The organism is Massilia sp. UYP34 (assembly GCF_056279385.1).
In genome coordinates this window covers 169264-225349 of sequence record NZ_JBWBRF010000005.1, presented here as the reverse complement: position 1 = coordinate 225349, position 56086 = coordinate 169264, and the positions used below count along the sequence as shown (strand labels likewise).

Here is a 56086-nt window from a genome sequence, read left to right as displayed (position 1 = left end):
CGCTCCTTCAAGAGGCGCGAATAGATGTCATAGGCGCGTTCGCCGCGCCCACTCTGTTCGATCACCATCGGCACCATGCCGAGTGCTTGTGTATCCAATGCCGGATTACGAATCATACCCGTCTCGTTCCTTATAAAGAGGCCATGGAAAAAAATGCCGGCCACGCAGGCCGGCAAGTTAATTTCTTCAGGCCTGTGGGGCGCTGCCCATCAGTTCATCGAAAGCGATGGTCTTGGTCGACACTTTCGCCTTGCCGAGTACATAGTTGACGACGTTTTCTTCCAAAACAAGGGCTTCGACTTCACCCAGACGACGACGGTCGCTGAAGTAGTACTTCAGGACTTCTTTCGGGTCTTCGTAGCTCTGCGAGAAGTCTTCGATCTGGGCCTTCACCTGTTCCTGGGTAGCTTCCAGCTTGTTGTCGGCGACCAGTTGCGACAGGATCAGACCCAAGCGCACGCGGCGCTCTGCCTTGTCCTTGAACATCTCGGCCGGGAACGGCAGCTTGGACACGTCCATGCCGCGCTGCGCCATGTCCTGGCGGGTCATTTCGGCCAGGCGCTCCGAATCCTGCTCGATCATGACTTGCGGCACGTCCAGCTCGGTCGACTTGACCAGGGCGTCCATCACGGCTTCCTTGTTGCGTGCTTTGACACGGGCGCGCACTTCGCGTTCCAGGTTGACCTTGATGTCTTCGCGCATCTTGTCGATCGAGCCGTCTTCGATGCCCAGCGACTGGGCGAATTCGGCGTCGACTTCCGGCAGGTGCGCCCACTCCAGGGCCTTCAGGGTGATGGTGAACTCGGCGGTCTTGCCGGCCACGTCCGGGCCATGGTAGTCCTCGGGGAAGGCAAGCGGGAAGGTCTTGCTCTCGCCGACTTTCAGGCCCACGGTCGCGGCTTCGAATTCCGGCAGCATGCGGCCTTCGCCCAGCACGAAGGCATAGTCTTCGGCCTTGCCGCCGGCGAATTCAACGCCGTCCAGGGTGCCGACGAAGTCGACGGTCGCGCGGTCGCCATTGGCAGCCACGGCTTCGCCGCCGGTGCCGTGCTCGCCCGCTTCACCCTTGGTGTGGTAGTGCACGCGCTGCTTGCGCAGGATGTCGATGGTCTTGTCGATCTCGACGTCGCTGACCTCGGTGGCGACGGTCTCGACTTCGACGGCAGCCAGGTCGCCGACCACGACTTCCGGGTACACCTCGAAGGTGGCGTCGAACGACAGGGTGCCTTCCGGCGAATCTTGCTTCGGCTCGATTTTCGGGAAACCGGCAACGCGCAGCTCGTTCTCGACGGCGGCTTCGTTGAACGCACGGCCGACCTTGTCGTTCAGCACGTCGGACTCGATCTGGTAGCCGTACTGGGCTGCGACCATCTTCAGAGGCACTTTGCCTGGACGGAAGCCCGGCGCACGGGCCGTCTTGGCCTGCTGTTTCAGGCGCTTTTCGACTTCGGTACGGACGTCAGCGACCGGAAAAGAGATCGTCAAGCGACGCTCGAGTTTACCCAGGGTTTCGACTGCAGTTGCCATTATAAAAATCGTCCAAAAAAATAATTATTCGTGGTGCGAGGAGGGGGACTCGAACCCCCACACCATTGCTGGCGTCAGGACCTAAACCTGGTGCGTCTACCAATTTCGCCATCCTCGCTCAGGATTGCATAATTGCCACAAAAACAAAGGACGACCGACGGTAAAACCGGCCGCCCTGCACTCCAATGTTTAGGGGCTACAACTTCAAACGATTATTTTACTGGAATTTCTGACACTATTGGGCATCATTTTTTAGCCGTGCGGGGCGTGGTGCAAGCCAGGGACTTCCTGAGTTACCCCTGATACGTCGTTCCCGCGCAGGCGGGAACCCAAGTTTTTTTGCGCAAAGTGGCAAAGCGCGTAATGGCGGCAATGCGAGCGAACCTGGGTTCCCGCCTGCGCGGGAACGACGGTGCGACGGTCAGCGGTTCAAGGACACGTCATTCTGCTCGGGCTTCTTGACCCGGAACCACGTCGCATACAACGCCGGCAGGAACAGCAAGGTCAACGCCGTCGCCACGATCAGGCCGCCCATGATCGCCACCGCCATCGGCCCCCAGAACGTCGACCTCGACAGCGGGATCATGGCCAGCGCCGCGGCGGCGGCCGTCAACAGGATCGGCCGGCAGCGCCGCACCGCGGACTCCACGATCGCGTCCCACGGGTGGCTGCCATTGGCGATGTCGTGCTCGATCTGGTCCACCAGGATCACCGAGTTGCGGATGATCATCCCGAACAGCGCGATCACCCCCAGGTTGGCGACGAATCCGAACGGCCGATCCAGGATCAGGAGCGCCATCGCCGCGCCGGCCACGCCCAGCGGACCGGTGAGGAACACCAGCAGCGAACGCGAGAAGCTGTGCAGCTGCAGCATCAGCAAGGTAAACGTGATGAACAGCACCAGCGGCACATTGGCCATGATCGACGCCTCGGCCTCGGCGCTGTCGGCCGCGGCGCCCTCGACCGTCACGCGGTAGCCGGCCGGGAGCTTCGCGCGGATGTCGGCCAGCCTGGCGTCGACCTGGTCGGTCACGGTCGGCCCCTGGATGCCCTCGACCACGTCGGACTGCACCATGATCGCCCACTCGCGGCCCTCGCGCCAGACCACGCCCGGCTCCCACACGAACTGCACGCGGGCGACCTGGCCGATGGTGACCGCGCGTCCGCCGGCGGTCGGCACCAGTGCTTCCTGCAAGCGCGTCACGGTCGAACGCTCGTCGAACGGCTGGCGCACCACCATGTCGATCAGGCGGTTCGATTCGCGGAACTGGCCGATCGGGGTGCCGGTGAGCGTCGTCTGCACCACGCGCCGCACCTGTTGCGAGGTCACGCCGAGCGCGCGCAACTTGTCCTGGTCGAGATCGAGGCGCAGCACCTTGACCGACTCGTTCCAGTTGTCGTTCACGCCGACCGTGTTCGGATTGGCGGCCATGACTCCCTTGATCTCGTCGGCGATGGTGCGCACCACGCCGATGTCCGGCCCCAGCACCTGGAATTGCACCGGATACGGCACCGGCGGTCCGTTCGGCAGCAGTTTCACCCTGCCGCGCACCTCGGGAAAGTCGGTCTTGAACACGTCGACGATCTTCGTGCGCAGGCGCTCGCGCGCCTCTGTATCGCTAGGTAACACCACCAGCTGCGACACGTTCGACTGCGGGAAGATCTGGTCCAGCGGCAGGTAGAAGCGCGGGCTGCCGGTGCCGACGTAGCTGGTCACGCTCTGCACGCCCTCTTGCTTGGCCAGGAAGGCCTCGAAGCGCTTCACGACGGCTTCGTTGGCGGCGAAACTGGTGCCTTCGGGCGACCACAGCTCGATCATCAGTTCGGGACGGCTCGAATCGGGGAAGAACTGCTTTTCGATGAAATTAAAGCCGAACACGCCCAGCGCGAACACGCCCAGGCTCAGCGCGATCGTGGTCTTGCGCCACTCGACGCAGCGGCTCACCAGACGGCGAAAGCGCTGGTAGCCGGGCGAATCGTAGACGTCGTGATGACCGCCCTCCCCGGCGCCATGCGGCTTCACCCGCAACAGAAGGAACCCGATGTAAGGGGTAAACGTGACCGCCACCACCCACGAGATCAGGAGCGCCAGGCCGTTCACCGAGAACATCGTGAACGTGTATTCGCCGGCCGCCGACTCGGCCAGGCCGATCGGCAGGAAGCCCGCCGCCGTGATCAGGGTGCCGGTCAGCATCGGCATCGCGGTCGACGTATAGGCGAAGGTGGCCGCCTCGAAGCGCGACAGGCCCTCTTCCATCTTGCGCACCATCATCTCCACCGCGATGATGGCGTCGTCGACCAGCAGGCCAAGCGCGATGATCAGGGCGCCGAGCGAAATCTTGTGCAGCGAGATATCCAGCATGCGCATGAACAGGAAGGTAATGGCCAGCACCAGCGGGATCGACAGCGCCACCACCAGGCCCGGATACACGTCCACCCGCCACTTCGGCTTGGTATGCAGGCCCAGGGCCAGGAAGGACACGACCAGCACGATCACCACCGCCTCGATCAGCACCTTGATGAATTCGCCCACCGACGCCGTGACCGCCTGCGGCTGGTCGGCCACCCGTTCGAGCTCGATGCCGACCGGGAGCTGGCTCCGGATGCGCTCCACCGTCTCGCTCAAGCCTTCACCCATGGTGATGATGTTGCCGCCCTTTTGCATCGACACGCCCAGGCCGATCACTTCCTTGCCGTTGAAGCGCATCTTGTCCGCCGGCGGATCCTGGTAGCCGCGCTTGACGGTGGCGAAGTCGCCCAGCCGGAAGGTGGTGCCGCCGGCGCGCAACTGCAGGTCTTCGATCTGCTCCAGCGTACGCAGCGCGCCGGTCACGCGCACCTGCAGGTTCTCCATCGGCGTCACCAGCACGCCGCTCGCCTCGATCTCGTTCTGGGTCGCGATCTGGTTGACGATCTGCTCGAACGGCACGCCCAGCTGGGCGAACTTCTTGCTCGAGAACTCGATGTACACCTTTTCGTTCTGCACCCCGAACTGCTCGACCTTGGCCACCAGCGGCACGCGCAGCAGTTGCTGGCGCACGAAGTCGGCATAGTCGCGCATCTCGGCATAGGTGAAGCCGTCGCCCGAGAGCGCGAAGATGGAGCCGTAGGTGTCGCCGAATTCGTCGTTGAAGAACGGCCCGATCACGCCCTGCGGCAGGGTGCCCGCGATGTCGCCGATCTTCTTGCGCACCTGGTACCAGGCCGGCGAGGTCTCGGACGGCGGCGTCGATTCGCGCAGCTCGAGGATGATGGTGGTCTCGCCCGGCTTGGAAAAGCTGCGGATGGTGTGGATGTACGGCGTCTCCTGGAGCTTCCTTTCCAGCGGGTCGGTCACCTGCTCGGCCATCTGCAGCGCGGTGGCGCCCGGCCACACGGCGCTCACCACCATCGCGCGGAAGGTGAAGGGGGGATCCTCGTCCTGGCCCAGCTCGAAGTAACTGAGGATCCCGAACAGCATGCAGGCGGCGATCAGGAAACGCGTGAGGGGGATGTGCTCCAGCGCCCAGCGCGACAGGTTGAAGTCCTTCATTTGCCGACCTCGCCCGACACGAGCGCTTCGGTGTCGGCGCGACGCGAGACGTCGGCGGTGAGGATGCGCACCTTCTGGCCTTCCTTTAGCAGGTTGACGCCGGCGGTGACGACCTGCTGGCCCGCGCTGATCTGCCCGGTGACCAGCACGTCATTGCGCACCTGGCCGACCACCTGCACCGGCGCCAGCCTGACCGCGCCGTTCTCGACGATCCAGACGGCGCTGCCGCCCTTGTGCTGCACCAGGGCGGTCAAGGGCAGGCGCAGGCCGGCCGCGCCACGGCCGCCGGCGGGCGCGCCGCTGACCAGTTCGACGGTCGCGGTCATGCCCAGGCGCGCCTCGGCATTCTCGGGCAGCGCCACTTTCACCGTATAGGTGCGGGTGGCCGGATCGGCCACCGGCGAGACTTCGCGGATCTTGCCGGGAATCGCCACCGCCTCGTTGGCCCACAGGCGCACGGTGACGTTGCGGGCGGCCCGCAGCTGGCCGACCTTGTCTTCGGGGATGCCGATCACCACTTCCTTCTCGACCGTGCGCGCCACCCGCACCACCGGGCTGCCGGGTTGCACCACCTGCCCCACCTCGGCCTCGATGGCGGTCACCACGCCGTCGGCGTCGGCCGTCAGGTTCGTATAGGTGGACTGGTTGGCCTGCCCGCGCAGGCCGGCGAGGGCGGCGTCGACATTGGCCTGGGCCGCCTTCAGGGCGCTTTGCTTGGCGTCGAGCACGGCCTGGCTGACGAAATTCTGGGTGCGCAGGTCGACGTGGCGCTTGTAGTCGGCCCTGGCCAGGTCGCGCTCGGTCTCGGCGGCGCGCAGGGTGGCCCTCGCCTGGCTTTCGGCCAGGCGCAGGTCTTGCGGGTCGAGCTGCATCAGCACGTCGCCGCGCTTGACCGTGGCGCCGACGTCCACCTTGCGCTCGACGATCTTGCCGCCGACCCGGAAACCGAGCTGCGACTCGTAGCGCGGGCGCACGTCGCCCGAGAATTCCTGGCGCTCGCCCGCCGTATCCAGGGCCAGGGTGGTCACGCGTACGGGACGCACGTCTTCGGGAGGCGGGGCGGGCTTGGAACAGGCAACGAGCGCGGCGGCAACGAGCGGCGCCAGCAGGGCCGCGCGCAGGGCGGAACAAGAAAATCGGGCAAACACGGTGGCAATCCTTTGGCTGATCATGAGCTGATCTGGCTGATCTTTGGCTGATCTTTGCGGCGTCTCGGGCCGGAGCTGGCTGCGCATCGGCATCAGACAAGCGCCAGTTTGTAATCCAGCAATTATAATCATGCAAATAGATAAACCAGGTGACTTTAGAGTCATCCGTCCAAAATGGCCGTAGATCACTACGAAAACTTTCCTGTCGCTTCGATCCTGCTGCCGCGCCGCCTGGTGCCGGCGGTCGAGGCGATCTATGCGTTCGCGCGCAGCGCCGACGACCTGGCCGACGAAGGCCATGCGACTCCCGAAGAGCGGCTGGCGGCCCTCGCGGCCTACGAACGCGAGCTGGACCTGATCGATGCCGGCCAGACGTCGTCGAACCCGATGTTCGCGCGCCTGGCCGGCGTCGTCGCCCAGTATCGCCTGCCGCTCGCCCCGCTGCGCGACCTGCTGTCGGCGTTCAGGCAGGACGTCGTCACCCAGCGCTATGCCGACTATGCCAGCCTGCTCGATTACTGCCGCCGCTCGGCCGATCCGGTCGGGCGCCTGATGCTGGCGCTGTACGGCGCCGACGGCGCCAGTAATCTGCGCGACGCCGACGCCATCTGCAGCGCGCTGCAGCTGACGAACTTCCTGCAGGACGTGGCGATCGACCTCGAGAAGGGGCGTATTTATCTGCCGCTGGAAGACCTGGCACGGTTCAAGGTGGGCGAGGCGGCGCTGCGCGCCGGCACGGTCGACGCGCCGTTCCAGGCCCTGATGCGCTTCGAGGTCGAGCGCGCCCGCGCGCTGATGCTGTCGGGCGCGCCGCTGGCCAAGCGCCTGCCGGGCCGGATCGGCTGGGAGTTGCGCATGATCGTCCAGGGCGGCCTGCGCATCCTCGACCGCATCGAGCAGGCCGGCTACGACGTGTTCCGGCGCCGCCCGGTGCTGGCGGCGCCCGACTGGCTCATGGTCGGCTGGCGCGCATTGCGCATGTAGCGACGCTTTCTGCGTCCCCGATTTCACACTCATCGGATAAGATAGCGGATTGACCGCGCGCCGGGACCCGATTCGGCCGCGTCCCGACCAGCATTTCACGACGATTTCATGTCTCCAGACGAATACTGCCAGCAAAAGACCGTCCAGAGCGGCTCCAGTTTCTACTACAGCTTCCTGTTCCTCCCGCCCGAGCGCCGGCGCGCGATCACGGCGCTGTACGCCTTTTGCCGCGAAGTCGACGACACCGTCGACGAGGCCACCGACGGTTCGGTGGCGCGCATCAAGCTGGCCTGGTGGCGCACCGAGGTCTCGAAGATGTATTCGGGCGTCCCGACGCACCCGGTGATGCTGGCGCTGCAGCCGCACATCGCCACCTACCAGCTGGAAGAAAAACACCTGCAGGCGATCGTCGACGGCATGGAGATGGACCTGGACCAGAGCCGCTACCTCGACTACCCCGGCCTGCAGCGCTATTGCTGGCACGTGGCGGGCGTGGTCGGCATCCTGTCGGCCAGCATCTTCGGCCATACCAACCCGCAGACCCTGGCCTACGCCGAAAAGCTCGGCCTGGCCTTCCAGCTGACGAACATCATCCGCGACGTCGGCGACGATGCGCGCAAGGGCCGCATCTACCTGCCGGTCAACGAGCTGCAGCAGTTCGGCGTCACCGCCAACGACCTGCTCAAGCTGCAGCACAGCGACAAGTTCGAGGCGCTGATGCGCTTCCAGGCCGCGCGCGCGCAAGCCGTCTACGACGAAGCGCTGGCCCTGCTGCCGAAAGAAGACCGGCGCGCCCAGCGTCCCGGCCTGATGATGGCCGCCATCTACCGCACGCTGCTGGACGAGATCCAGCGCGACGGCTTCCACGTGCTCAACCAGCGCATCTCGCTCACGCCGTTGCGCAAACTCTGGCTGGCGTGGAAGACCTATGTCCGCACCTGAAGGCAAGCCGGGGGCGCTGCGGGTCGCGGTCGCCGGTGGCGGCTGGGCCGGCTGCGCCGCGGCGCTCGAGCTGGCGCGCCAGGGCTGCGCGGTGACCCTGTTCGAAGCCGCCCGCAGCCTGGGCGGCCGCGCGCGCGGCGTCGAGGTGCGCGGCATGGCCCTGGACAACGGTCAGCACATCCTGCTGGGCGCCTACCGCGAATCGCTGCGCCTGATGCGACGGGTGGGCGTGCCTGAAAACACCGCTTTCCTGCGCCTGCCGGTCCAGATGCGCTATCCGGCGGGCGGCGACGGCATGGACTTCGCCGCGCCACGCCTGCCGGCGCCGCTGCATCTGGCCGTGGCCCTGCTGCGCGCCAGGGGCTTGGCGCGCGCCGACAAGCTGGCGCTGGCGCGCTTGAACAGCGCCGCGCGCTGGATGGGCTGGCGGCTGAACGACGACTGCACGGTGCTCGAACTCCTGGAGCGCTTCGACCAGACCGAGCGCCTGACCCGGCTGATGTGGCGCCCGCTGTGCATCGCGGCCCTGAACACGCCGCCCGAGCGCGCCTCGGCCAACGTGTTCCTGGCGGTGCTGCGCGACAGCCTGGGCGCCGGCCGGCGCGCCGCTTCCGACATGCTGCTGCCGCGCCTGCCGATGGGGGCGCTGTTCCCGGAACCCGCGGGCGCCTGGCTCGCGCGTCACGGTCATGCCGTGCGCCTGGGCGTCAAGGTCGCGGGCATCCGGCGCGATGGCGACGGCTGGCTGGTGGAGCCCGGCGCCGACCTGCCGGCCGAGCGCTTCGACGCGGTGGTGCTGGCCACCCCGGCGCCGGTGAGCGCGGCGCTGCTGGCGGCGCTGCCCGAAGCCGCCGCGCTGGCCGGCCAGCTGGAAGCCTTGACCCACGAGCCGATCGCCACCTGCTACCTGCAATACGCGCCCGGCACCCGGCTGGCGCTGCCTTTCTACGCCCTGCTGGACGACCCTGCAACGGGGCGCTGGGGCCAGTTCGTGTTCGACCGCGCCCAGCTGGACGCGGCCCACGACGGCCTGCTGGCGGTGGTGGTGAGCGCCGCCTTTGAAGCCGCGCGCCTGCCGCGCGAGCGGCTGGCAGGCGCCATCGCGTCCCAGCTGGCCCACGATTTCGGCCGGCCGGAACTGGCCGCGCCAAGCTGGACCCAGCTGATCACCGAGAAGCGCGCCACCTTCAGCTGCACACCCGGACTAGTGCGCCCAAGCAACACGTCCCTGCCCGGCCTGGTGCTGGCGGGCGACTACACGGCCAGCGACTACCCGGCCACGCTGGAGACAGCGGTGCGCAGCGGCCAGGCGGCGGCGACGGCCATCCGCGCCTACGGCGCCCTGCCCCGCGAAAAGCGCAGCCTGTCGCACACCCATGGCGCCGCATCCAGCGATTCCGTAAGGTAGCAGCATCCCAACCCGTCCGATGGAAATGACCATGAAACCCCGTCTCGGCCTGCACACCGTTGCCATTCTTGCCATCGTGGCGCTGAGCACGCTGGTGCTGGTCAAGCCCGAGCTGATCGGCGGCTCGGCGCAATCGACCGCGGTGGCGATCGGCGCCATCCCGGCCCTCGGCCACCACTGACGGAGAACCGCAAGCACATGGGCAAGCTGGAATACCTCGACGCGCTCAAGCGGGCCCTGATGGGCCTGCCGCCGGAGATCCAGGCCAAAACCCTGGCCTGGTACGAGCAGCGCTTCGTCGACGGCAGCGCCGCCGGCCGACCGGAACACGAGGTGGCCGCCGAGCTGGGCGAACCGCGCCAGGTCGCGCTGACCCTGCGCGCCAGCGCCCACTTGGCCGACCTCAAGGACACGGACAGGAAGCCGCCGACGAATGTCGCGCGCATGGCCGTTTCCAGCATCGGCCTGCTGATATTCAATCTGTTCATGCTGATCCCGGCCGCGGTCTTCGCTTCGCTGCTGATGTCGCTGTACCTGTCCGCCTTCGGCGTCTATGTCTCGGGCATCGCCGTGACCGCGAGCGGGTTGGCCGGCTCGAATGAACTGATCCTGAGCGCCCCGCTGACCCGCATGGTGACCGGCGACGACGGCGAGCCGGTCGAATCCCAGACCCGGGTCACGATCGGCGCCAACGGCATCCATGTGTTCGACGAGCCGGCGCCTGGCCTCGACGAGGACAACCCCGAGGCCCGCGCCGGGCGCGCCGAGCGCGACTCGCGCTTCATGCGCGGGGCCGAGGCGGTGGCCGAACGCAAGATCCAGATCACGACCGAGCTGGATCCCGGCTCGCGCACCACGCAAGTGGCGTTCGGCTGCGCGCTGATCCTGGGCGGCATCGCGCTGTTCCTGCTGTCGATCGTGCTCACCAAATACACGCTGCTGGGCATCCGCCGCTACGTGAACATGAACCTGTCGCTGCTGAGGGGATAAGGACACCATGCGCGCCCTGCTGAAAATCGGACTCGCCCTGCTGCTGCTGGCCGCCGTGCTGGTGGCGCTGAGCTACAGCATGCTGCGCGCTACCGGCACCACCACGGCCGCCGAGCGGCGCCAGGTGGCGCAAGTCACGCGCAGCGTGCCGTCCGGCGTCGAGATGGTCGAGCTCGACGGCCCGATCGACCTCAACCTGCGCTATGGCGCCACGCCGTCGCTCCAGGTCAGCGGCGAGCAGCGCATGCTCGGCAACGTCGAAGTCCAGGGCGACGGCAATGTGCTGCGCATCGGCATCCGCGGCATGGTGCTGCGCCACCGCGAACCGCTGGTGGTCGACCTGGTCTTGCCGGTCTTGACCTCGGTGCGGATCGACGGCAGCGGCGACAGCAGCATCAACGGCTTCTCGGGCGACGCGGTCGCCATCGAGCTCAACGGTTCTGGCAGCGTGCGCTTCAACGGGCGTTTCCGCACCGCCAGGGTGGGCCTGAGCGGCAGCGGCGACCTCGACGTGAACGGCGGCGCCGCCATGGACCGGGTCGAGACGCGCCTGATGGGATCGGGCCGCATCACCGTGGTCGGCACCGCGCGCGAACTCGACGCCAGTACCACCGGCTCGGGCCACCTCGACGCCGAGCACCTGCGCGCCGAGGAAGTGACGGTGAGCCAGAGCGGCTCGGGCGACAGCGCGGTGCAGGCGCGCGGCAAAGTAAAAGTGTCGCTCAGCGGCAGCGGCGACGTCTTGGTGTATGGCAATCCGGGCGAGCGCAGCGTCAGCCGGGCGGGGAGCGGGAGCGTCAGTTACCACGAGTGAGCGGCCGGACGGTTTCGAGGAAAAGCGAATTGAAATTCGGTATTCCATGAATACGCCGGGTTCGGTCAGCGCGTGGAGCTGCTGGCGAACTGACCCGAACCATCATCCATACCGGTCGCAACCGGTATTCCCGGCCCACGCCCGGCGACCCATCTCCCTCAGCAACCGCCCAGCTTCACCCGCTCCACTTCCAGCCCGAACAACGGACGCAGGCGGGTGCCGACCACGTTGCCGGCGAACGCGACCACCAGCCACAGCCAGCCATGCAGGCTGCCCGACACGATGCCGCTGAAATAGGCGCCGATATTGCAGCCGTAGGCCAGGCGCGCGCCGTAGCCGAGCAGCAGGCCGCCGACCACCGCCGCGATCAGCGAGCGCAGCGGCAGGCCCCACACCGGCGCGTAGCGGCCGGCCAGTGCCGCCGCCAGCATCGCGCCGAGCACGATGCCGATGTCCATCACCGAGGTCACGTCGTTCGAGATCGGCGCGGCCAGTGCGGCGGCGTTGGCGGCGCTCGACCAGTAGGTCCAGCTGGCGACGTCGATGCCGGCCAAGGCTGCCGCCTTGGCGCCCCACAGCGCGAACGCCGAGGTCACGCCCCACGGCCGGCCCGACAGCGCCAGCGTGGCAAAGTTGAGCACGACCAGCGCCAGCGCGCCGGCCACCAGCGGCCACGGACCGCGCAGCCAGCGCGCGCCACCGCCCGGCTGCGCTTGCTCCGTGACCAGCCGGCCATGGCGGCGCTTCTCGACCACGACGGTGATGGCCGCGATCAGGGCGAACACGAGCAGGTTCAGCGCCAGCGCCGGGACCAGGCCCAGTTCCTTCACCGCCGACAGCGGCGGCAGCTGCGGCATCGCGGTCCAGAACGGCATGTGGGCGGTGCCGATCAGCGAGCCGACGATGAAGAACAACAGCGTGACGATCATGCGCGTGCTGCCGCCGCCGACCGTGTACAGCGTGCCGGAGGCGCAACCGCCGCCCAGCTGCATGCCGATGCCGAAGATGAAGGCGCCGACGATGACGGACGTGCCGGCCGGCTGCACCAGCCCGGTGACCGGGTTGCCGAACAGCGTGCCGCCGGCCAGCGCCGGGAAGAACAGCACGACGCCGACCGCCAGCATCAGCATTTGCGCGCGCAGGCCGGCGCCGCGGCCGTCGGCGATGAACACGCGCCAGGCCGAGGTGAAACCAAACGCCGCGTGGTACAGGGCCACGCCGAGCAGCGCGCCGACCACGTAGAGCGCGGCCTGGCGCGGGCCGACGACCTGCGTCAGGTACCAGGCGCCCAGCACGATGAGCACGAGTGCGACACCGAAAGGTCGCAGGTTGATGGCGGCGCCGCGTGGGCCGGACAATGATGCGGAATTGGTCATGAGTATCGAAAAGGATGTCGAAAAGGTCAGGCGGAACCCGCTATTGTCCGATATCTTCGCGTTCCGTGCAGGCCGCCACCCGGTTTACAATGGCGCCCATGGCCGTCATCAATCCTCTCGAAGTCGAATTCAGCGCCATCCGGGCCCAGGGCCCGGGCGGCCAGAACGTCAACAAGGTCTCGTGCGCCGTGCATGCGCGGTTCGACATTGGCGCCTCGTCGCTGCCGCAGCACGTGAAGGAACGCCTGCTGGCATTGAACGATGGGCGCATCACGCAGGAAGGCGTGCTGGTACTCAAGGCGCAGCAGTCGCGCAGCCTGGAACAGAACAAGGAAGACGCCCTGCGCCGCCTGCAGGAAATGGTCGACAAGGCCGCGGTCGTGCCGGTGCTGCGCCGGCCGACCCGGCCGACGCGCGGGTCGCAGCTGCGGCGCCTGGACGCCAAGGCGCGCAGCAGCCAGATCAAGTCCCTGCGGGGCAAGGTCAGCGACTAGTTTTTTTATGAGCGAGGCGGCAGCGCCGCGAACCAATCCGCATAAGGGGTATTCGCCGCCATCCGCCGGTTGAAGTCCGGCGCGCCATCGGTCCACCACACCGGTCCCCGCTCTCCCAGCGCGCGCTTGGCCGCGTCGACCGCCCCGCGCGCGCTGCGCTCGGCATCGCTGTCGCGCGCCTTGAGCGCCGCGCCGACGTCGCGGCGCGCCCGCATGAGCCGGTCCACCAGATGCTGGCGCTCTTCCGGCGCGAGGTTGGGATTGCTGGCGCGCCACAGGCGGCCCGAGACGACGAAATACCGCCCGTCCGGCGTGGTGGGATGCTTGTCGGAAGAAGGCATGGCCGCACTATACCCAAAGGCGGCCTGCGCAGCCGTTCGCTTCGTGCCGACCGGTCAAGGCCGCATGCCGTAGCGGTCGATGAACCGCTTGACGCCGTCCGGGTTGGCCGCCAGCCAGGCGTCCAGCGCCGGCCGGTACGACTGGCGGAACATCAGCAGCAGGATCGCCGGCTCCAGTTGCCCATCCTTCGCCAGCGCCTGCATCTGCAGCAAGGCGGGGTCCGTCACGCCTTCGGCGCCGCGCGCCATGGCCTCTTCCATCGCCTTGAGCGCGGTGCGCCACGCGCCCAGTTCGATCTCGTACGGCGACTTGTCGCCGGCATCCTCGGATTGGCGCTGGTTGGATTCGCTGAAGCCGAGCAGGAGCCGCATTGCGTAGTTCGGGGTGTCGGCCTGCCCGGCGGCCGACTCGTCCATATGGACCGTGAACTTGCCGTTCGCCTCCTGCGTCACGCGCACGCCGCGCCGGAACGCCAGCGCCTTGAGCGGCAGGCCGGCGGCGGCGCGCAACCTGGCCAGCTTGCCCCAGCTCGGACGCTGCGAAGGATCGGCGGCGATCGACGCATACAAGGCCGATTCGGCCGGCCCGCGCTGGCCCTGCGCCAGCAGCGCGTCGGACAGGAAGCGCCACGCCTGCGCGTTCTTCGGCTCGATCTCGGTGGCGCGCCGGAACAGCGCCTCGGCGCGCGGCCAGTCGCCCTGCACGAAGTGGCAGTCCGCGGCGCCCACCCAGGCGCTCGACGCCCTGGGGTCGGCCTGCATCGCCTCTTCATACTTGCGCAGGGCTTCCTTCGGTTTGCGCTGCGCGAACAGGGCCGAGCCTTCGGCCAGGAGCCTCGATGCGCGTGGATTCGGCGTATGCAGGGGCGACGCGCCGTCGTCGTCCAGCATGCGCAAGACCTCGTGCGCGATCGGATCGTCGGCGGCCAACGCGGTCGCGCGCTCGGCCAGCGCGCGCGCCGTCTGGCGCACCTGCGCCGCCTTGTCCTGCGGGGCCACGCTGGAGAGCTTGAGCATCAGGCCGGCCTGCAGCGACAGCGGCAGCGAGGCGTTCGGATCGGCTTGCTGCGCGGCCTGGTACTTGTCCAGCGCTTCCTGGTATTTGCCCTGCCCCTCGAGCACGTGGGCCTCGCGCACCAGGGTGTGGCAAGGTTCGCCGCACTGCATCGCGGCCATCGCGGCCGGATGAAAGAATGCCAGCAGCGCGGCAACTGTCAAACTGCGCAAGAGTGTCATGGGGTGGCCGGGCGACAAAAACCCATCTTACCGCGCCGCCCGGCCCCCATTGCTCACCGAATGTCACGCGCCGGCGCGATTTCAGGCGCCGTGTTTTCCCATCATGCGTTCCCAGCCGTGACGCACCGCCGACTTCATCTTTTCCCAGGTCGAGACGCCGCCGTGGCGCGCTTCCCAGTCGGTACGCAGCTCGGGTTCGATCTCGTCCCATTGGCGGCCCGTGTACCTGCCGCTGCCCGCGATCTGCGATCCATACAGATAGGCCGGCGCATAGTCGTCGTACACGCCGCCGCTCGCGCCATAGGTCAGCCTGAAGTGCTCGCGATAGTAGCTGTCGTCGTCGCGCATGCCGGCGCCGGCATCGAGCCGCTCGACGTCCACCTCGGTGTGGCGTACCGTGTCGTCGATCTGCTGCTGGCGTTCGCTGACCTGCTTGCCGATCGAGACTTCCTCGGTGATGCGGGCGGATTTCTCGACCACGGCTTCCTCGGCGCTTTCGCGCATCTCGATCGTCTGCTCCCGGAACGCCGCCGCGTCGCTCGGGCTGATCGGCAGGTCCACCTTGCGCCGCTGGACGTCGACGTGTTCCTCGCGCAGATCGATGGTTTCGTGCACCGGGGTCTCGACGACGCGCGAGAAGATGCGCATGCCGCCGCGCTGGACTTCGCGCTTGCCGACCCGCAGCTGCTCTTCGACCACCGGAATGGTGGCGCTGGCAGTGCTGGCGGACATGTCGCGCTGCATCGACGCGCCGCTGGCCGCGCCCTGCGACTGGCCGGCCGCCGACTGGCTCGATGGCGCCGCGCCCGGCGTCGCCCCCTGCCGCGATCCGGCGCCCGTGCGCAGCACGCCGGCCGTACCGGCGCCGTCCGAGTGCTCGTCGATATCGACCGGCCCGAAGGCCTCTACCACGTCGGCGGCGCGCTCGACGTCGGGCAGCGAGTCGGCGCTGAGCGTCACCACGTGCTGGCCGCGCGCAAGCGCGCCTTCGTAGCGGCTCGCGTGGTGCCTGTGCTCGTCGCCGAACAGGTCCTGGAAGAAGTGCTTGACGCTGCTGCCGATGCCTTCAGGGGTGGCGGCATGGGCCTCGGACAGCCGCACGCTCGTGCGGCTGAAGCCGGAAGACAGCAGCTGGTCGTACGCGCTTTGTGCGTCGGTGCGGTTGTCGAAAACCGCGACTAGCGTATGGTGCATGATGTGCCTCCTTGGGTGATGACTTCAGGCACCCGCATCGCCGGCCTCGTCGAAACGCTCGACCTCGACCCGCTCCGCCTTGAGCGGGACGGTGTCGAGGTGACGCTCCTCGTGCCGGACCCGGGTGATGTGCAGTTCTTCCATGATGCGAACCTTGCGCTCGACCACCAGCACTTCCTCGAGCACGGGAATGACCAGGGTATCGCCCTCGTAGCGCTGGCCGGGCGCATCGGCGGCGCCGACGATGCGGTCGACCGGCACGCGCTGCACGCGCAGCTCGTCGCGCAGCAGGCGCTCGTCGATGGTGACGGGATGTTCGGTGACGGACTTGTGGATGCGCACGCCGCGGCCGGTGTCGACCATGCGGGTGCCGACCGCAAGCCGTTCCTCGACGACAGGAATGCGCAAGGGCTCCTGTTCGCTCGGCTCGATAGGCGTGCTGGACATGTTCCGCTCCCGGGCAAGGCTGCGAGAAGAACGATCCAGCCTACGCCAATCCCCGATTGGCATGCGCACCGTTGACGTTCGATTCCAGCGTGCCACGGCCTGGAAACAAGCGCATGGCTGCCTGGCCCGGTTGAGGACGTCGTGATCGACATCCTCCCGGAAAAAGTCCGCAGGCCTTCAGGCGCGGGGATGCTCCAGCCACGCCAGCGCATCGCGTCCGGCGGCGCGACCGCTAGCGAAGCAAGCGGTGAGCAGGTAGCCACCGGTCGGCGCTTCCCAATCGACCATCTCGCCCGCCACGAACGTGCCCGGCAGCGCGGCCAGCATGCTGGTGCCCACGGCCAACGCCTCGAAGCGCACGCCGCCGGCGCTGCTGATCGCCTCGTCGATCGGGCGCGCACGCACCAGCTTGAGCGGCAGGCGCTTGATGCCCGCGGCCAGGCGCGCGGGGTCGGCGTACGCTTCGCGCGACAGGCATTCGTGCAGCAGTGCCGCCTTGACGCCCTTGATGCCGAGCCGGCTTTGCAGGTGGCTGGACATCGAGCGCGAGCCGCGCGGGCGCGTCACTTCGTCGAATACCCGTGCGGCGTCGTGGTCGGGCGCCAGGTCGAGCCAGAGAGTGGCGCCACCACTGCGCGCGATCTCGTCGCGCAGCTGCGCCGACAGCGCATACACCAGGCTGCCCTCGACGCCGCCCGCGGTGATGACGAACTGGCCCTTGCGCCAGGCGACTGCGCCATCCTGGCCCTGGCAACCGGCGGCCACCGTGAGCAGGGGCGCGCCGGCATGACGGCTGCTGAAAAATTCGCTCCAGCCGACGTCGAAACCGCAGTTGGCCGGCGCCAGCGGGGCCAGCGCCACCCCGCGTTCGGCCAGCAGCGGCTGCCAGGCGCCGTCCGAGCCGAGCCGCGCCCAGCTGGCGCCGCCCAGCGCCAGGATCGTGGCGTCGGCCGCGACCAGTCGCTCGCCGTCCGGCGTGGCCAGGCGCAGCCGGCCGTCCTGCCAGCCCAGCCAGCGATGGCGCATGTGAAAGCGCACCCCGGACTCACGCAGGCGGTGCAGCCAGGCGCGCAGCAGCGGCGCCGCCTTCATCTCGCGCGGGAACACCCGGCCCGAGGTGCCGACGAAGGTCTCGATGCCGAGGTCGTGGATCCAGGCGCGCACGGCGTCGGCGTCGAACCCGTCCAGCCAGCGCGCCACCTCGTCCTGCCGCGCGCCATAGCGCCGCACGAAATCGGGAGCGGGTTCGGAATGGGTGATGTTCATGCCGCCCTTGCCTGCCAGCAGGAACTTGCGGCCCACGCTGGCCATCGCATCGTAGACGTCGACCTGCACGCCGCCTTGCGCCAGCACCTCGGCCGCCATCAACCCGGCGGGGCCGCCGCCGATCACGGCGACACGCTTGGAAGAAAGGGAAGAGTCGATCATGACGGCGCGGGGTACGGAAACAGGGACCAGCATTGTAGTCGAGTTCGGGCAGCCGGAGAGGACGTCGAAGGGGATGTCGAAGATGTCAAACAGGATGTAAAGGGTGCTTGACATGGCGCTACTGCAGTCCTACGATGTCAAGCATCCTTTACTACACGGGGCCGGACGATGAACGCGGATACGCATGAAAAACGGGTCGGCAAGGCCTACCTGCGCGAACTGGGCATCGCCTTCGCGGTGTACGCGGCCCTGCTGGTCGCGTCGATCCTCTACGGCCGGCCGATGGCGCAAGGCGTGGCGCGCACCGTGATCCTGCTGTCGCCGATGCTGGGATTTTGCCTGATGCTGTGGGCCATCGCGCGCCACCTGAACCGGGTCGACGAATACCTGCGCCGCTACCTGCTCGAATCGTTCGCGCTGGCCGCCGCGCTCACCGCCGGGCTCACCTTCAGCTACGGCTTCCTCGAGACCGCCGGCTATCCGCGTCTGTCGATGTTCGCGGTCTGGATGGTGCTCGGGGCGACCACCGCCCTGGTCTGCACGGTGCGGGCGCTGCGCCGGCGATGAAGAACCGCATCCGTCTACTACGCGCCGAACACGGCTGGAGCCAGGCCGACCTCGCCGAGCGCCTGGATGTCTCGCGCCAGAGCATCAACGCGATCGAGACCGGGCGCTACGACCCCAGCCTGCCGCTCGCCTTCGCCATTTCTCGGTTGTTCGGCCTGCCGGTCGAAGCCATCTTTTCACCCGATCAGGAGACCGCATGAGAAAAGCATCCCTGCTGTTCGCACTGGCCGCACTGGCTGCCGGCGCTGCCACCATCGCCCAAGCTCAGGCCCAGGCCCAGGCGCCGGCATCCCGCCCGGCGCCAGCCGGCGCCAACCGGTTCGCCGCCACCATCGAACCGGCCGAGCGCTTCGAGTCGGGCAGCCTGCTGGTCGAGCGCCACGGCAGCCGCGGCCGGCCCGTGATCCTGGTCCCCGGCCTGGCCAGCGGCCCGTGGGTGTGGCAGGAAACGATCCGCCAGCTCAAGGACGAGTTCACGCTGTACGTGGTCACCCTGCCCGGCTTCGATGGTCGCCCGGCGCCGGCCGCAACGCCTGGCTGGGCGCCGTTCGACGGCGCGCGCGCCGCCCTGCGCGGCCTGATCGCCGAGCGCAAGCTCGACCAGCCGGTCATCGTCGGCCACAGCCTGGGCGGCACGCTGGCCTATGCCGTGGCCCAGGACCTCGGCAAGGGTGTCGGCGGCGTGGTGGCGCTGGACGGCCTGCCGGTCTTTCCGGGCACCGAGAACATGCCGCCGCAGCAGCGCCCGCAAGCCGCGATCAACGTGCGCCAGCGGATGGCGGCCAGCCGGCCGGACGCCTACGCCGCCGAGCAGCGCCAGTACATGCGCGGCCAAGGGGTGCTCGACATCGGCAAGGCCGACGACATCACGCCGCTGCTGCTGCGCAGCGACCGCGAGGCGGTCGGCGCCTACGTGGCCGACCTGCTGGCGCTCGACCTGCGCCCCGGCCTGTCGCGGATCAGCGCCCCGGTGCTGGTCGTGGCGCCGTTTTACCAGTACGATGCGGCTCAGGATGCGCTGACGGTGAACGACAAGGTCGAGCATTACCGGATGCTGGTCGAAGGGATTGCCTCGGTCGAGGTGGTGCCGATCGCGCCCTCGCGCCACTTCCTGATGATCGACCAGCCGCTGGCGCTGGCCGGCATCCTGCGCCGTTTTCTCGACCGCCGTTGAAAGGAATCCGTCTCATGCGTCCTGCATCCCGTCCCGCCGTCCGTCCCGTTTTTCATTGGATCGGCCAGTACCTGCTGGCCGCCGGCACCATGTTCCTGCTGCTGTGCGCGATCGACCTGATGCGCGGCGACAGCCTGGCCGAGACCTGGGGTCCGACCCTGTTGTGGTCGCTTGCCGCGGCCGCCATCTTCGTTGCCGCGCGCTGGCGCTCGGCCAGCCAGGCTGTTACCGACAAGTCGCGCTGACGCGCGCATTCTCCAGGATGGATCAAGGCCGGCTCCAGCGGCCGGCGCGATACTGCCGCGTTGGCGCCGGTGTGCTTTTAGGGCACCTCGAAAAACCTGCTGCGCGTTGCATTTTCGGTCTGCGATGCTCGCTGTACGCTCGTACAGCTGCGCTTCTCGACCGAAACTGCTGCCGCTCGCGACGGGTTTTCGAGGTGCCCTTTACCCACCCGCCTTTGTCATAGCTGCAATATTCCGCTTGACATGCTGTGCAGCAGGAATATTCTTGTACACGCCAAGGTGAACGATGGCGCCCGCTCGACGAGGTCAGCCACGATTCACCCGGCAGTCCGTTAAAACATCTTGGAGGATGTATATGTCGGTAATCAACCGGTCGCATGCGACCCGCAGGGCAATACTGGGCGCAATCGCGACCAGTCCGCTATGGATGCAGTCGGCCTGGGCCCAGTCAGGCAATCTCAGGATCTCGCACCAATTCCCCGGCGGCGGCATCGCCCAGGGCGATTTTCGCGACCGCCTGTGCCGCATGTTCGCGGCCGAGGTCGAAAAACGCACGCGCGGCGCCCTGAAGTTCTCGATCCACCCGGAGTCGAGCCTGATGCAGCCGAACGCCCAGTTCGGCGCGCTGCGCAGCGGCTCGCTCGACATGGCCCTGGTGCCGCTGTCGTACGCGGGCGGCGAGGCGCCGGAAGCGAATATCGGGCTGATGCCGGCGCTGGTCACGTCCTATGAACAGGGCTATGGCTGGAAGGACGCCCCGGTCGGGCGCGAGCTGGCGCGCATCCTGGGCGAACAGGGCCTGGTGATCGTCAGCTGGATCTGGCAGGCCGGCGGGGTCGCCTCGCGCGGCAATCCGATCGTCATGCCCGAGGACGTGCGCGGCCTGAAGGTGCGCGGCGGCTCGCGCGAGATGGACATGCTGCTGCAGGACGCCGGCGCGACCGTCGTCACCCTGCCGTCCAACGAGATCCAGGGCGCCATGCGCAGCGGCGCGCTCGACGCGGCCCTGACCTCGTCGACGTCTCTCATTTCCTTCCGCCTGCAGGAGACGGCGCGCTCGCTGACCACGGCGCGCGGCGGCTCGTACTGGTTCATGTTCGAGCCGCTCCTGATGTCGCGCACCGTGTTCGAGCGCATGCCCAAGGCGCAGCAGGACGCCATCCTCAAGGTCGGCGCCGACCTGGAGGGGTTTGCGCTGAAGATGGCGCGCAACGACGATGCGGCGGTGGTGTCGGTCTATCGCGGCGTCGGCGCGCGCGTGGTCGACCTCACGCCGGAAGCCCTGCGCGGCTGGCAGTCGGTGGCGCGCAACACGGCGTGGAAGGATTTCGCGGCGCGTAACAGCAATTGCGCGAAATTGATGGCGTTGGCGGAGCAGTCGATCGCGGCCTTGTGATTCATCGCCGCGATCCGGGCGTCGGTTGAACGCGTGGCGGCTACGCCACCGACGCGTTCGACCGGCTCATCCGGCTCAACCGCCGGTCACCGGCGGGAAAAACGCCACTTCGGCGCCGTCGACGAGCGGCGTATCGCCGCCGCACATGACCTGGTTGCACGCCATGCGCACCGCACGTTCCGGCGCCAGGGCCTCGGCCCACACGCCGCCGCGTGCCTGCAGCAGCGCGCGCACGCCGCCCACCGTCGCGACGTCCGGCGGCAGGTCCAATGGCTCCTGCGCGGTCCCCACCGCTTCGCGCAGCGCGGCGAAGTACTTCACATTGATCTTCATGTCTTTCCTAATGCTGTAGTTCGGCGAACGGGATGAAGCGCACCGGGTCGCCCGCGGCGATGCGGTTGCCCGCCGGGTTGTCGACCAGGCCGTCGCCCCACACCGTCGAGGTGAGCACCCCCGAGCTCTGGTTCGGGAACAGGTCCAGCCCCCCGGCCGCATTCAGGCGCGCGCGCAGGAATTCGTTGCGGCGGTCACCCTTCGGCAGGTCGAAGTCGGCGCGCACGGTATAGCCCTGCGGCTCGACCCGGCCCGTCACGCCCTGCAGACGCAGCAGGAAGGGACGCACGAACAGCAGGAAGGTGACGAAGCTCGACACCGGATTGCCGGGCAACCCCAGGAAGTGCGCAGCGCCGGCGTCAGCATCGGCGTCAACATCGCGGCGCACCTCGCCGAACGCCAGTGGTTTACCCGGCTTGACGGCGATCTGCCACATCGACAGGCGCCCTTGCGCTTGCACGGCGGGCTTGATGTGGTCTTCCTCGCCGACCGAGACGCCGCCCGAGGTGATGATCAGGTCGTGCTCGCGCGCCGCGGCACGCAAGGTGGCGCGGGTGGCCTCCAGCGAGTCGGGCACGATGCCGAAGTCCTCGACGTCGCAGCCGAGATTTTCCAGCAGGCCGCGCAGCGTAAACCGGTTCGAATTGTAGATGGCACCGGGCTTGAGCGCCTCGGGCGGCACGTCGCCCGGCATGGTCAGCTCGTCGCCGGTGAAGAACACGGCCACGCGCAGGCGCCGCCGCACCGGCAAGCTGGCCAGGCCAACGGACGCGGCCAGTCCCAGCTCCTGACTGCGCAGGCGGGCGCCCGCCGCCAGGATCACCGCGCCGGCGCCGATGTCCTCGCCCTTGCGCCGGATCCACTCGCCGGCGCGCGGCGCATGGTGGATGGTGACGCTGTCGCCGACCGCCTCGGCCTGCTCCTGCATCACGACCGCATCGGCGCCCGGGGGGATCAGGGCGCCGGTGAAGATGCGCGCCGCCGTGCCGGGTTCCAGTGCATGGCCCACGCTGCCGGCGGGGATGCGCTGGCTGACCTTCAGGGTGGCGGCCCCGCTCGCGCAATCCGCGGCGCGCACGGCGTAGCCGTCCATCTGCGTATTGTCGGCCGACGGCACGTCGATCGTCGCCAGCTGGTCCGCGGCCAGCACGCGGCCGTTGGCCTCGAGGGTCGGGACGGTCTCGACCTGCTCCACTGGCCGCGCCGCCGCCAGCAGCAGGTCGAGCGCTTCGCGCACCGACAGCATCGGGGCTTTCTGTACCGGTGCGCTCATCAAATCCCCGTGTGTTCGGCGATATAGGCCTTCATGCGGCCGACGTCGGCCGGCATGACCACGAAGCGCTGCGGCAGCGACTCGATGTCCTCGAAGCCGGCGGGACGCTCGGCGTCCTGGCCCAGCGCTTCCAGGATGGTCTCGTTGAACTTGGCCGCCAGCGCGGTTTCGAGCACGATCATCGGCACGCCCGGCCGCATGTGCTCGCGCGCCACCTTGATGCCGTCGGCGGTATGGGTGTCGATCGTGATGCCGTAGTCGTCGGCGACGTCGCGGATCGTGGCCACGCGATCGAGATGGGTCGAGCGGCCGGAGCCGAAGCCGAACTTCGCCACGTCCTTGAATTCGTCGCCATCGCTGCCCGGCGCGCCGGACAGGTCGAAGCCGCCATGGGTGTCGATCTTGCGGAACAGCGCATGCGTGCGCTCGGGGTCGCGCCCCACCAGTTCATACACGAAGCGCTCGAAGTTCGAGGCCTTCGAGATGTCCATCGACGGGCTGCTGGTGTGGAAGGTCTCGGAAGGCTTCCTCACCCGGTAGACGCCGGTACGGAAGAATTCGTCCAGCACGTCGTTCTCGTTGGTGGCGGCCACCAGCTTGTCGATCGGCAGGCCCATCATGCGGGCGATGTGGCCGGCGCAGATATTGCCGAAGTTCCCCGACGGGACCGTGAACGACACCTGCTGGTCGTTGCTGGTGGTGGCCGCCAGGTAGCCGCGGAAGTAATACACGACCTGGGCCACGACGCGCGCCCAGTTGATCGAATTGACGGTGCCGATCTTCTGGCGCACCTTGAATTCGAGGTCGTTCGAGACCGCCTTGACCAGGTCCTGGCAATCGTCGAACACGCCCTCGACGGCGATGTTGAAGATGTTCGGGTCCTGCAGGCTGAACATCTGGGCGGTCTGGAAGGCGCTCATCTTCTTGTGCGGCGACAGCATGAACACGCGCACGCCGCGTTTGCCGCGCATCGCGTACTCGGCGGCGCTGCCGGTGTCGCCCGAGGTGGCGCCGAAGATGTTCAGTTCGTCGTCGTTCTTGGCCAGCGCGTACTCGAACAGATTGCCCAGCAACTGCATCGCCATGTCCTTGAAGGCCAGGGTCGGGCCGTTCGACAGCGCCTGCAGCACCAGCTTGCCCCGCGCGCCGTCTTCCAGCACGCGCAGCGGGGTGATGTCCGCGCGCGATTCGTCGGCGCGGGCGTTGCGGTAGACCTCCGGCCTGTAGGTGCGCGCGGTCAGGGCCTTCAGGTCGGCGTCCGGGATGTCGGTGGCGAACTTGCGCAGGATTTCATAGGCCAGCTCGGCGTACGAGAGCTTGCGCCATGCATCGAGCTCGGCGCCGCTCACCTGCGGGTAGTCGGCCGGCAGATAGAGGCCGCCGTCCGGGGCCAGGCCGCCGAGCAGGATATCGGAGAATTGCTGGGGATTGCGTGCTGCGGACGCGCTCGTCGCGCGGGTGGACACATAATGCATACAGTTTGAAGATCCGGTTGGCTCACATTGAAACTTTATTATAGTGGGAGCGAGCGAAATTGTATGCTGTGCTGCAGAAAAGTTGTTTGGGTGAATAAAATTGGGTGGCTGGCGGGGTGGCGGCTTGGATTCCCGCCTGCGCGGGAATGACGTGCATCTGCCAACAATGAATCACCGGGCCCACCAACCTAAAAACCGTCATTCCTGCCACTGGCAAGAATGACTTCCCGCGCAGGCGGGAATCCAAGGCCGCTGAGCAGCCACTACCCTGTCAGCAAGCCGCGTGATTGACCGTCACCACATGGATCGCCAGGCCGCCGAGCGAGGTCTCCTTGTACTTGACCTGCATGTCGGCGCCGGTCTGGCGCATCGTCTCGATCGCGCTGTCCAGGCTCACGAAGTGGGTGCCGTCGCCCTTCAGCGCCAGCGAGGCGGCGGTGATCGCCTTGATCGCGCCCATGCCGTTGCGCTCGATGCACGGGATCTGCACCAGGCCGCCGATCGGGTCGCAGGTCATGCCCAGGTGGTGTTCGATGCCGATCTCGGCGGCGTTCTCGATCTGTTCGTTGCTGCCGCCGAGCGCCGCCACCAGGCCGGCCGCCGCCATCGCACAGGCCACGCCCACCTCGCCCTGGCAGCCGACTTCGGCGCCCGAGATCGAGGCGTTCTTCTTGCACAGCATGCCGATCGCGCTCGACGCCAGCAAAAAGTCGCGCACGCCGCGCTGCGGCTCGATCGGCCGGCAATCCTCGGCGTAGTAGCGCAGCACCGCCGGGATGATGCCGGCCGCGCCATTGGTCGGCGCGGTGACGACCCGGCCGCCGGCCGCGTTTTCTTCGTTCACCGCCATCGCGTACAGGCTCACCTGCTGCACCGCGTCATGCGGCAAGGCGTTCAGCGGTTGCTGCTGGGTTTGCTGCGCCTGTTTCCACAGGCCGGCGGCGCGGCGGCGCACGTCCAGGCCGCCCGGCAGGCGGCCCTCGGTCACCAAGCCATGGCAGATACACTCACGCATCACGCGCCAGATCTTGTCCAGGCCCGCGTCGAGTTGTGCGTCACTCATGCGCGTGCGCTCGTTGGCGCGCAGCATGTGCGGAATGCTCAGGCCATCGCGGCGGCCATGCGCGAGCAACTCGGCCATCGTGTCGAACGGGTACGGGACCGGGGGCGCATCGAGCGCGCGCGCCGGGCTCTCGCCGGCCGTGGTGATGAAGCCGCCGCCGACCGAATAATAGATGCGTTCGATGATGCTGCCGTCTTGCAGATGGAGCACGAAGCGCATGCCGTTCGGATGCTCCGGCAGGGTCGAGGCCTTGTGCCAGACCAGGTGGGTTTTCGCGCTGAACGGCACCGGCTTCTTGCCCAGCAGGGGCAGCACGCCGTCGAACTCCGCTTCGAGCAGCTTTTCCTCGACCGCGCCCGGGTCGACGTCCTGCGGGGTCTCGCCCATCAGGCCGAGGATCACGGCCTTGTCGGTCGCATGGCCGACGCCGGTCAGCGCCAGCGAGCCGTACAGGTGGGCTTCGACGCCGACCGCCTCGTCCAGCATCGCGCTCTCGAGCAGGAAGCGGCGCGCCGCCACCATCGGGCCCACGGTGTGGGAGCTCGAGGGGCCGATGCCGATCTTGAACAGGTCGAACACACTCATGTCCATGCTTGTCTCACTTTTCGGTTCTTATAATGATTGCGGCCTGGCGCGTCGAGGCGGCAGGCCGTCGGAAGTCCATCCTGGCGCGGCGATGCTTACGCCGCCACGCCCAGGCCGACGTCGATATTCTTCAGCATCGACTCCACCATCTCGTCGAGCCCGACGCGCGATGTCCAGCCCCAGTCGGCGCTGGCGCGGCTGTCGTCGAGGCTCTTCGGCCAGGAATCGGCGATCTGCTGGCGGCTGTCCGGCTTGTAGTCGATACGAAACTGCGGCAGCTTTTTTGCGATCGCGGCGGCCAGTTCGCGCGGGTTGAACGACACGCCCGCCACGTTGTACGACGAACGGATCGCCACCTGTTCGGCAGGGGCTTCCATCAGCTCGATGGTGGCGCGGATCGCGTCCGGCATGTAGATCATCGGCAGGGTCGTTTCCGGCCCCAGGAAGCATTCGTAGGTCTCGCCGCGCAGGGCCGCGTGGAAGATCGCGATGGCGTAGTCGGTGGTGCCGCCGCCCGGAGGCGATTTGTAGCTGATGATGCCCGGGTAGCGGATGCTGCGCACGTCGACGCCGTATTTGGCGTGATAGTACTCGCACAGGCGCTCGCCGGCCAGCTTGCTGATGCCATAGATCGTGGTCGGGTCCATGATCGTGAACTGCGGCGTGTTCTCGCCCGGGGTGGTCGGGCCGAAGGCCGCGATCGACGACGGCCAGAACACTTTCAGGGGCTTACCCGCCTCGCCGCGCTCGCGCGCGATCTCGAGGATGTTCAGCAGGCCGTCCATGTTCAGGGTCCAGGCCGTCAGGGGCGCCTTCTCGCCGGTCGCCGACAGCATGGCGGCCAGCTGGTAGACCTGGGTGATGCCCTCATCGGCCACCAGGCGCGCCAGGCTGTCCTTGTCCAGCACGTTGAGCACGGTGTAGCGCGCGGCGCCGTACAAGTTCTTGTCGCCGATGTCCGAGGCGATCACGTTCTGCGCGCCGTGCCTGTCGGCCAGCGCACTGACGAGTTCACTGCCGATCTGGCCGTTGGCGCCGATGATGAGGATGCGTTCCATGCTGTGTTCCTTGCTTCTCTGGGTAGTCGTTCTTGCTCTGCTCTTGCTCTGCTCAGTTGCCGATGATGCCCAGCTCCTTGCCGGCCTGCTCGAAGGCTTTCAGCACGGTGTCGAGCTGCTCGCGGGTGTGCGCCGCAGACAGTTGCACGCGCACGCGCGCCTGTCCCATCGGCACGACGGGATAGAAGAAGCCCGACAGCAGCACGCCCAGCTCGAACATGCGCGCCGCAAATTTCTGCGCGACCGGCGCCTCGAACAGCATCACCGGCACCACCGGGTGGGTGCCCGGCTTGATGGTGAAGCCGATGCGCTCGATCTCCTTGCGGAAGTAGGCGGTGTTCTCGTGCAGGCGGTCGCGCAGCTCGGTGGACGTCGAGATGCGCTCCAGCACCGCCAGCGAGGCGCCGGCGATCATCGGCGCCAGCGTGTTCGAGAACAGGTAGGGACGCGACTTCTGGCGCAGGGTCTCGATCACTTCCTTCTTGCCGGAGGTGAAACCGCCCATCGCGCCGCCCAGGGCCTTGCCCAGGGTGCCGGTGATGATGTCGATCTTGCCGACCACGCCGCAATGCTCGTGGGTGCCGCGGCCGGTCGCGCCCATGAAGCCGGAGGCATGCGATTCGTCGATCATGGTCAGGGCGCCATGCTTCTCGGCCAGCGCGACGATCTTGTCCAGCTGGGCGATGGTGCCGTCCATCGAGAACACGCCGTCGGTGACGATGATCTTGTGGCGCTTGCCGGCTGCGGTCGCGGCAATCAGCTGCTTTTCGAGGTCGGCCATGTCGTTGTTGGCATAGCGGTAGCGCGCGGCCTTGCACAGGCGCACGCCGTCGATGATCGAGGCGTGGTTGAGGGCGTCGGAGATGATGGCGTCGTTCTCGTCGAACAGCGGCTCGAACACGCCGCCATTGGCGTCGAAGGCGGCCGCGTACAGGATCGTGTCTTCGGTGCCGAGGAAGCGCGACAGCGCCTGTTCCAGCTCCTTGTGGACGGTCTGGGTGCCGCAGATGAAGCGCACCGAAGACAGGCCATAACCGTATTTGTCGAGGGCGGCGGCGGCGGCTTTCTGGGTCTCGAGGTCACCCGACAGGCCCAGGTAGTTATTCGCGCACATATTAATCAGGGTACGGCCATCCTGCGCCACCACTTCGGCGCCCTGGCGCGAGGCCAGCACGCGCTCGGGCTTGAACAGGCCCTCATCCTTCAAGGTCGCGAGTTTTTGCTGCAGGCTGCTGTAGAAGGCTTGATCGCTCATGGTGTTCCCCTGTTCTGGTGGCTTGGCATGACCGGCGGCTTGACCGGCGGCCGGCGGATGTTGTACCGTTGGTTCGTTCGATGTAGAGAACTGGTTCGCTATCTCGAACAGAAATTCGATATATCGAATATTACGCCCGGCCAATGAACTTGGCAAGCGGCTTCCAATATACTTATAAGCAATTTGCATTAGGCAGGACAGCCCAACGGACAATGAGTACCACTCTAACAAACAATGCGCCGCCAGAAGTTGGCGCAACGCTACAACGGCTACGGCTGGCGCGCGGGCTGACGCTCGAAGACCTGTCGCGCATTGCCGGCGTCTCGAAATCGATGCTATCCCAGATCGAGCGCGAAAAGGCCAATCCGACCATCGCCATCACCTGGCGCCTGGCCAATGCGCTGGGCGTGCAGATCGGCGAGCTGCTGTCGTCCGAGGTGCGCACGGCGGACCTGATCCGGGTGGTCGAGGCCCACGAGATCCCTACCCTGCCCGGCGCGCACGCCGGCTATTCGCTGCGCATCCTGGGTCCGATGGACCTGGCCGGCAAGTATGAGTGGTATGAACTGACCCTCGCGCCGGGGGGCGAATTGGTCTCGCAGGCGCACGACCCGGGCACTGGCGAGCATCTGACCGTGATCACCGGCACGGTCGAGCTGGAAGTGGGCAACGAGAAGCGCAAGGTGCGGCATGGGGCGACGGCGAGGTATTCGGCCGACCAGAACCATGTGATTCGCAATACGGGCAAGGCCGAGGCGAAAGCGGTCCTGGTGGTGGTTCACCGGTAGGTGGGCCGAAAAGCGGGCCGGGAAGCGGGCCGAAAGGCGGGCCGGCAGGCGGGACGACAGGTCCAGCAATCGGGCATGAAAGCAAAGGCCGCCGGGTTGCCCCGGCGGCCTTTGTCTTGTTCAGCCGGCGTAGCGCCCGCCGATCGTCAATACCGCGTCAATACCTAGTGCGAGCCGCCAACCGTCTTGGCCGCCTCGCCCATCTGCAGCTCGCGCGACAGGAAGCCCCAGCGATCGGCGACTTCCTCGATCTGCTTGCTGGTGGGCTTGCCGGCGCCGTGGCCCGCCTTGGTGTCGATGCGGATCAGGATCGGCGCCGCGCCGGCTTGGGCGGCCTGGGCCGCGGCGGCGTACTTGAAGCTGTGCGCCGGGACCACGCGGTCGTCGTGGTCGGCCGTGGTGACCATGGTGGCTGGATAGCACGTGCCCGGCTTCAGGTTGTGCAGCGGCGAGTACTTGACCAACGCCTTGAACTCGTCAGGATTTTCCGATGAGCCATAGTCTGAAGTCCAGGCCCAGCCGATGGTGAACTTGTGGAAGCGCAGCATGTCCATCACGCCCACGCTCGGAATCGCCGCCGCGAACAGGTCCGGACGCTGGGTGGTAGCCGCTCCGACCAGCAGGCCGCCATTGCTGCCGCCGCCGATCGCCAGTTTCTTCGGCGAGGTGACCTTGTTCTGCACCAGCCATTCGGCCGCGCCGATGAAGTCGTCGAACACGTTCTGCTTTTTCAGCTTGGTGCCGGCCTGGTGCCAGGCTTCGCCGTATTCTCCGCCGCCGCGCAGGTTGGCCAGCACGTAGACGCCGCCCATTTCCATCCACGCCAGGTTGGCCGGCGAGAAGCTCGGGGTCAGCGCGATATTGAAGCCGCCGTAACCGTACAGGTAGGTCGGGTTCGAGCCGTCCAGCTTGAGACCCTTTTTGGACACGATGAACATCGGCACCCTGGTGCCGTCGCGGCTCGTGTAGAACTGCTGGCGGGTTTCATAATCGGCCGGGTTGAAGGCGACCTTCGGCTGGCGGAACACGGTGCTTTCGCCATTCTTGAGGTTCAGCCGGTAGATCGTGGTCGGATTGGTGAACCCGGTGAACGAGTAGAAGGTCTCGGCGTCGCCGCGCTTGCCCGACAGGCCGCCCACGGTGCCGATGCCCGGCAGCGCGATCTCGCGCACCGGCTTGCCTTCGAGCGACACCACGCGCACCACGCTCTTCGCATCCTTCAGGTACTCGAGCACCAGCTGGTTGTTGACGATGTCGGCGCCGGCCAGGGTGTCGGCGCTCTCGGCGACGATCTCTTTCCAGTTGTTCTCGGATGGCTTGCTCACATCGATGGCGACGATGCGCTTCTTGGGCGCGTTGCGGTCGGTGCTGAAGTAGAACACCGTGCCGACGTTGTCGATGAAGTCGTAGCCGGCATCGAAGTTGTCGATCAGGTCGACGACCTTGGCATCCGGCCTGGACAGGTCCTTGTACGAGACGCGGTACTTCGGCGCGGTTCCCTTGGTAGTGGTGATGATCAGGTAACGGCCGTCGTCGGTGGTCTGGCCGCCGAAGCCCCATTCCTTCTGGTCGGCGCGGTCGTAGACCAGGGTGTCGGCGCTTTGCGGCGTGCCGATGCGGTGGTAGTACAGCTTCTGGAAGTAGTTGACGTCGGCCAGCTTGGTCGCCTCTTTCGGCTCGTCGTAGCGGCTGTAGAAGAAACCCTTGCCGTCCTTGGTCCAGGCGGTACTCGAGAACTTGACCCACTTGATGTGGTCCGGCAGGTCCTTGCCGGTATCGATGTCGCGCACCTTGATCTCGTTCCAGTCGGAGCCGGACGCGGCGATGCTGTAGGCCAGCAGCTTGCCGTCGGGGCTGACCTCGGCGCCGGCCAGGGCGATGGTGCCATCCAGGGCGAGGGTGTTGGGGTCGAGCAGCATGCGCGGCTGGTCGTTCAGGTTCTTCAGGGTGTACAGCACGGCCTGGTTCTGCAAGCCATCGTTGCGCGTGTAGAAGTAGCGGCCGCCTTCCTTGCCCGGCACGCTGTAGCGCTCGTAGTTCCAGAGCTGGGTGAGGCGCTGGCGGATCGCTTCGCGCTGCGGGATCTGCGCCAGGTAGGCTTGCGTGACCTTGTTCTGGGCCTCGACCCAGGATTTGGTCTCCGCGCTGTTGGCGTCCTCGAGCCAGCGATAGGGGTCGGCCACCACGGTGCCATGGTAGTTATCGGTCTGGTCGACTTTCTTCGTTACCGGATAGGTGAGCGAAGGGCCGGCCGGCGAGCAGCTCTGCCCCATTGCTGGCGCGGCGAAAGCTGCGGTCAGGACGGCGGCGAGCGTGGCGAGTCTCATGTGCATAGTCTTCTCGGGCTGTTGAATGATGGTGTGGGCTTGTGGCCGCAGGGCATCATAGCGTGAAATGACATGCTTGAATATGGCCCCGCCCGGCGCCCTGCCGCTGGCTGCCAGGCACGTATTGACGGTCCATGCGACATGCATGCCGGGATGCGGCGTGCCCTCGGGAGAGTCCGACGCAAGCCCGGAGGAATGCACGCGCAGGACGGCGCGCAAGATGGCGCGCAAGAGCGCAGGCGGTGAGAACGCTCATGCGCCGGTGCGCCGGAGCAGCCGGCGCGGATTCGTCTTCGACGCCAGCCAGCGCTCCACCAGGGCCCGCGCCCGGCTCCGCTCGGCCGGGCTCAGCAGCGCGGTATAGTCGTTGGCCGCCGTGCTGGCGGCCAGCGCGACGTCGGCCGGCGCCGCCTTGTCGAGGCCGCGGCCCTGGCGCGCCAGCCAGGCCCACATGCAGGCGCGCACGGGATTCCTGGCGACGCCGCGCCCGGCGGCGTACAGCCCACCCAGGTTGTGCTGGGCCGGCGCGTGGTCCTGGCGCGCCGCCCGACGGTACCAGTATGCGGCCAGGTTGTCGTCGCGCGGCACGCCTTCTCCGCAGGCATACATGGCGCCCAGGTTGTTCTGGGCGCTGGCGTCGCCCTGCTGGGCGGCGCGCCGGTACCAGACGGCGGCCTGGGCCGGGTCGCGCGGCACGCCCAGGCCCTTGGCATACAGCAGGCCCAGCGCGAACTGGGCATTGGCGGCGCCGCCCTCGGCGGCCTGCAGGTAGAACCCGAGCGCGCGCCCCGGATCGCGCTGCACGCCGCAACCGCCGGCCAGCATGCGCGCCACCCGGTACTGGGCCTGCACGTGGCCCTGGGCCGCCGCCTGCATGTAGCAGCGCAGCGCGCGTGCACTGTCGCGCGCCACGCCCCCGCCCGAGAGCAACCCGCCCAGCACGTACAGCGCCTCGCGCTCGCCGCCGGCCGCCGCGCGTTCGAGCCAATGGATGGCCAGGGCCGGATCGGGCCCGGCGCCGCGGCCTTCGGCATAGGCCAGGCCGAGCTGGCGCTGGGCGGTGGGGTCGCCCGCCCCGGCCGCATGGCGAAACCAGTACAACGCCTGGCCTGGACTTGGCGCCACGCCCTGCCCGCGCGCATACATCTGGGCCAGCTGCACCTGCGCCGGCACGTGGCCCTGCATCGCGGCCTTGCGGAACCATGCCATCGCCAGCGGATGGCTGACGTTGACGCCGAGGCCGTGCAGATAGCCTTCGGCGAGCTGGGTCTGGGCGCGCGCCATGCCCTGTTCGGCGGCCCGGTAGAACCAGCCGATCGCCGCCTTGTGCGAGCGCGGCACGCCGCGGCCCTTGCGGTACAGGAGACCCAGATTGTGCTGGGCCGAGCGGTCGCCCTGCTCGGCGGCGCGCTGGAACCAGTGCGCAGCGCGCGTGTGGTCGCAGCGCACGCCTCGGCCGTTGTAGTACATGGCGCCCAGGTGGTTCTGGGCATAGGCCAGCCCCTGCTGGGCGGCGCGCGCCATCCAGGCGGCCGCCTTGGCGTCGTCGCGCGCGACGCCGTCGCCGCGCAGGTACAGCTGGGCCAGGTTGAATTGGGCGTAAGGATTACCGCCGCTGGCGGCGCGGTGGAACCACTCGTAGGTGGCAGTGCCCTGGCGGGCGGCATCCTCGCTCATCGAAATCCTCTCGGCGGTCTTGATCCTGTTGTTAAAATTTTAAGGAGAGCGAGGACTTCGGGGTTTGCGACCGCACAATCGGACGGTCAGCGGCGCACCTGCCGCCACGCTTGACCGTCACGTTTGGGTCAGGCAGCGCAGGCCGCCAGGGCGGCAGAGGCCGCCTCGCGGCGTGCGCGCACGGTAGCCGCGTACTTGTCGAGGAAGGCGGGAATCTTGGCGGCGGCGACCTTGTTGATCGAGACCAGCAGCGCCGGCTCGACCTGCTCGATGCCGCAGGCGCGGCCGAGGTGGCGCGCGGCGTGCAGCAGCACGTCGGCGGCCACCTGGGCGTCGGCCTCGGCCCGGTGGGCAGTGCCGCGAAATTCGATGCCGAGCTGGTGCGAGAGCAGGCCCAGCTTGTAGCTGGCCAGACCAGGGAACAGGCGGCGCGACAGCTTCAGCGAGCACACCAGGCCGGCGTGCGAGGTGGCGCGGCCGAAGCGCGCGCCTTCGGCCTTGAGGAACTTCTCGTCGAAGCTGGCGTTGTGGGCCGACAGCACGTCGCCGCCGATGAAGTCGAGCAGTTCGGGCACCACCTGGTGCGCCGGCGGCGCGCCGTCCACCATCGCCTGCGTGATCCCGGTCAGCTGGGTGATGAAGCTCGGCACCCGCACGCCGCAGTTCACCAGCGAGACGTAGCGCTCCGTCACCTCGCCGCCGACGATGCGCAGCGCCGCCACTTCGGTGATGCGGTCGCCCATCTCGGGCGACAGACCGGTGGTCTCGAAGTCGAGCATCACCAGCGGTCGATCATACATACTCATCGTTTCATCCTGTAGTGTACGTGGGCGGTCGTGGCCGGATCCAGCCGCCCCTTATCCGAACCTGCGCAGCGCGTCCAGCGCCAGGCCGGTGCCGATGCTGCCGAACAGGTCGCCCTCCACGCGGCGCGCCCCCGGCACCATGGCGCCGATGCGCTCGCGCAGCAGGCCGACGCCGCTCGAGCCGCCCGTGAAGAATACCGTATCCACGTCTTCCGGCTTCACCCCGGCATCCGCGAACAGTCTGCTCACCGTCGTCGCCACCTGGTCGACCAGGCCGGCGATGGCGGCCTCGAACCCGGCGCGCGAGACGTCGAGCGTCTCGGGCGGCGCCAGGCGATCGAGCCGCAGGCGCACGCTGTCGGCGTCGGACAGCGCGATCTTGGCGCCCTCCACCTCGATCGCCAGCCAGTGGCCGGCGCGCTCGTCGATCAGGTTCTGCAGGCGGGCGATCTTGCTTGGCTCGGCCGCATCGCGCGCCAGGTCGGCCAGCTGCGTCACGCTCTTGCGCGTGTAGGCCTGGTTGATCGTGTGCCAGGTCGCCAGGTTGAAGTAATAACTGGACGGGATCGCCGCACCCGAGCGCAGGCTGCTGCCGTAGCCGAGCAGCGGCATCACGCTGGCCAGGCTCAGGTACTTGTCGAAATCGGTGCCGCCGATGTGCACGCCGCCGTTGGCCAGGATGTCGTCGCGCCGGTCGACGCGGCCGGCGCGCTGCGGGCCGAGGCGCAGCAGCGAGAAGTCCGAGGTGCCGCCGCCGATGTCGGCGATCAGGACCAGTTCCTCGCGCTCGATGCGCGCTTCGTAGTCGAAGGCGGCGGCGATCGGCTCGTACTGGAACCCGATCTCCTTGAAGCCCACCGCGTGCGCGACCTCGCGCAGCGTGTCTTCGGCCAGCTGGTCGGCCCGGCGGTCGTCGTCGATGAAGAATACCGGACGGCCGAACACCGCGCGCTCGAACGGCACGCCGGCCTGGCTCTCGGCGCGGCGCTTGACTTCGCCGATGAACTGCGAGAGCAGCGCGCGAAACGGCAGCGCGCGCCCGGCGACCTCGGTCTGGCCGTCGATCAGGCTGGTGCCGAGCAGGCTCTTGAGCGAGCGCATGAGGCGGCCCTCGTATCCCTCGAGGTATTCGGCCAGCGCCGCGCGACCGTAGCTGACCCGCTCGTCGTCGGCATTGAAGAACACCACCGACGGCAAGGTCGGCTTGCCCTCCTCGAGCGTCAGGAGCGCCGTGGAGGCGGAATGGGTCGTGCCTGGCCGGAGCCAGCCGACCGTGGAGTTGGACGTACCGAAGTCAACGCCGCAAGCGTGCACCATAGGAACCTTTGTCTTGAAGGGGCGGTATGTTACCAGATTTGGATTTCCCTGTAAGCGGGCTCTTACAATCACACGGCGGCGCTACCGATATGGTTCAGTCGATTGCTTTTGCATAATGTCTGCTGGTCGCACACTGTGCTGCGCGACCGCTCAAGATAACAAGAATGCAAAAGGATTGGACGAGATGAGCAAGCCTCAACAAGCTGGCGCCGTCGTGGTACACGGCGGCGCCGGCGCGTCGCGCGGGAACGAAGATGGTTGCGTTCTCGCCGCGCGCCGCGCATTGGCGCAGCTGGAAGTCAACGGCGATGCGCTCGACGCCGCCGTCATCGCGGTCAGCACCCTCGAAGACGACGGCCGCTTCAACGCCGGCAGCGGTTCGGTGCTGGGGCTGGATGGCGCCACCATCGAAATGGATGCCTCGATCATGGACACCCGCGGCCGCCTCGGCGCGGTCGCCTGCGCGCAATCGGTGAAAAATCCGGTGCAGCTGGCGCGCGCGGTGGCCGACACGCCGCACTGGATGCTGGCCGGCGACGGCGCCGCGCGCTTCGCGCGCGCGATCGGCATGCCCGAGAGCGCCCCGATATCGGAGCGCCAGCGCGCCGACCACCGCAAGATCATGGCGCAACTGGCCGGCTCCGTGCCGGCCATGCCGGGCCTGAACAGCCGCCTGTTCGACCGCTTCTGGAACTACAACACCCCGCTGCAGCTGCCCGAGGGCGTCGCCTGCGACACCGTCGGCGCCGTGGTGCGCGGCGCCGACGGCCACTTCGCGGTGGCCTGCTCCAGTGGCGGCTCGGCGCCGGCGCTGCTCGGGCGCGTCGGCGACACCCCGATCGTCGGCAGCGGCTTCTATGCCGGGCCCGAAGGCGCGGTCGCGGCGAGCGGCATCGGCGAGCACATCGTGCGCCACCTGCTGGCGCGCACCGTATACGGCTGGATCGCGGACGGCATGCCGCTCGCGCAGGCCCTGGAACGCGGGATCGACCTGTTCGCCCCCGGCATCGACGTCGGACTGATCGCGGTCAGCCGCCATGAGGCCGGCGCCTTCAGCAACACTGACATGCCTTATTCGAAAATGGTGCAACGATGAACGAAGAAATCGAACAAAAGAACGGCCACCTGGTAATCATCGGCGGCGGAGAAGACCGCAAGCACGACATGGAAATCCTGACCCGCTTCGTCGAGCTCGCCGGCGGCGCCGACGCGCGCGTCGTGGTGATCACGGCGGCCAGCCAGATCGCCGACGAGATGTGGAAGATCTACGACGGTGCGTTCGGCACGTTGGGCGTCAGGGAACGCGCGCACCTCGGCATCACCAGCCGCGAAGACGCCAACAGCGAAGAGTTCGTGCGCAAGGTGGCCGAGGCCGACGGCATCTTCATGACCGGCGGCGACCAGAAGCGCCTGCTGGCCCTGATCGGCGGCACCGCCATGGACGCCGAGATGCACATCGCCCTCAAGGTGCGCGGCGCCACGATCGGCGGCACCAGCGCCGGGGCCTCGGCCATGTCGGGCCATATGCTCGCCCAGGGCCGTGCCGACCTGCTGCCCGAGAAGGGCTCGGTGAGACTGGGCGCGGGTCTCGGTTTCCTGCACCGCGTGGTGGTCGACCAGCACTTTTCGGAACGCCAGCGCCTGTCGCGCCTGTTGTCGGTGGTGGCCCAGAACCCGTATCTGCAGGGGATCGGCATCGACGAGGACACGGCCCTGATCATCGAGCGCGGCGTGGGCATCGAGGTGGTGGGCGAAGGCGCGGTGACCGTGGTCGACGGCCGCTCGATGAGCACCAACGTGGCCGAGATCAAGGACCGCACCACGCCGGAACTGATTGACGTGCGCCTGCACCTGCTGCCGGCCGGAAGCAAATATTCGCTGCCCAATGGCGAGGAGCAGACCGGCAAGCGCGTGCCGCCCCAGCTGCTGGACTTCCTGGAAAACGTCACCAAACGGACGACACTGTCATGAGAATCAAGGAAAAACGCCTGCTGCGCGGCCCCAATCTGTACGCCGCCAGTCCCTGCCTGATGGCGCTGGTGGACAACGTCGGCGCCAAGGGCGGCGGCTTTTCCGCGCGCCTGCTCGACCTACTGCCGGCACTGCCGCTCGAGGCCGCGGTGCGCCTGGCCGACGACGCCCTGCTGGTCGACGCGCTCGAGCCGGTGGTGATGGAATTGCAGCGCCTGGCCGGCGCGCCGGGCGAGCACGGCGCCACGCTGCCGGTCGCGGGCCAGCCCGAGCGCCGCCGCGTGGTATGCGGCTACGCGATCGAACAGGTGGCCGAGGAAGCGCTGCGCACCGCGATCGCCCTGCTCGAAGCGCTGGCCCACTACCAGGCCTTCGACCTGGACTCGGCCGTCGCCGAGTTGCGCGACGTCGCCGCGCACCATGCGATCGGCACCAGCACCGGCGCCGTCGTGAACGCCGCCCTGCGGCGCGGTATTCCGGCCCTGCGCCTGCTCGACTCGGCGAACCTGTTCCAGCTGGGCTGGGGCAGTCGCCAGAAACGGCTGCAGGCAACGATCACCGGCGCCACCAACTCGATCGCGGTGGGCATCGCCAGCGACAAGCAGCTGACCAAGGCGCTGCTCGACGGGGCCGGCGTGCCGGTGCCGGAAGGCGACGTCGTCACCACGGTGGAAGCGGCCCAGCGCATCGCGCGCCGCCTCGGCCGGCCGGTGGCGGTCAAGCCGCTGGACGCCAACCAGGGCAAAGGCGTGACCGTCGACTGCGTCGGCCCGGATGCCGTGGCGCGCGCCTTCGAATTCGCGCGCAAGCATGGCCGGCGCGTGATCGTCGAGGAATACCTGCGTGGACGCGATTACCGCGTGCTGGTCACGGGCGGCAAGATCGCGGCCGCCTCGTGGCGCCGTGCGCCGCACGTGACGGGCGACGGCAAGTCGACCATCCGCGCGCTGGTCGAGAGCGAGAACCGCAACCCGGCGCGCGGCGACGGCCACACCAACATCCTCACCAAAATCCCGCTCGACGCCCTGGCCGACGAGACGCTGGCCCGGCAGGGATATGACCTGGACACGGTGCTGGCCGATGGCGTGAGCGCCGACCTGCGCGGCAACGCCAACCTGTCGACCGGCGGCACCGCCGAAGACGTGACCGACCTGCTGCCGGAAGAAACGCGCGACATCTGCATCCGCGCCGCGCGCACCATCGGCCTGGACGTGGCCGGCATCGACATCATCTGCGAAGACATCGCGCGACCGCTGCGCGATCAGCGCGGCGGCATCATCGAGGTCAACGCGGCGCCGGGCATCCGCATGCACCAGTACCCGAGCCGCGGCACGCCGCGCGACGCCGGCGACGCCATCGTCGAGGCGCTGTTCGGGGGCTGCAACGGACGCATCCCGGTGGTGGCGGTCACCGGCACCAACGGCAAGACCACCACCAGCCTCCTGATCGAGCACACGGTGCGCATGACGGGCCTGCGCACCGGCGTGACCACCACCAGCGGCGTCTACCTGAACGGCCAGCTGGCCTACGAAGGCGACTGCACCGGCTACCACTCGGCACGCAGCGTGCTGGGTGCGCCGGACGTCGACTTCGCGGTGCTGGAGACGGCGCGCGGCGGCATCCTCAAGCGTGGCCTGGCCTTCGACCGCTGCGACGTCTCGGTGGTGTTGAACATCTCGGCCGACCACCTCGGCCTGGACGGGATCGACACCATCGCCGACCTGGCCAGGGTCAAGGCGGTGGTGGCCAGGCGCGCCTCGCGCGCGGTGGTGCTCAATGCCGAGGACACGTATTGCGTGCAGATGGCGGGCGAACTGGCCGACGGCGTGGAAATCATCTATTTCGCGCTCGACCCCGAGGACCCGGTGCTGCTGCGCCATGTGGAGCACGGCGGACGCGGGGTCTACCTGGAGGATTCGACGATCGTGATCGCGAGCGGCCTGCGCCACGAAGCGCTGATGGACGTGCGCGACATGCCCGCCTCGCTGGGCGGCCGCGCGCGCTACAACATCGCCAACGCGATGGCGGCGGCTGCGGCTTTGATCGCCTGCGGATTCGACAAGGGCGAGATCGCGGACGGCCTGCGCGGCTTCGTCTCGGACAGCAAGCACAATCCGCTGCGCTCGAACCTGTTCGACGTGGACGGCGTGACGGTGGTGGTCGACTACGCCCACAACTGCGCGGCCTACGCCGCCCTGGCCGAGATGGCGCGCGCGATGTCGCCGGGCCGCCTGGTCGGGGTCGTTGCCGCACCGGGCGACCGCCGCGACGCCGACCTGGTCGACATCGGCCGCACCTGCGCGGCCGGCTTCGACGAGCTGGTGATCTACGAATCCGAAAACCGCGGCCGCCCTGCCGGCGAAACCGCCACCCTGCTGGCGCGCGGCGCCAAGCTCGGCAAGATCGACGCCGAGCAGTTGCAGGTGGAACTGGACGTGCACCGCGCGATCCGCCTCGGCCTGTCGATGTGCCGTCCCGGCGACGTGCTGGTGTTCGGCTGCGGCTCGTCGATCTCCGAGCTGACCGAAGCGCTGCGCCCCACCCGCCCCGACCTGGCGCGGCGCATCGAAGCCGCCACGATCTGAACAAACCAACGGCCCTCACGGGCCGTTTTTCTTCCTCCCCCAGTCCGCAAATATCCAATTAGGGTCAGAGTCGAATTGTTTGACAACGTTTGCTGATGAGCCGCTAAATCGACTCTGACCCTAATTATCTGCCAAGCAATTGGCCAATAATTCGACTCCGACCCTGATTAATTTGCCGCCGAATCTGAGCAATTGCTCAACAATTCGACTCTGACCCTCATTAAATCACGGTCGCAATCTTGCCGTTGGTCATCATTTGCTGGGAGAAGAGGAAAGGCGAGATAAGCGCATTCCGAGCCAACTGCTGGTTTGGCGCGATAAATGAACGCTGGGACAAATTATTAATGAGGGTCAGAGTCGAATTGTTTGACAACTTTTGCGGATGAGCCGTTAATTCGACTCCGACCCCAATTGTCCGCCAAGCTATTGGCCAACAATTCGACTCTGACCCTCATTCATTGCGGGGCGAATTTGGGAAATTGCCCAACAATTTTACTCTGACCCTCATTGAGGGGCGGCGTGGACCGCCCGGGGTCAAGCCATTTGCGCCGCGATCAGGTCCGCGCTTTCCGGGTCCCCCGCGCGGATGGCATCGACGAAGACCTGCAGCGACGAACCGCAGGCGAACACCAGCACGTCGCCAGGCTCGCACAGGGTCAGGCCCAGGCGAATGGCGTTGTCGACTTCCAGCTCGCGGTGCAAGGTGTCGCTCAGGCCAACCACTTCCTCGGCGCCGGCCAGGATCAGGTCGACCGCTTCGCCCACGGCGCGGCCGCGGCTCTGCGATTCGTAGACCACCAGCTCGTCGAAGCGGCCGCCGCAGACCTTGCCGACCTCGCGCAGGTCGCCGTCGCGGCGGTCGCCGGGGGCGGTCACGATGCCCACCAGTTGACCCGGGAGCATGCCGCGCGCCATGTCGGCCATGGCGGCGTAGGCGGCCGGATTGTGGGCGTAGTCGACGATCACGGTCACGCCGCGCACGTCGAACATATTCGTGCGCAGCGGGTTGGTGCGGCCGTTCGAGACGAAGGTCGACAGCCCGGCGGCGATCTGCAGGTGGCCAAAGCCGGATGCCAGCAGCGCCACCGCGGCGGCCAGCGCATTGGCGATGTTAAAGCGCGCCAGGCCGCCGAAGGCCACCGGCATGCTCTCCACCTTGATCACGGCCTGCTGGATATGGCCGTCGGCGATCACCACCGCGCCATCCTGCAGGTAGGCGCCGCGGCCGCCGTCTTCCAGGTGCTTGAGCAGCACCGGGTTGTCGGCGTCCATCGAGAAGAACAGCACTTCCGCGCCCGGCTTGACGCGGCGCGCCATCTGCACGCACAGCGCGTCCTCGGCGTTGAGCACCACCGCCTTCGAGGCCGATTGCGCCACCACCGCCTTCACCTGCGCCAGGTCCTCGACGGTGTCGACGCCATCCAGGCCCAGGTGGTCGGCCGCGATGTTGAGCACCACCGCCACGTCGCAGCGGTCGAACGCCAGGCCGCGCTTGAGGATCCCGCCGCGCGCCGTCTCCAGCACCGCGATCTCCACTTCCGGCGCGTGCAGCACCGTGCGCGCCGACCAGTAGCCGGTGCAGTCGCCCTTCACCACCTGCTTGCCGTCGATGAAGACGCCCTCGGTGGTGGTCACGCCGGTCACCCGGCCCGCCATGCGCGCCGCGTGCGCGACCAGCAAGGTGGTGGTGGTCTTGCCATTGGTGCCGGTCAGCGCGATCACCGGAATGCGGCCGTCGGACGTGCCCATCAGGCCGTCGACGATCGCCTGGCCGGCGTCGCGCGCCTCGCCCGCGCTCGGATACTGGTGCATGCGGATGCCGGGCGCCGCATTGACTTCGATGACGGCGCCGCGCTGCGCCGCCAGCGGCTGGCCGATGTCCTCGCACACGATGTCGATGCCGGCCACGTCCAGGCCGATCTTGGCGGCGGCGCGCACGCACAGCAGGCGGGTCGACTCCGGCAGCAGGTCGGTCACGTCTTCGGCGGTGCCGCCGGTCGACAGGTTGGCGTTGCCGCGCAGTTCGGCCACCACGCCGACGGGCGGCACGCTGTCGAACTCGAAGCCCTGGCGCGACAGCATGTCGGCCGCATGCTCGTCGAGGGCGATGCGGGTCAGGATGGTCGCATGGCCGGCGCCGCGCGCCGGATTGGCGTTCTCGATCTCGACCAGCTCGCGGATGGACTTGACGCCGTCGCCCACCACGTGGGCCGGACGGCGGCGCGAAGCCGCGGCCACGCGCCCGGCGGCGACCAGCACGCGGTAATCGCAACCCTTCACGTGGCGCTCGACGATGATGCGGCGCCCGTACTGGCGCGCGAACTCGAACGCGCGCGCGACGTCGTCGGGCGTGGTGCAGTCGACCGTTACACCCTTGCCCTGGTTGCCGTCCAGGGGTTTCAGGGTCACCGGCCCGTTCAGGCGGCGCGCCACGCGCTGGGCCGACTCCACGGTGGTGACCACGTCGCCCTCGGGCACCGGCACGCCGGCCTCCTTCAGCAGGGCCTTGGTCAGCTGCTTGTCGCTGGCGATCTTCACCGCGATGAAGCTGGTGTCGCCGGTGGTGGTGGCCTGCAGCCGCTTTTGCCTGACGCCCCAGCCGAGCAGGAACAGGTTGGCTTCGTCGGTGATGCGCTGCACCGGAACGCCGCGCTCCTGCGCCGCCGCGATCACCGCGGCGGTGCTGGTGCCGATCGCGTAACGCGCGGCGATGCCGCGCAGTTCTTCGAGGCGCGCGGCCAGTTCGAATCCTTCGCCATGCGCCAGCGCCGTCACCAGGTCGAGCGCCAGGTCGAAGGCCGGCTCGGCCAGCTTTTCGCAACTATAGGCGCACACGATCCTGAACTGCCCCGGGTGGCCGCTCACCGGCCGCGTGCGGCCGAAGGTGGCCGGCGCGCCGGCCAGGGTTTGCAGCTCCAGCATCACGTGCTCGATCACGCGGCCCAGGTAGGTGCCTTCACTCAGGCGCTGGGTGAAGCCGCCGGGCCGGCCGGCGGGCAGGCGCTCGCCATTGAGCGACGGCAGCAGCTCGATCAGCGCATGGTTGAAGCCCGGCAGGTCGGCGGTGGACTTGCCGTACAGGTCCTGCAGGTCGACCACCGACAGCAGGCATGGCGAGTCGGCATGGACGTTCGGTCCGCGCAGGAAGCGTTGTTCGAGGATTTGCACGTGTGATTCCCTTGATAGTCGTTTTTATATTGAAGCCACGGCCGGCACGCGCTCTCTATCGCATGCCGGCCGCTGGTTGCCGTGCGGGCGGGTCAGGCGTCGAACAGTTGCGTGTATATGCGGGTGGCCATCAGGCCCACCGCCGTATGGTGCGTTTCCGGCGACAGCAGGCGGCCCAGCAGTTGCATCGCCTCCTGCTTGCCGTTGGCCGCCGCCACCTGCTGTTCCAGCAGGCGCAGCTCGTTACCGGCGTCGGCATCGTCCAGGTTGGCGTGGCGGCGGATCAGGCCGCGCACCGGATGCGCATGACTGCGCTCGGCGCCCTGCCCCAATTGGTCGAGGGTTCGCTGGCGCGCGCGCGCGGTGAGCACGCGCTGGGCGCTGGCCGGCTTGCCTTCGGCGGTCGAGGTGATCCAGTCGCGCAGCACCTGCAACTCGTAGGCGTTGAACACGCCGAACATCTCGGCCCGTTCGCCTTCGACCAGGCGCCAGAAGCGGCTGTCCTCGACGTCTTCGCCGCGCTTGATCCAGCCGGCGCCTTCGAGGGCGGCCAGGAAGGTCGGGATCTGCGATGGTTCCGTCAGCCAGTCGTTGACCGAACGGCCGGCGACGCGGCAGTAATCGGAGTGCATGTTCTTGCCCACCCCGCTCTTGGCGGCCAGGATGCCGACCAGTTCCGACTGCAGGTCGAATTCGCCGATCACCGAGGTCGTGCTGGCCCCCAGCTCGTTCAGGCGGTAGCCGTCGACCACGCGCTGCCAGAAGGCGTCGCGGTCGCCGACCTTCGGCATCAGGTCGTGTACCGCCTGCACCGCCTTGCGCGCATGGCCGCTGGCGGCGTTGTCGACGGTGACGTGCAGGGTGAAGTAATAGGGGTCGATGCCCAGTTCGTTGAGTTCATAGGACGTGATCAACAGGTGCAGCGGCAGCTGTTCGTAGCCCAGGTTGTAGCCGACGACTTCGGGCAGGAAGTGCTCGGCGTGGTGGCCCAGCGCCAGCTGCAGCGCGCCTTGCAGGAAGTGTTCGTCGCCCAGGTCTTCCCAGCTCTCGCAGCCATGGGTGGCCAGCAGCTTGCGGTACAGGGTGACGTGGTTCTTGTCGGGCAGGCCGTCGCCCAGTTCTTCGAGGTAGGTCTTGATCAACGGGTGATAGGCGACGTCGTCCCACTGGCGCGTCAAGCCGTACAGCCAGGCGCCGTCGACCAGCTTGGTCGGCGCCACGCCCTTGATGAAGTACAGCGCATGCGCGCGGCACGAGAAATAGCGGCGCGGCGCGCCGTTCTTGCGCGCGGCGAGATAGTCGCGGTACTGCTGGCCAACGATATCGGTGCGCTCTTCGATCCACGCCAGCAACTGGTCCACGTTCGCGGGCAGGTCGGACGGCAGCGCGCGCGCGACCGCGATCTGCCCGGACACGAAGTCCCTGGCCTGCCCAGGCATTGCCGACGGATCGGCGTACAGCGACAAATACAGATCCTTCGCGCCTTCTGCGGTGGCAGGAAGGGCGGCCTCGACGCGCGGCGCGTCGGCAAACAGCATTGGTGTCATGTCTCGCATCGTAAAGTGTCCTATGGACGATTACCGACATTATCCAAGCTGGGCCATGTTGCGAGAATCGGTAGGGGCGCTGCGAGTGTGTAAGATAGGGATTACAAAATGCTATCTCGCGACGCGCTCAGCGCTTGCCAGAGTGCTCATGACAATGCGTCCCTTCCCTGCCGGCTGCCGGCGTGCGCCGCTTGCGGGTCGCCCTGCTCCCGCCTCGTGCGCCTGCCGGTGTTGCCGGCCCGGGCACGCCGCCAGGAAATGCGCCGCTGCCCCGTCAGGGCCGCGCGCCGAGTGCGACGTCGGCCACCAGGCCATGCTCCGACAGCCGCACCGGCACCGCGCCGGCGGCCAGCATGCGGGTCATGGCGTGGTCGCCGTCGCCGGGCTGGACGTCGACCGCGCGCATGGCCTCGGCCACGATCAGGACCTCGACATCGGCCAGGCCGTCGAGCACGGTGTTGAGCACGCAATAATCGGTGGCCAGGCCGCACACGGCGAGACGCCGGATGCCGCGCTCGGCGAGCGTGCGCGCAAGGCCCGTGCCGCTGAAGGCGGAATAGGCGTCGGCGTCGACCGTGTCGGCCTTGGACACGACGATGACGTCGTCCGGCAGGTGCAGGTCGGATGAAAAGCCGGCGCCTTCGGTCCCGGCCACGCAATGCGGCGGCCACGGTCCGCCCTGTTCGGCAAACGAGCAATGCTGTACTGAATGCCAGTCGCGCGACGCGTAGACCGGCAGCGCGCGCGCCCGGTACAAGTCGATCAGGCGGTTGATCGGCGCGATCACACCGTCGCCATGCGGCACGCCGAGGCTGCCGCCGGGAAGGAAGTCAACCTGGAGGTCGACGATCAGGAGGGCATCGCCCTGGCCGAGCACGATGGCGCTCATGAGAGATCTCCGCTTCGAGGACGCGCACGCGGCGTCAAAGCTGGCAGATTACCATGAAGCGCCGGCCAGGGCGACGCGGCGGGCCGGGGTGGCCCGCCGCAGGGAACGTCTTACTCCGCCTTATTGCGGCTTGTTCAGCAACGAACGCTGGCGTGCGTAACCGAAGTAGACGACGGCGCCGATCGTCAGCCAGATGCCGAACGCCAGCCAGGTATGCCAGCTCAGGAAGGACATCAGGACCAGGCAGAACACGATCGCCAGGCCCGGGATCACCGGCACGCCGGGGCAGCGGAACGCGCGTGGCAGGTCCGGACGCTTCTTGCGCAGCACGATCACGGCGACCGAGACCAGAGTGAAGGCGGCCAGGGTGCCGATGTTGACCAGTTCGGCCAGCACGTTCAGCGGCACCACGGCGGCGATCAGGCCGAAGATGATGCCCACCAGCCAGGTGGCGAAGAACGGAGTGCCGTATTTCGGGTGCACGGTCGACAGTTTCGACGGCAGCAGGCCGTCGCGCGACATGGCGAACAGGATGCGGGTCTGGCCATAGGCCATCACCAGGATCACGGTGCTCATGCCCAGGATCGCGGCCAGGTCGACGAAACCGGCGACCCAGTTTTCGCCAGCCACCTGCAGCGCCAGCGAGACCGGATGGTCGACGCCCTTGAAGTCCAGGTGCGGCACGATGCCGGTCATGATCGCGGCAACCACGACGTACAGGATGGTGCAGACCACCAGCGAACCGATGATGCCGATTGGCAGGTCACGCTTCGGGTTCTTGACTTCCTCGGCGGCCGAGGTGACGGCGTCGAAGCCGATGAAGGCGAAGAACACCAGCGCGGCGGCGCTCATCACCCCACCCATGCCGTATGGCATGAACGGTTCCCAGTTTTCCGGGCGCACGTGGCCGACACCAACGGCGATGAACAGCAGCACCACGCCGGTCTTGATGATGACCATCACGTTGTTGATACGCGCCGATTCGCGCATGCCCAGCGACAGCATCGCGGTCAGCGCAATCATGATCAGGAAGGCCGGCAGGTTGAACAGGGTGTCGATGCCGGGACGGGCGCCCGGGGCGGCGGTCAGCGCATCCGGCAGCACCAGCCCGAAGCCCGACATCAGCGACTGGAAATACCCCGACCAGCCGACGGCGACGGTCGAGGTGGCCAGACCGTACTCGAGCAACAGGTCCCAGCCGATCATCCAGGCAACGAATTCGCCCAGCGTGGCGTAGCTATAGGTATAGATCGAGCCGGCAACCGGCACGGTCGAGGCGAACTCGGCATAGCACAGGGCGGCGAAGCAGCAGGCCATGGCGGCCACGATGAAGGAGAGGGTCAACGCAGGGCCGGCGGTCACGGCGCCCGTGCCGGTGAGCACGAAAATGCCGGTGCCGACGATGGCGCCAATACCGAGCAGGATCAGGTCGGTCGGGCCGAGCACCTTTTTGAGTCCGCCCGGCTTGGCGCTGGCGGCCAGCATGGCATCCAGATTCTTGGTTCTAAAAATACTCACTACGTGTTCTCCAATCAAATAGGTATGTGGTCCCGCGTCTCGTCATTGCGCCGTGCCCGCAGGTGATGCGGGCACGCTCTCTTGATCCTGCCTGTTGGGCCGGCATGCCTGACATGAACCGCGCTTGCTGCACCTGCAAACCGTCAACTTTTTGCAGACGTGCAAATATAACCAGAATGCTGTTGCGAATCAAAGCAATCTCACAAATCTCCTGCAATTTACGTGCCGACAGGCAATTTGCACTACTGAAACGCCGTCTCGCGTCAACATCGCGGGCCGGGCCACCGCGCGTGTTTTCCAAAAATCAACATTCGATGAGAGACGGGCTTCGCGCAGGCGCTTGCGCGCGGCGCGCTGCTGGACGAGATGGCGGGCATGACCGGGCACCATCATGCGCAGGCAGGCGCCGTCACGGTGCAGGAAGGCCCTGAGCTGATCGCGGGGCACCTACACGGTGCGCAGCCACGACTGGCGCCGTTGTGGCGGATCCAGGCCGAAGCGGGCAACGAGCGCGACGCCATCGCGACCAACGAGCTTAGCATTGGCGTGGCCGAGGCCGAATGCGATCCGCTCAATCCCGCGCTGGGGGCGGCGAGAAATTCCTGGAGGCGATCTCCACCACGCCGGTGCGGCGCGAGGACGGCGCCACACCCGGGTCGGGCGCCTGGCTCGAACGCGTGACCTGAACGGAGGCCCGATACCCTACAGTGAACGCAGCAGGTTGCGGCGGGCGACGATCGCCGCCACCGTCTGCAGCAGCATCGCCGGCGTCACCGGCTTGGCCAGGTAGTCGTCGAAGCCCGCTTCCAGCGCACGCTGCTGGTCTTCGCGCCGCGAGAACGCGGTCAGGGCGATGGCCGGCACGCCCGCGACCTCGCGATCGGGCATCGACCGTATGCGGCGGATCATCTCGAAACCATCGACCACCGGCATGCCGATGTCGCTGATGACGAGATCGGGCCGGCGCGACTCGACCAGCCGCAGCGCCTCGCGCGCGCCGGTGGCGGTCAGGATCGTGGCGTCGGTGGCGGCCAGCACCTGCTGCACGAGTTCGAGCGAGTCGAGTTCGTCGTCGATCACCAGCACCGTCAAGCCGGCCAGCTCGGGCGGCGCGAGCGGCAGGCCGGCCAGGGGCTCGAGCCGCGCAGCCGGCACCGCGCCGGGCGCCGCCAGCGGCAGATGCAGGGTGAAGGTGGCGCCCTGCCCTTCTCCGGGACTGGCCACGCTGATCGCGCCGCCCTGCAGCTCGACCAGCTGGCGCGCGATCGCCAGGCCCAGCCCCAGGCCGCCGTGACGGCGCGCCGACGAGGAATCGGCCTGGCGGAAGCGATCGAACACATAGGGCAGGAATTCGGGCGCGATGCCGGCGCCGCTGTCGGCCACGTCGATCGCGACAGCGCGCTCGTCGCCTTCTTCCATCCGCAGCGTGACCGTCACCACGCCACCCGGCTCGGTGAACTTGATCGCGTTCGACAGCAGGTTCGACATCACCTGCTGCATGCGCGCCAGGTCGCCGCGCACCGGGCCGGCGCCATGGTCGATGCTGGCGTTCAGGGCGATGCTGCGCGCCAGCGCCGCCGGACGCGCAGTCTCGAGCGCCGCGTTGACGAAGTCCTGCGGCTGGATCGGGGCCGCGTCGATCCGCACCTTGCCGGCCAGCAGGCGGCTCATGTCGAGCATGTCTTCGATCAGCTGCGACTGGGCGCGCGCATTGCGTTCGATGGTTTCCAGGCCGCGGCGCAGCATGGCGCCGTCGCGATGGCCCTGCAACAGCAGTTGCGACCAGCCGAGCATGGCGTTGAGCGGCGTGCGCAGCTCGTGCGACAAGGTGGCGAGGAATTCGTCCTTCATCTGGCTGACGTTCTCGGCCTCGACCCGGGCGCGCTGCTCGTCGAGATACAGTTGCTGGCGCTCGGCCGCCGCCTGCAGCGATTCGGCGATCGTGTGGTTGCGCGCCTCCAGGCGCGCATCGAAGATGGTGGCCAGCAGCGCGATGCTGAGCAGGGCCACGGTGGTCACCGTGACCAGGGCCGCCAGGTGATCCTGGTCGACGCCGCCGAGCGCGGCGCGGCACACGCTGCCGGCCTCGAAGTGGGCGGCGGCCATGCCGGTATAGTGCATGCCGGCGATCGCGCCGCCCATGATGACGCTGGCCGCGAGCTGCGCGCCGCCGCGCGCGTGGCCATCCTCGCGCAGGCGCAGGCCGAGCTGGAGCGCCAGCGCCGAGGCGCCGATCGCGATCGCGACCGACAGCGCGAACAGCCACGGGGTGTAGGTGATGGCGGGGTCCATGCGCATGCCGGCCATGCCGGTGTAGTGCATGGCGTTGATGCCCAGGCCCATCAGGACCGCGCTCCAGGCCAGCTGGCTGCGCCCGAATGCGCGGTGCCGCACATGCCACAGCGCCAGGCCAGAGGCGACCACCGGCAGCAGCCAGGAGGCGAAGGTGATCATGGGATCGTAACCGACCGGGATCGGCAGGCGGAAGGCCAGCATGCCGATGAAGTGCATGGCCCAGATGCCGCTGCCCATCGCCAGCGCGCCGCCGGCGATCCACATGTATGGCGCGCGGCCCTGGGCCTGACGCACCCGCATTGCCAGGCTGAGGGCCGTGTACGACGCCAGCATGGCCACCAGGATCGACACAACGACCAGCAGGGGTTCGTAATACCCGTTTACCATCGGTTCAGTCCCGCTCTTATTGGATTCTTATATTCTCATCGGCCTGACGGCGTGCCGGCATGCCGGCCGGCGCCAGTGTACACGACCTGGCCGGCAATATCGGGTACGCTTGCAGCGCCTGTTCAACGCCAGCTCCCGGAGGAACGACCTTGTCCGACGAACGCACCACCGCCCTATCCATCGTCCAGCAGCGCCGCGCCCTGCTGCACGGCGGCGCCGCGCTGGCAGGCCTGGCGCTGGCCCCGGCCACAATCCTGCCCGCGCGCGCCGAGCGGCCCTTGCCCAGGGTGCCGTATGTGACGACGCCGCCGGACATCGTCTTGCGCATGCTGTCGATGGCGAAGATCGGGCGCGACGACGTGGTATACGACCTCGGCTGCGGCGACGGCCGCATCGTGATCTCGGCCGCGCGCCGCCACGGCGCGCGCGGCGTGGGCATCGATCTCGATCCCGAGCGTATTCGCGAAGCGCGCGCCAATGCGCGCTCGGCCGGCGTGCAGGACCGCGTGCGCTTTCGCCAGGCCGACCTGTTCCGCACCGATTTCAGCCCGGCCACCGTGGTCATGCTGTACCTGCTGTTCGAGGTCAACCTGCAGCTGATGCCGCAGTTGTGGCGCCAGTTGCGGGTCGGCGCGCGGGTCGTGTCGCACGATTTTCACATGGGCGCCCAATGGCCGCCCGAGCGCATCGTGCGGGTGCGCGACAAGACCCTGTATGCGTGGACGATCACGGAAGAACTCAAGCGGGAGATCGGGATGCCGCAGCAGCAGCAGCGCGGGTGATGATGGCGCCGGTGAAAACCGCGCCGGTGATGACGGCGCCAGAAATGCAAAACGCCCGCATGGTGCGGGCGTTTCGACGGTATCCTGTTGGTGGGAAGTGCAAGTTTCGAACTTGCGACCCCTGCAGTGTGAATGCAGTGCTCTACCCCTGAGCTAACCTCCCAACGAGGCCGTATTATGCCATACAGTCTTGATTATTCAAAATGGCAATCGACCAATTTATTCACCGACATCGTGTTCCCGAGAGACCACGAACAAGCAGCGGCGCCTGCATCGCTCCTCCGAAAACAAGAAGGCCGGCATACATGCCGGCCCTTGTGGATTCTGGTGGGAAGTGCAAGTTTCGAACTTGCGACCCCTGCAGTGTGAATGCAGTGCTCTACCCCTGAGCTAACCTCCCGAAGCGAGGCGTATTATGGCACAGAATCACTGCGCCGTCACCCCTGCAGAGAATAATTCCTCCACACGCAATTGCCCTTCACGTTCTTGTCGAGGCCGGCCAGCACCTCGTCGTGCGCCGCCAGTTCGTCGACGCTTGCCGCGATCACGATGATCTCGCCCAGCGGCACCACGTCGAGCGCATCGCCGGCGTTCGCGCTCTCGACTTCCACGTCCATGGTCAGCGAGTTCTGGCCACGGGTCATGGCCAGGTACACGTCGGCCAGCAGCTCCGAGTCGAGCAATGCGCCGTGCAGCTTGCGGTGCGCGTTCGAGATCTCGTAGCGGTCGCACAGCGCGTCGAGCGAATTGCGCTTGCCCGGGTGGCGTTCCTTGGCCTGCACCAGGGTATCGATCACGCCGCTGCAGTGCTCGATGAAAGGCGGCAGGCCGATGCGGGTGAACTCGTGGTTCAGGAAGCCCAGGTCGAACGGCGCGTTGTGGATGATGACCTCGGCGCCCTGCACGAACTGGCGCAATTCTTCGGCGATCTCATGGAACTTCGGCTTGTCGCTCAAGAACTCGGTGGTCAGGCCGTGGACCGCCAGCGCCGCCTCGTCCGACTCGCGTTCGGGATTGATATAGCGGTGGAAGTTATTTCCGGTGAGCTTGCGGTTAACGATTTCGACGCAGCCGACCTCGATGACGCGGTCGCCCGTGCGAGGATTCAGGCCGGTGGTTTCGGTATCGAGGACGATCTGGCGCATGGTGGTCTACTGGATGGATGGGAACCGAGTGGAAGCGGACCGCAGTATAGCAAAGCCCGCCCTTGCCTTGCGGCGACTAGCGCCGGACCGAGGCGGCGCCGCGATTGGCCAGCACGTCGGCCCGCTCGTTGCCGGGATGGCCGTTGTGGCCGCGCACCCAGCGCCATTCGACGGCGTGCTGCTGCTGCGCCAGGTCGAGCGCCTTCCACAGGTCGTCGTTCTTGACCGGCTCTTTCGCGGAAGTTTTCCAGCCGCGCGCCTTCCAGCCGTGGATCCATTCCGAGATGCCCTTCTGCACGTACTGGCTGTCGGTATGCAGCACGACCTTGCACGGACGGTTCAGGACGCCGAGCGCCTCGATCACGGCGCGCAATTCCATGCGGTTATTGGTGGTGTTCGGCTCGCCGCCGAAGATTTCCTTCTCGTGGCCGTTGGAGACGAGGAGCGCGCCCCAGCCGCCCGTGCCCGGATTGCCCTTGCAGGCGCCGTCGGTGAAGATCTCGACCTGGGTCGGGGTCGCTGCCGTAGTGGTGTGTTGTTCGTTCATTCCCTGTTCGCGGCCGGCACTGCCGCCGGTCGCTTGCTCGCTTTCTTGTTCCATGCAGGACCGATGATGTGCATGCCCTTGACCCGCTTGATCGCATGCACCACGTAGACCGCGCCGAGATACGGCCACCAGCGCGCGCCCGCCGATTCCATCATCGCGAAGCGGCTGAGCCAGTGGGTCGTGCGGCACGGTGGGGCGTAGCAGCCGAAATGGCTGCGGGTCACGCCCAGGTTCAGCAATTTTAGCCAGTCTTTGAGGCGCGGCAAAGAAATGAATTCACCGGACTCGGGCAGGTAGGCGCTCTGCGTGACACGCCGGAAGCCCTGGCGCACGCCCCACAGGCTGGCCGGATTGAAGCCGCAGACGATCACCTGCCCTTCCGGAATCAAGACCCGCTCGACTTCGCGCAAAACCTGATGTGGCTCCGCGGCGAACTCCAGCACGTGCGGCAGCACCACCAGATCGATGCTGCTGGTGGCGAACGGCAGCTCCTCGAAGTCGACCGCGACCGCGATCTGCTTGCCGCCCGCGGCAAACGCGAGTTCGTCCGCATGCGCGGCGCGCGTGGCCGCCTGCCATTTATTGGGCATGCGGCTGGCCGCCAGCGCATCGAGCTGGGGCACGCCGATCTGCAGCGCGTTGAAGCCGAAGATATCCACCGTGAGTTCGTCCAGGCATGCCTGCTCGAACGCGCGCACGTAGGCGCCCGCCGGCGATTGCAGCCAGTTGTCGAGCGCTATAATGGATTTTTCGGATGCGCTATCCATGCAACCCCTTTGACTGACGGTTCATCATGACGACTCTCGTACCCGCTCAACTCGCGGTATTGACGCTTCCTGCGTTTAAAGACAATTACCTCTGGCTTATACACGACGGCAGCAACGCGGCCATCGTCGACCCTGGCGAGGCCGGGCCGGTCAAGGCCGCCCTGGCCGCGCACAAGCTGCGCCTGACCGCCATTTTACTCACCCATCATCATGCTGACCATATCGGGGGTGTGCCGGGCTTGCTCGAGGAATGGGACGTGCCCGTGTTCGGACCGCGCAATGACGGCATCGCGCTCGTGACGCATCCGCTCGGCGAGGGCGATCGCATCGACGTTCCGGGGCTGGATCTTGCCCTCGACGTGCTGGAGGTGCCGGGGCATACGCTGGGCCACATCGCCTACGTGCGCGCTCCAGGCAACGACCCGGACGCCTCGTGGCTGTTCTGCGGCGACACCCTGTTCGGCGCGGGCTGCGGGCGGCTGTTCGAAGGCACACCGGGCCAGATGATGGCGTCGCTCGGCAAGTTCACGACCTTGCCGGACGAGACGCTGGTGTATTGCGCGCACGAGTATACGCTGTCGAACCTGCGCTTCGCCCAGGCGGTCGAGCCGGGCAATGCCGCGCTCGACGCGCGGACGCAGGCCGATGGCGACCGGCGCGCGGCCGGCCAGCCGACGATACCGTCGACGATCGGGCTCGAGAAAGCGACCAATCCCTTCCTGCGCTATGCCACGCCGCGCATCGCGCAAAGCCTGGTCGAGGCCGGCCGCCTGGCGCCGGAGGCGACGCCGGCCGAGACCTTCGCGGCGCTGCGCGAATGGAAGAACACGTTCTGAGCGACGACGCGCCGGCGTGGACCAGCGTCCACGCAGCGCATCACATCTCTTGCATCAGATCTCTTGGATCAGATCTCTTCGATCAGATTTCCTCATAGAGCGGCAAGGTCAGGAACTCGGCGAATTCCTCCGACGTCGACATCTCCTCGAAGATGACGGCGGCGCGCTCGTAGCTCGCATGGGTCCCGTCCGCCGCCACCTGCTTCACCTTGGCCAGTTCCTCCGGAATCATCGACCGCACCATGTCCGCCGTGACCTTGCGGCCGTCATCGAGCACGCCCTTCGGTGAGCGGATCCACTGCCACACCTGCGAGCGGCTGATCTCGGCCGTCGCCGCGTCTTCCATCAGGTTGTGGATCGGCACACAACCGTTGCCGGCCAGCCAGGCGCCCAGGTAGTGGATGCCGACGTTGATGTTGTAGCGCAGGCCGGCCTCGGTGATCGGCGTTTCGGGCTGGAAGTCGAGCAATTGCGCGGCCGTCACCTCGACGTCCGGACGCTGCTTCTCGAGCTGGTTGGGCCGGTCGCCCAGCACCTTGGTGAACTCTTCCATCGCCAGAGCGACGAGGCCAGGGTGCGCGACCCAGCCACCGTCGTAGCCGTCCGTGGCATCGCGCGCCTTGTCGGTGCGCACGCCGCCCATCGCGATTTCGTTTTTCTCCGGATCGTTCTTGATCGGAATGAGGGCCGCCATGCCGCCGATGGCCGGCGCACCGCGCTGGTGGCAGGTCTTGAGCAGCAGCAGCGCATAGGCGCGCATGAACGGCGCCGTCATCGTCACCTTGGCGCGGTCGGCCAGGCAGAAGTCGCGGTCATGCTTGAACTTCTTGATGCACGAGAAGATGTAATCCCAGCGGCCGGCGTTCAGGCCCGCGCTGTGCTCGCGCAGTTCGTACAGGATCTCGTCCATCTCGAAGGCGGCAAGAATGGTCTCGATCAGCACCGTGGCCTTGATCGTGCCCTGCGGCAGTCCCAGCGCGTCCTGGGTCATCACGAAGATGTCGTTCCACAAGCGCGCTTCCAGGTGCGACTCCAGCTTCGGCAGGTAGAAATACGGACCGGCCCCGCGCGCCAGCAATTCCTTCGCGTTGTGGAACATGAACAGCGCGAAATCGACGATGCCGCCCGAGACGCGCTGGCCGTCGACCAGGATGTGCTTTTCGTCCAGGTGCCAGCCGCGCGGCCGCACGACCAGCGTCGCCACCTTGTCGGCCAGCCGGTAGGACTTGCCGTTCTGTTCCAGCGAAATGGTTTTGCGGATCGCATCGAACAGGTTGATCTGGCCCTGGATCTGGTTGTCCCAGTTCGGCGTGTTCGAATCCTCGAAGTCGGTCATATAGCTGTCGGCGCCCGAATTGAGCGCGTTGATGACCATCTTGCGCTCGACCGGTCCGGTGATTTCCACGCGCCGGCAAGCCAGCGCCGGCGGGATCGGTGCGATCCGCCAGTCGCCGTCGCGGATATGGGCGGTCTGGGGCAGGAAATCCGGGCGCTCGCCGGCGTCGAGCCGGCGCGCCCGCTCGGCGCGCGCGGCCAGCAACTCCTGGCGGCGCGGGGCGAAGGCGCGCGCCAGCTGCGCCACGAGCGCGAGCGCTTCCGGGACCAGGATCTGTTCGTAGCCGGGCTTGATCTCGCCCGTGATCTGCATGCCGTCGGGGATGGTGAGGGACATTGTTGCCTCCAAAAAGTGATGAATAATGCGTGCGACGCCGCGCCCGCCAGGGGCGTTCCTTGGCGTTTGTCTTTGCATCAAGTATATTCACTTGAATAGCGCTAAACCATACAAATTCTCACAGCATCCGTGCGTTTTTGTATCAAATGAGAGAGAGGAACAGGTCAACACCATGGGCAAATTCACCCAGATGGCGAGCTTCGTCGAGGTCGTCGCGCGCGGCAGCCTGTCCGCCGCGGCGCGCGCCGAAGGCATTGCACCGGCCATGATCGGCCGCCGCCTCGATGCGCTTGAGGCCCGGCTGGGGGTCAAGCTGCTTCAGCGCACGACGCGGCGGCTGGTCCTGACCGACGAAGGAGCCGCCTTCCTCGAGGATTGCCAGCGCATCCTGGCCGAGGTCAATGACGCCGAGTCGGCCATTTCCGAGCACAGCATGCGCGCCTCGGGCCACCTGACGGTGTCGGCGCCGGCCGGCTTCGGCCGCCAGCACGTGGCGCCGCTGCTCCCTTCCTTCCTGGCCGAGCACCGCGACGTGACCATCAACCTGAACCTCTCCGACCGCGTGATCGACCTGGTGGCCGAAGGCGTGGACGTGGCCATCCGCATCGCCAGCCTGGACGACTCGAACCTGGTCGGCGTCAAGCTGGCCGACAACCGGCGCGTGGTGGTGGCCTCGCCCGCCTATCTCAAGCGCCACGGCCGGCCGCGCCAGCTGGCCGACCTGGCGCGCCACAACTGCCTGCCGATCAGCAGCGAAGGCAGCCAGCGCGGCTGGAC

At 67.4% G+C, this 56086-nt stretch carries 49 protein-coding genes and 3 tRNA genes (2 of these 52 running past the window's edge); 20 read left to right on the top strand and 32 right to left on the bottom strand.

The window, feature by feature from the left end:
* The 5 genes from clpP to ACZ9AQ_RS11510 all read right to left on the bottom strand — a co-directional run.
* Window positions 1-116: the 5' portion of an ATP-dependent Clp endopeptidase proteolytic subunit ClpP gene (clpP, locus tag ACZ9AQ_RS11530; RefSeq protein ID WP_429205398.1), read on the bottom strand. 508 nt of this gene lie to the left of the window's left edge; the window shows 116 of its 624 coding nt (coding positions 1-116); its start codon is at window positions 114-116; its stop codon lies off the left edge, out of view.
* A gap of 70 nt (window positions 117-186) precedes the next feature.
* Window positions 187-1527 (bottom strand): trigger factor, encoded by a 1341-nt coding sequence (tig, locus tag ACZ9AQ_RS11525; RefSeq protein ID WP_429205400.1) that lies wholly within the window; start codon window positions 1525-1527, stop codon window positions 187-189.
* Between the two features lie 31 nt (window positions 1528-1558).
* Window positions 1559-1645, bottom strand: a tRNA-Leu gene (locus ACZ9AQ_RS11520).
* Window positions 1646-1948: 303 nt separating this feature from the next.
* Window positions 1949-5059, bottom strand: a complete 3111-nt coding sequence (locus ACZ9AQ_RS11515) for an efflux RND transporter permease subunit (protein ID WP_429205401.1) — start codon at window positions 5057-5059, stop codon at window positions 1949-1951.
* Entirely contained in the window at window positions 5056-6231 is a 1176-nt protein-coding gene (locus tag ACZ9AQ_RS11510) for an efflux RND transporter periplasmic adaptor subunit (RefSeq protein ID WP_429205402.1), read from the bottom strand. The genes ACZ9AQ_RS11515 and ACZ9AQ_RS11510 overlap by 4 nt, the downstream gene beginning before the upstream one ends.
* A gap of 150 nt (window positions 6232-6381) precedes the next feature.
* On the opposite strand from ACZ9AQ_RS11510, the gene hpnC reads away from it, so the two are divergent.
* The 6 genes from hpnC (at window position 6382) to ACZ9AQ_RS11480 (ending at window position 11345) form a co-directional block, all read left to right on the top strand.
* Window positions 6382-7191: a squalene synthase HpnC gene (gene hpnC, locus ACZ9AQ_RS11505; protein WP_429205404.1), complete on the top strand. Its 810-nt coding sequence runs from the start codon at window positions 6382-6384 to the stop codon at window positions 7189-7191.
* Between the two features lie 108 nt (window positions 7192-7299).
* Entirely contained in the window at window positions 7300-8133 is an 834-nt protein-coding gene (gene hpnD / locus ACZ9AQ_RS11500) for a presqualene diphosphate synthase HpnD (protein ID WP_429205405.1), read from the top strand.
* Window positions 8120-9541, top strand: a complete 1422-nt coding sequence (gene hpnE / locus ACZ9AQ_RS11495; RefSeq protein ID WP_429205407.1) for a hydroxysqualene dehydroxylase HpnE — start codon at window positions 8120-8122, stop codon at window positions 9539-9541. Before hpnD ends, hpnE begins: the two co-directional genes overlap by 14 nt.
* A gap of 31 nt (window positions 9542-9572) precedes the next feature.
* Complete coding sequence (locus tag ACZ9AQ_RS11490) at window positions 9573-9722, top strand: hypothetical protein (RefSeq protein WP_429205409.1); 150 nt, start codon at window positions 9573-9575, stop codon at window positions 9720-9722.
* A gap of 17 nt (window positions 9723-9739) precedes the next feature.
* A complete protein-coding gene (locus tag ACZ9AQ_RS11485) occupies window positions 9740-10531 on the top strand; it encodes a DUF1700 domain-containing protein (RefSeq protein ID WP_429205411.1) in 792 nt (263 codons plus the stop codon).
* A gap of 7 nt (window positions 10532-10538) precedes the next feature.
* Window positions 10539-11345 (top strand): GIN domain-containing protein, encoded by an 807-nt coding sequence (locus ACZ9AQ_RS11480; RefSeq protein WP_429205413.1) that lies wholly within the window; start codon window positions 10539-10541, stop codon window positions 11343-11345.
* A gap of 158 nt (window positions 11346-11503) precedes the next feature.
* Here ACZ9AQ_RS11480 and ACZ9AQ_RS11475 read toward each other — a convergent pair whose 3' ends face one another.
* Window positions 11504-12721, bottom strand: a complete 1218-nt coding sequence (locus ACZ9AQ_RS11475; RefSeq protein WP_429205414.1) for a YeeE/YedE family protein — start codon at window positions 12719-12721, stop codon at window positions 11504-11506.
* 98 nt (window positions 12722-12819) lie between these two features.
* Between ACZ9AQ_RS11475 and arfB the strand changes: the two genes are divergently transcribed.
* Entirely contained in the window at window positions 12820-13215 is a 396-nt protein-coding gene (arfB, locus tag ACZ9AQ_RS11470) for an alternative ribosome rescue aminoacyl-tRNA hydrolase ArfB (protein WP_429205416.1), read from the top strand.
* A gap of 5 nt (window positions 13216-13220) precedes the next feature.
* On the opposite strand, the gene ACZ9AQ_RS11465 is transcribed toward arfB, so the two are convergent.
* The 5 genes from ACZ9AQ_RS11465 to ACZ9AQ_RS11445 all read right to left on the bottom strand — a co-directional run bounded on the left by ACZ9AQ_RS11465 (window position 13221) and on the right by ACZ9AQ_RS11445 (window position 17861).
* Window positions 13221-13556: a hypothetical protein gene (locus ACZ9AQ_RS11465; RefSeq protein WP_429205418.1), complete on the bottom strand. Its 336-nt coding sequence runs from the start codon at window positions 13554-13556 to the stop codon at window positions 13221-13223.
* 54 nt (window positions 13557-13610) lie between these two features.
* The gene (locus ACZ9AQ_RS11460) at window positions 13611-14792 is read right to left on the bottom strand and encodes a tetratricopeptide repeat protein (protein ID WP_429205419.1); all 1182 of its coding nucleotides are present in this window, start codon (window positions 14790-14792) and stop codon (window positions 13611-13613) included.
* An 81-nt stretch (window positions 14793-14873) separates the two neighbouring features.
* On the bottom strand, window positions 14874-15986 hold the full coding sequence (locus ACZ9AQ_RS11455) for a YsnF/AvaK domain-containing protein (protein ID WP_429205421.1): 1113 nt from the start codon (window positions 15984-15986) through the stop codon (window positions 14874-14876).
* Window positions 15987-16010: 24 nt separating this feature from the next.
* Entirely contained in the window at window positions 16011-16433 is a 423-nt protein-coding gene (locus tag ACZ9AQ_RS11450) for a YsnF/AvaK domain-containing protein (protein WP_429205423.1), read from the bottom strand.
* Window positions 16434-16610: 177 nt separating this feature from the next.
* Window positions 16611-17861: a TIGR03862 family flavoprotein gene (locus ACZ9AQ_RS11445; protein ID WP_429205502.1), complete on the bottom strand. Its 1251-nt coding sequence runs from the start codon at window positions 17859-17861 to the stop codon at window positions 16611-16613.
* Between the two features lie 168 nt (window positions 17862-18029).
* On the opposite strand from ACZ9AQ_RS11445, the gene ACZ9AQ_RS11440 reads away from it, so the two are divergent.
* The 5 genes from ACZ9AQ_RS11440 to dctP all read left to right on the top strand — a co-directional run bounded on the left by ACZ9AQ_RS11440 (window position 18030) and on the right by dctP (window position 21243).
* Window positions 18030-18428: a hypothetical protein gene (locus tag ACZ9AQ_RS11440; protein WP_429205425.1), complete on the top strand. Its 399-nt coding sequence runs from the start codon at window positions 18030-18032 to the stop codon at window positions 18426-18428.
* Complete coding sequence (locus ACZ9AQ_RS11435; protein ID WP_429205426.1) at window positions 18425-18628, top strand: helix-turn-helix transcriptional regulator; 204 nt, start codon at window positions 18425-18427, stop codon at window positions 18626-18628. The genes ACZ9AQ_RS11440 and ACZ9AQ_RS11435 overlap by 4 nt, the downstream gene beginning before the upstream one ends.
* On the top strand, window positions 18625-19602 hold the full coding sequence (locus ACZ9AQ_RS11430) for an alpha/beta fold hydrolase (RefSeq protein WP_429205428.1): 978 nt from the start codon (window positions 18625-18627) through the stop codon (window positions 19600-19602). Before ACZ9AQ_RS11435 ends, ACZ9AQ_RS11430 begins: the two co-directional genes overlap by 4 nt.
* 14 nt (window positions 19603-19616) lie before the next feature.
* Window positions 19617-19847, top strand: coding sequence for a hypothetical protein (locus ACZ9AQ_RS11425; protein WP_429205430.1), 231 nt, complete (start codon window positions 19617-19619; stop codon window positions 19845-19847).
* Between the two features lie 355 nt (window positions 19848-20202).
* A complete protein-coding gene (gene dctP, locus ACZ9AQ_RS11420; protein ID WP_429205432.1) occupies window positions 20203-21243 on the top strand; it encodes a TRAP transporter substrate-binding protein DctP in 1041 nt (346 codons plus the stop codon).
* Between the two features lie 75 nt (window positions 21244-21318).
* On the opposite strand, the gene moaD is transcribed toward dctP, so the two are convergent.
* The 6 genes from moaD to ACZ9AQ_RS11390 all read right to left on the bottom strand — a co-directional run bounded on the left by moaD (window position 21319) and on the right by ACZ9AQ_RS11390 (window position 28285).
* On the bottom strand, window positions 21319-21576 hold the full coding sequence (moaD, locus tag ACZ9AQ_RS11415; protein ID WP_429205434.1) for a molybdopterin converting factor subunit 1: 258 nt from the start codon (window positions 21574-21576) through the stop codon (window positions 21319-21321).
* Between the two features lie 7 nt (window positions 21577-21583).
* On the bottom strand, window positions 21584-22849 hold the full coding sequence (locus ACZ9AQ_RS11410) for a molybdopterin molybdotransferase MoeA (protein ID WP_429205436.1): 1266 nt from the start codon (window positions 22847-22849) through the stop codon (window positions 21584-21586).
* On the bottom strand, window positions 22849-24324 hold the full coding sequence (thrC, locus tag ACZ9AQ_RS11405; protein WP_429205437.1) for a threonine synthase: 1476 nt from the start codon (window positions 24322-24324) through the stop codon (window positions 22849-22851). The genes ACZ9AQ_RS11410 and thrC overlap by 1 nt, the downstream gene beginning before the upstream one ends.
* Before the next feature lie 271 nt (window positions 24325-24595).
* A complete protein-coding gene (locus ACZ9AQ_RS11400) occupies window positions 24596-25978 on the bottom strand; it encodes an L-serine ammonia-lyase (protein WP_429205439.1) in 1383 nt (460 codons plus the stop codon).
* 89 nt (window positions 25979-26067) lie between these two features.
* Entirely contained in the window at window positions 26068-27030 is a 963-nt protein-coding gene (locus tag ACZ9AQ_RS11395; RefSeq protein WP_429205441.1) for an NAD-dependent epimerase/dehydratase family protein, read from the bottom strand.
* A gap of 52 nt (window positions 27031-27082) precedes the next feature.
* On the bottom strand, window positions 27083-28285 hold the full coding sequence (locus ACZ9AQ_RS11390) for a glycine C-acetyltransferase (RefSeq protein WP_429205443.1): 1203 nt from the start codon (window positions 28283-28285) through the stop codon (window positions 27083-27085).
* Between the two features lie 212 nt (window positions 28286-28497).
* On the opposite strand from ACZ9AQ_RS11390, the gene ACZ9AQ_RS11385 reads away from it, so the two are divergent.
* Window positions 28498-29073, top strand: coding sequence for a helix-turn-helix domain-containing protein (locus ACZ9AQ_RS11385; protein ID WP_429205445.1), 576 nt, complete (start codon window positions 28498-28500; stop codon window positions 29071-29073).
* A 164-nt stretch (window positions 29074-29237) separates the two neighbouring features.
* On the opposite strand, the gene ACZ9AQ_RS11380 is transcribed toward ACZ9AQ_RS11385, so the two are convergent.
* The 4 genes from ACZ9AQ_RS11380 to ACZ9AQ_RS11365 form a co-directional block, all read right to left on the bottom strand.
* Window positions 29238-31406 (bottom strand): prolyl oligopeptidase family serine peptidase, encoded by a 2169-nt coding sequence (locus ACZ9AQ_RS11380; RefSeq protein WP_429205447.1) that lies wholly within the window; start codon window positions 31404-31406, stop codon window positions 29238-29240.
* Between the two features lie 246 nt (window positions 31407-31652).
* Window positions 31653-33077: a tetratricopeptide repeat protein gene (locus ACZ9AQ_RS11375; protein ID WP_429205449.1), complete on the bottom strand. Its 1425-nt coding sequence runs from the start codon at window positions 33075-33077 to the stop codon at window positions 31653-31655.
* Window positions 33078-33205: 128 nt separating this feature from the next.
* Entirely contained in the window at window positions 33206-33883 is a 678-nt protein-coding gene (locus ACZ9AQ_RS11370; protein WP_429205451.1) for a 3'-5' exonuclease, read from the bottom strand.
* Window positions 33884-33934: 51 nt separating this feature from the next.
* Window positions 33935-35200 carry an Hsp70 family protein gene (locus ACZ9AQ_RS11365; protein WP_429205453.1) on the bottom strand — a complete coding sequence of 422 codons (1266 nt, stop codon included), beginning with the start codon at window positions 35198-35200 and terminating at the stop codon, window positions 33935-33937.
* 184 nt (window positions 35201-35384) lie between these two features.
* Here ACZ9AQ_RS11365 and ACZ9AQ_RS11360 point away from each other — a divergent pair, with 184 nt between their 5' ends.
* Genes ACZ9AQ_RS11360 through cphA (ACZ9AQ_RS11350) form a run of 3 tightly spaced genes read left to right on the top strand, consistent with a single transcriptional unit; the run spans window position 35385 to window position 39756 of the window.
* The gene (locus ACZ9AQ_RS11360) at window positions 35385-36296 is read left to right on the top strand and encodes an isoaspartyl peptidase/L-asparaginase (RefSeq protein ID WP_429205454.1); all 912 of its coding nucleotides are present in this window, start codon (window positions 35385-35387) and stop codon (window positions 36294-36296) included.
* A complete protein-coding gene (locus ACZ9AQ_RS11355) occupies window positions 36293-37171 on the top strand; it encodes a cyanophycinase (protein ID WP_429205456.1) in 879 nt (292 codons plus the stop codon). The genes ACZ9AQ_RS11360 and ACZ9AQ_RS11355 overlap by 4 nt, the downstream gene beginning before the upstream one ends.
* Complete coding sequence (gene cphA, locus ACZ9AQ_RS11350; RefSeq protein WP_429205457.1) at window positions 37168-39756, top strand: cyanophycin synthetase; 2589 nt, start codon at window positions 37168-37170, stop codon at window positions 39754-39756. The genes ACZ9AQ_RS11355 and cphA (ACZ9AQ_RS11350) overlap by 4 nt, the downstream gene beginning before the upstream one ends.
* Before the next feature lie 534 nt (window positions 39757-40290).
* Here cphA (ACZ9AQ_RS11350) and cphA (ACZ9AQ_RS11345) read toward each other — a convergent pair.
* From cphA (ACZ9AQ_RS11345) to ACZ9AQ_RS11330, 4 genes are all read right to left on the bottom strand, one after another.
* Complete coding sequence (gene cphA / locus ACZ9AQ_RS11345; protein WP_429205459.1) at window positions 40291-42924, bottom strand: cyanophycin synthetase; 2634 nt, start codon at window positions 42922-42924, stop codon at window positions 40291-40293.
* A gap of 92 nt (window positions 42925-43016) precedes the next feature.
* Complete coding sequence (locus ACZ9AQ_RS11340) at window positions 43017-44471, bottom strand: iron-containing redox enzyme family protein (protein WP_429205461.1); 1455 nt, start codon at window positions 44469-44471, stop codon at window positions 43017-43019.
* A 274-nt stretch (window positions 44472-44745) separates the two neighbouring features.
* Complete coding sequence (locus ACZ9AQ_RS11335; RefSeq protein WP_429205463.1) at window positions 44746-45360, bottom strand: isochorismatase family protein; 615 nt, start codon at window positions 45358-45360, stop codon at window positions 44746-44748.
* A gap of 120 nt (window positions 45361-45480) precedes the next feature.
* Complete coding sequence (locus tag ACZ9AQ_RS11330) at window positions 45481-46878, bottom strand: amino acid permease (RefSeq protein WP_429205465.1); 1398 nt, start codon at window positions 46876-46878, stop codon at window positions 45481-45483.
* Window positions 46879-47438: 560 nt separating this feature from the next.
* Here ACZ9AQ_RS11330 and ACZ9AQ_RS11325 point away from each other — a divergent pair.
* Window positions 47439-47564, top strand: coding sequence for a hypothetical protein (locus tag ACZ9AQ_RS11325; RefSeq protein WP_429205467.1), 126 nt, complete (start codon window positions 47439-47441; stop codon window positions 47562-47564).
* A 16-nt stretch (window positions 47565-47580) separates the two neighbouring features.
* Here ACZ9AQ_RS11325 and ACZ9AQ_RS11320 read toward each other — a convergent pair whose 3' ends face one another.
* Window positions 47581-49560 (bottom strand): MHYT domain-containing protein, encoded by a 1980-nt coding sequence (locus ACZ9AQ_RS11320; protein WP_429205469.1) that lies wholly within the window; start codon window positions 49558-49560, stop codon window positions 47581-47583.
* A 149-nt stretch (window positions 49561-49709) separates the two neighbouring features.
* On the opposite strand from ACZ9AQ_RS11320, the gene ACZ9AQ_RS11315 reads away from it, so the two are divergent.
* Window positions 49710-50342, top strand: a complete 633-nt coding sequence (locus tag ACZ9AQ_RS11315) for a methyltransferase domain-containing protein (RefSeq protein WP_429205471.1) — start codon at window positions 49710-49712, stop codon at window positions 50340-50342.
* Between the two features lie 88 nt (window positions 50343-50430).
* Here ACZ9AQ_RS11315 and ACZ9AQ_RS11310 read toward each other — a convergent pair.
* From ACZ9AQ_RS11310 to ACZ9AQ_RS11290, 5 genes are all read right to left on the bottom strand, one after another.
* Window positions 50431-50505: transfer RNA gene (locus ACZ9AQ_RS11310), tRNA-Val, on the bottom strand.
* A 162-nt stretch (window positions 50506-50667) separates the two neighbouring features.
* Window positions 50668-50742, bottom strand: a tRNA-Val gene (locus tag ACZ9AQ_RS11305).
* Window positions 50743-50779: 37 nt separating this feature from the next.
* A complete protein-coding gene (gene dnaQ, locus ACZ9AQ_RS11300) occupies window positions 50780-51487 on the bottom strand; it encodes a DNA polymerase III subunit epsilon (protein WP_429205472.1) in 708 nt (235 codons plus the stop codon).
* Window positions 51488-51563: 76 nt separating this feature from the next.
* Window positions 51564-52034 carry a ribonuclease HI gene (gene rnhA, locus ACZ9AQ_RS11295; protein WP_429205473.1) on the bottom strand — a complete coding sequence of 157 codons (471 nt, stop codon included), beginning with the start codon at window positions 52032-52034 and terminating at the stop codon, window positions 51564-51566.
* A complete protein-coding gene (locus tag ACZ9AQ_RS11290; RefSeq protein ID WP_429205474.1) occupies window positions 52031-52801 on the bottom strand; it encodes a class I SAM-dependent methyltransferase in 771 nt (256 codons plus the stop codon). Before ACZ9AQ_RS11290 ends, rnhA begins: the two co-directional genes overlap by 4 nt.
* Before the next feature lie 26 nt (window positions 52802-52827).
* Between ACZ9AQ_RS11290 and gloB the strand changes: the two genes are divergently transcribed.
* Window positions 52828-53637, top strand: coding sequence for a hydroxyacylglutathione hydrolase (gene gloB / locus ACZ9AQ_RS11285; RefSeq protein ID WP_429205476.1), 810 nt, complete (start codon window positions 52828-52830; stop codon window positions 53635-53637).
* Between the two features lie 82 nt (window positions 53638-53719).
* Here the strand turns inward: gloB and aceB are convergent, their stop codons facing one another.
* Window positions 53720-55309, bottom strand: a complete 1590-nt coding sequence (gene aceB, locus ACZ9AQ_RS11280; protein ID WP_429205478.1) for a malate synthase A — start codon at window positions 55307-55309, stop codon at window positions 53720-53722.
* Between the two features lie 172 nt (window positions 55310-55481).
* On the opposite strand from aceB, the gene ACZ9AQ_RS11275 reads away from it, so the two are divergent.
* Window positions 55482-56086: the 5' portion of a LysR family transcriptional regulator gene (locus tag ACZ9AQ_RS11275; protein WP_429205480.1), read on the top strand. 301 nt of this gene lie beyond the right edge of the window; the window shows 605 of its 906 coding nt (coding positions 1-605); it begins with the start codon at window positions 55482-55484; the stop codon falls past the right edge of the window.

Coding starts and splice junctions, on each gene's coding strand:
- tig (WP_429205400.1), bottom strand. CDS start 1,527: ATGGCAACTGCAGTCGAAACCCTGGGTAAACTCGAGCGTCGCTTGACG.
- ACZ9AQ_RS11515 (WP_429205401.1), bottom strand. CDS start 5,059: ATGAAGGACTTCAACCTGTCGCGCTGGGCGCTGGAGCACATCCCCCTC.
- ACZ9AQ_RS11510 (WP_429205402.1), bottom strand. CDS start 6,231: ATGATCAGCCAAAGGATTGCCACCGTGTTTGCCCGATTTTCTTGTTCC.
- hpnC (WP_429205404.1), top strand. CDS start 6,382: ATGGCCGTAGATCACTACGAAAACTTTCCTGTCGCTTCGATCCTGCTG.
- hpnD (WP_429205405.1), top strand. CDS start 7,300: ATGTCTCCAGACGAATACTGCCAGCAAAAGACCGTCCAGAGCGGCTCC.
- hpnE (WP_429205407.1), top strand. CDS start 8,120: ATGTCCGCACCTGAAGGCAAGCCGGGGGCGCTGCGGGTCGCGGTCGCC.
- ACZ9AQ_RS11490 (WP_429205409.1), top strand. CDS start 9,573: ATGAAACCCCGTCTCGGCCTGCACACCGTTGCCATTCTTGCCATCGTG.
- ACZ9AQ_RS11485 (WP_429205411.1), top strand. CDS start 9,740: ATGGGCAAGCTGGAATACCTCGACGCGCTCAAGCGGGCCCTGATGGGC.
- ACZ9AQ_RS11480 (WP_429205413.1), top strand. CDS start 10,539: ATGCGCGCCCTGCTGAAAATCGGACTCGCCCTGCTGCTGCTGGCCGCC.
- ACZ9AQ_RS11475 (WP_429205414.1), bottom strand. CDS start 12,721: ATGACCAATTCCGCATCATTGTCCGGCCCACGCGGCGCCGCCATCAAC.
- arfB (WP_429205416.1), top strand. CDS start 12,820: ATGGCCGTCATCAATCCTCTCGAAGTCGAATTCAGCGCCATCCGGGCC.
- ACZ9AQ_RS11465 (WP_429205418.1), bottom strand. CDS start 13,556: ATGCCTTCTTCCGACAAGCATCCCACCACGCCGGACGGGCGGTATTTC.
- ACZ9AQ_RS11460 (WP_429205419.1), bottom strand. CDS start 14,792: ATGACACTCTTGCGCAGTTTGACAGTTGCCGCGCTGCTGGCATTCTTT.
- ACZ9AQ_RS11455 (WP_429205421.1), bottom strand. CDS start 15,986: ATGCACCATACGCTAGTCGCGGTTTTCGACAACCGCACCGACGCACAA.
- ACZ9AQ_RS11450 (WP_429205423.1), bottom strand. CDS start 16,433: ATGTCCAGCACGCCTATCGAGCCGAGCGAACAGGAGCCCTTGCGCATT.
- ACZ9AQ_RS11445 (WP_429205502.1), bottom strand. CDS start 17,861: ATGATCGACTCTTCCCTTTCTTCCAAGCGTGTCGCCGTGATCGGCGGC.
- ACZ9AQ_RS11440 (WP_429205425.1), top strand. CDS start 18,030: ATGAACGCGGATACGCATGAAAAACGGGTCGGCAAGGCCTACCTGCGC.
- ACZ9AQ_RS11435 (WP_429205426.1), top strand. CDS start 18,425: ATGAAGAACCGCATCCGTCTACTACGCGCCGAACACGGCTGGAGCCAG.
- ACZ9AQ_RS11430 (WP_429205428.1), top strand. CDS start 18,625: ATGAGAAAAGCATCCCTGCTGTTCGCACTGGCCGCACTGGCTGCCGGC.
- ACZ9AQ_RS11425 (WP_429205430.1), top strand. CDS start 19,617: ATGCGTCCTGCATCCCGTCCCGCCGTCCGTCCCGTTTTTCATTGGATC.
- dctP (WP_429205432.1), top strand. CDS start 20,203: ATGTCGGTAATCAACCGGTCGCATGCGACCCGCAGGGCAATACTGGGC.
- moaD (WP_429205434.1), bottom strand. CDS start 21,576: ATGAAGATCAATGTGAAGTACTTCGCCGCGCTGCGCGAAGCGGTGGGG.
- ACZ9AQ_RS11410 (WP_429205436.1), bottom strand. CDS start 22,849: ATGAGCGCACCGGTACAGAAAGCCCCGATGCTGTCGGTGCGCGAAGCG.
- thrC (WP_429205437.1), bottom strand. CDS start 24,324: ATGCATTATGTGTCCACCCGCGCGACGAGCGCGTCCGCAGCACGCAAT.
- ACZ9AQ_RS11400 (WP_429205439.1), bottom strand. CDS start 25,978: ATGGACATGAGTGTGTTCGACCTGTTCAAGATCGGCATCGGCCCCTCG.
- ACZ9AQ_RS11395 (WP_429205441.1), bottom strand. CDS start 27,030: ATGGAACGCATCCTCATCATCGGCGCCAACGGCCAGATCGGCAGTGAA.
- ACZ9AQ_RS11390 (WP_429205443.1), bottom strand. CDS start 28,285: ATGAGCGATCAAGCCTTCTACAGCAGCCTGCAGCAAAAACTCGCGACC.
- ACZ9AQ_RS11385 (WP_429205445.1), top strand. CDS start 28,498: ATGAGTACCACTCTAACAAACAATGCGCCGCCAGAAGTTGGCGCAACG.
- ACZ9AQ_RS11380 (WP_429205447.1), bottom strand. CDS start 31,406: ATGCACATGAGACTCGCCACGCTCGCCGCCGTCCTGACCGCAGCTTTC.
- ACZ9AQ_RS11375 (WP_429205449.1), bottom strand. CDS start 33,077: ATGAGCGAGGATGCCGCCCGCCAGGGCACTGCCACCTACGAGTGGTTC.
- ACZ9AQ_RS11370 (WP_429205451.1), bottom strand. CDS start 33,883: ATGAGTATGTATGATCGACCGCTGGTGATGCTCGACTTCGAGACCACC.
- ACZ9AQ_RS11365 (WP_429205453.1), bottom strand. CDS start 35,200: ATGGTGCACGCTTGCGGCGTTGACTTCGGTACGTCCAACTCCACGGTC.
- ACZ9AQ_RS11360 (WP_429205454.1), top strand. CDS start 35,385: ATGAGCAAGCCTCAACAAGCTGGCGCCGTCGTGGTACACGGCGGCGCC.
- ACZ9AQ_RS11355 (WP_429205456.1), top strand. CDS start 36,293: ATGAACGAAGAAATCGAACAAAAGAACGGCCACCTGGTAATCATCGGC.
- cphA (WP_429205457.1), top strand. CDS start 37,168: ATGAGAATCAAGGAAAAACGCCTGCTGCGCGGCCCCAATCTGTACGCC.
- ACZ9AQ_RS11340 (WP_429205461.1), bottom strand. CDS start 44,471: ATGACACCAATGCTGTTTGCCGACGCGCCGCGCGTCGAGGCCGCCCTT.
- ACZ9AQ_RS11335 (WP_429205463.1), bottom strand. CDS start 45,360: ATGAGCGCCATCGTGCTCGGCCAGGGCGATGCCCTCCTGATCGTCGAC.
- ACZ9AQ_RS11325 (WP_429205467.1), top strand. CDS start 47,439: ATGCGATCCGCTCAATCCCGCGCTGGGGGCGGCGAGAAATTCCTGGAG.
- ACZ9AQ_RS11320 (WP_429205469.1), bottom strand. CDS start 49,560: ATGGTAAACGGGTATTACGAACCCCTGCTGGTCGTTGTGTCGATCCTG.
- dnaQ (WP_429205472.1), bottom strand. CDS start 51,487: ATGCGCCAGATCGTCCTCGATACCGAAACCACCGGCCTGAATCCTCGC.
- rnhA (WP_429205473.1), bottom strand. CDS start 52,034: ATGAACGAACAACACACCACTACGGCAGCGACCCCGACCCAGGTCGAG.
- ACZ9AQ_RS11290 (WP_429205474.1), bottom strand. CDS start 52,801: ATGGATAGCGCATCCGAAAAATCCATTATAGCGCTCGACAACTGGCTG.
- gloB (WP_429205476.1), top strand. CDS start 52,828: ATGACGACTCTCGTACCCGCTCAACTCGCGGTATTGACGCTTCCTGCG.
- aceB (WP_429205478.1), bottom strand. CDS start 55,309: ATGTCCCTCACCATCCCCGACGGCATGCAGATCACGGGCGAGATCAAG.